This window comes from Paenibacillus sp. Soil766, from assembly GCF_001428105.1.
Taxonomy (GTDB): Bacteria; Bacillota; Bacilli; order Paenibacillales; family NBRC-103111; genus Paenibacillus_E.
In genome coordinates, this window is sequence record NZ_LMSJ01000054.1 from 173,014 (window position 1) to 230,684 (window position 57,671).

Consider the following 57,671-nt stretch of genomic DNA (forward strand, 5'->3'; position numbering starts at 1 on the left):
GTAAGCCACTCCATACTGGTGACCTTAAGCGATCCGCCGCTAATCAGCGGGAATATCTGTTGCGCCACTCCCTTGCCATAGGAGCGGGTACCAATGATCGTTGCGAGCTTATGATCCTGCATAAAACCTGCGAACATCTCAGAGGCGCTTGCACTATCCTCATTCATTAGAATGATCGTAGGCAAATCTAACCGCTGCCCGTCCTTAATTTCCAATGGTTTAGGTTCCGACGCACCTTGCTTCTTTTCAAACATGAAGATCCCATTCTGTATAAAATGTCCCGCCAACTTCTTCGCAATCTCTATGTAACCACCGCCATTATTGCGTAAGTCAATAATTAAAGAAGTCATTCCTTTTGATTGTAAGTCGGTCAATGCTTTGGCAAACTCAATTTCGGTGTTCCATGCAAAGGTATATAAAGCGATATAACCAACTTTCCCTTCAAGCAAATGGTGGGCACTAATAGGAAATTGCATCTGTTTAAAAGTAATTGTGATCACTTTATTTTCGTCGCTGCGTAAGATCTTAAGCGTAATAGTATCACCCTCTTTTTTGCCTACAAAAGCTTTCGTTAGCTCACCTATCGTTAACGCAAGCTCCTGCTGCTCACCAAGGGCTACCAAGTAATCTCCGGCTTGGAGTCCCGACTGCTCGGCAGGTGTTCCAGGGTATACTTGATTTATATAAATGCCTTTGTCATTTGTTGCAATACGAAATCCTAAACCTACTGCTTGGCCGTTGACCGCATTCTGGAATGCACTTGCTTTGGCAGGTTTGTAATACTCGGTGTAGGGATCGTCCAGCGAATCGATCATACCTTGTAGAGCAGCATCCAATAGTTCATCCTGAGTCGCACCGCTTATGTTCAAGGAGCTGAGAAGACTCAACACCTCATCGAAACGATAGGTTGCCTGGGATTTAGTAACTTTAGCTGGATTAGCGGAAATAGTGTCATCGTTCGCTTCTGCAGCGTTCAACGTAGATGGAGTGATCGATAGTGTTAAAGATAGACTTGCTATAACGAGGAACATCTGATATTTCCACTTCATTTTGATAGCTATCTTCCTCCCACTCTGAAAAAGTTAACATTCATTTCCATTGTAAAATACTACTTTAATTATTGACCATATCCCAAATGGGATATGGCAACAAAAAAAACTGCTTGCAGGTAACTTCCTACCTGTAAGCAGTCAATAACAATCTTATGGTAAATTCGATGATCCCATCAAGAACCGATCCACTTCACGCGCAACGGCACGGCCTTCGTTGATCGCCCATACCACGAGGCTTTGCCCGCGGCGCATGTCGCCAGCAGCGAAAACGCCTTCTACGTTCGTCGTAAACTTCCCGTAATCCGCTTTCGCGTTGGAGCGCTCGTCTTTGGCTACGCCGAGTTGATCTAGAACAGTGTTCTCTGGTCCCGTGAAGCCCATCGCAATCAACACCAGCTGCGCTGGATAAACCTTCTCGCTGCCAGGTACTTCAACCGGCACGAACGCGCCTTTGTCATTCTTTTGCCACTCGATCAGAACCGTATGCAACTCTTTCAAGTTGCCGTTCTCATCCCCCACGAATTTCTTCGTGTTGATCAAGTACGTCCGCGGATCTTCACCTTGAAGGGCAGCTGCCTCTTGTTGACCGTAGTCCACTTTCAACACCTTCGGCCATTCCGGCCATGGGTTGTTCGCTGGACGTGTTTCCGGTGACTTCGGCATGATCTCGAACTGCGTCACACTCTTACATTTATGACGGATAGAAGTACCCACACAGTCAGTACCTGTGTCACCACCACCGATGACAATCACATCTTTGCCTTCGGCAGAAATGAATTCACGATCGGCATGCTCGGAATCGAGCAAGCTCTTCGTGTTCTTGCTCAGGAATTCCATCGCCAGATGTACGCCGCCGAGCTCACGACCCTCGATCGGTAGATCGCGGCCCTTCGTAGCTCCGCCGCACAAGACGATGGCGTCGAATTCCTCTTGCAGCTTCTCGATCGGATAGTTCACACCAACGTGTGCCCCAGTGATGAAGGCTACGCCTTCCGCTTCGAGCAGATCTACACGGCGCTGGACATACTTTTTGTCCAGCTTCATGTTCGGGATACCGTACATGAGCAAGCCGCCAACGCGGTCTGCCCGTTCAAATACGGTAACCCAATGCCCTGCTTTGTTCAGCTGCGCTGCTGCCGCAAGCCCGGAAGGACCTGAACCCACAACCGCAACCTTCTTCCCTGTGCGCGTTTCCGGCGGTTCAGGCTTGATCCAGCCTTCATCGAAGCCTTTGTCGATGATAGCTTTTTCAATGCTTTTGATCGTAACCGGCGTATCCTTCAAACCTACGGTACAAGAGCCCTCACAAGGCGCTGGACACACACGGCCTGTAAATTCCGGGAAATTATTCGTCTTATGCAGACGATCTAAGGCTTCGCGCCATTGACCGCGATACACGAGATCATTCCATTCTGGAATGAGGTTGTTCACCGGGCAACCAGCGGCCATGCCGCTGATTAATGACCCTGTGTGGCAGAAAGGGATCCCACAATCCATACAACGGGAGCCTTGTGTTTGTAATTTATCTTGCGTAAGTGGTGTCGCAAACTCTTTCCAATGGCCGATTCGGACCAGAGGAGAAGCTTCGGATGCCACTTCACGAGCATGTTCTATAAAACCGGTTGGTTTACCCATTTACGTTTAATCCCTCCTGAGTTTCGTTAGTTTCCACCGACACGGGAAACATCTCTCATATTCGCCTCGAAAGCAACCATGACCGCTTCTTGTTGGCTAAGTCCGGAGCGTTTCACCTTCTCGATAGCATCAAACATCCGTTTGTAGTCCTTCGGTATAACTTTCACGAACTTCCAAACGTACTCATCCCAGTGCTGAATTACCCGGTGGGCAACGCTGCTATCCGTAAATGTAGCATGATGCTGGATCATCGTTTTCAATTCATTCATCTCATACGTTTCTTCCAGCTGCTCCAAGTAAACCATCTCTTTATTCACTTTGCTTTGGAAGTCACCCTTCTCATCCAAAACGTAAGCGATACCGCCGGACATACCAGCAGCAAAGTTCCGTCCTGTTGAACCAAGAACAACAACACGACCACCTGTCATGTATTCACAACCATGATCGCCAACACCTTCAACGACGGCACGAACACCACTGTTTCTTACACAGAAGCGCTCGCCCGCGATACCACGGATATAAGCATCTCCATCTGTAGCACCGTAGAAAGCCGTATTTCCAATAATAACGTTCTCTTCCGGTACAAAAGCGGACTTGCTCGATGGGAAAATGGCCAGCTTACCGCCGGACAATCCTTTTCCTACGTAGTCATTGGCATCTCCTTCTAGGGAAAGTGTGATCCCTTTCGGAACGAAAGCACCGAAGCTTTGACCAGCTGAGCCTTCAAAATGAAGACGGATCGTATCGTGCGGCAAGCCTTCCACACCGTGACGGCGTGTCACTTCGCTACCCACGATCGTTCCGACAACGCGGTTCACGTTCGTAATCGGCAGAATCGCATGTACATGCTCTTTGCGCTCGATCGCCGGCTCACAAATTTCAAGCAACTTCGTCACATCAAGGGAGCGATCTAAGCCGTGATCTTGCTGCATGGAGCAGAAGCGACCAACTTCTGCGCCCATGTCTGGTTGGTGCAAGAGCGGAGATAGATCAACGCCTTTGGCTTTCCAATGCTCGACCGCTGGCTTGGATTCCAAGATATCAGTACGTCCAACCATCTCTTCGATCGTGCGGAAGCCAAGTTCTGCCATCATCTCTCGCACATCGTTGGCGATGAAGGTCATGAAATTCACAACATGCTGCGGATCTCCAGCAAATTTCTTGCGAAGCTCCGGATTTTGCGTAGCGACCCCAACCGGACATGTGTCCAAGTGGCAGACGCGCATCATCACGCAGCCGATCGTAATTAGTGGTGTCGTTGCGAAGCCGAACTCCTCGGCACCGAGCAAGGCAGCTATGACAACGTCGCGCCCTGTCATCAGCTTGCCGTCCGTCTCGACGACGATACGGCTGCGCAGGTTGTTCAGTACGAGTGTCTGATGCGTCTCCGCCAGACCGAGCTCCCACGGCAGTCCCGCGTGACGAATACTCGTCTGCGGTGACGCGCCTGTGCCTCCGTCGTAGCCGGAGATGAGGACAACGTCCGCTTTCCCTTTGGCTACGCCGGCAGCGATTGTGCCAACACCCACCTCGGATACCAGCTTAACGCTTATACGTGCCCGCGGGTTGGCATTCTTGAGATCGTGGATCAGCTCTGCAAGATCCTCGATCGAATAAATATCATGATGCGGCGGCGGCGAAATCAACCCTACGCCTGGCGTAACACCGCGAACCTCGGCTACCCAAGGGTACACCTTGGTACCTGGGAGCTGACCGCCCTCGCCGGGCTTCGCGCCCTGCGCCATCTTGATCTGAATCTCGTCAGCATTGACGAGATAATGGCTCGTGACGCCGAAGCGGCCGGACGCCACCTGCTTGATGCTGCTACGGCGAAGATCGCCGTTCGCATCCGGCGTGAAGCGCTCCGGATGCTCGCCGCCTTCGCCGGTGTTGCTCTTGCCGCCGATGCGGTTCATCGCGATCGCGATGGTCTCATGCGCTTCTTTGGAGATGGAGCCGTAGGACATGGCTCCTGTCTTGAAGCGCTTGAAGATCGATTCGATCGGCTCAACCTCTTCGATCGGAATCGGTGTGCGCCCCCCCTTGAAGCTCAGCAGTCCGCGTAGCGCCATATATTTCTCGTCTTCACGTTTGACGAGCTTACTAAAGTTCTTATACATGCCGTAATTATTGGTGCGAACAGCAGATTGCAAGGCATGCACCGTTTCTGGCGTATAGATGTGATCTTCCCCGTCTCTGCGCCATTGCAAGTCGCCGCCTGTATCCAGCACACGATCGCGTCCCGCTTGCTCAGAGAACGCACGGCTGTGACGCATTAAGGCTTCCTTTGCAACCATTTCAATACCGATACCACCCACTGGCGTATACGTCCAAGTGAAGTAGCTATCTACCAGCTCTTGGCTCAAGCCGATCGCTTCGAAAATTTGCGCCCCGCGATAGCTCTGAATGGTAGAAATCCCCATTTTGGCTAACACTTTGACTACACCCTTCGTAACAGCTTTGATGTAGTTATAGATCGCTTTCTCGTGATCAACGCCAACTAGCTGCTTACGCTGAATCATGTCATCTAACGTTTCTAGCGCCAGATATGGGTTGATCGCGCCTGCGCCATAGCCGAGCAATAACGCAAAATGGTGCACTTCACGCGGTTCACCAGACTCGACAAGCAAGCTAACTTTCGTACGCGTGCCTTGACGAATCAGATGGTGATGCAAGCCTGAAGTTGCGAGAAGTGCCGGAATCGGCGCCTTCGCACTATCCACGCCACGGTCTGAGAGAATGATCAGCGTAGCGCCACCTTCGATCGCTTGATCGGCAGCCACATACAAATCTTGCATTGCACGCTCAAGCCCAGCCGTACCAGCCGATGCTTCAAAAAGCGTGGACAAGGTAACTGTTTTGAAGCCATCACGCTGAATATGGCGCAGCTTTGCAAGCTCTTCATTGGACAGGAAAGGCGATTTCAACCGAATTTGACGGCAGCTCTCTGGCTCAGGCTTAATCAGGTTGCGCTCTGGCCCAATCGTGGTGCCCTGCGCGGTAATAATTTCCTCAAAGTTCGCATCAATTGGCGGATTCGTTACTTGTGCGAATAATTGTTTAAAATAGTTATAAAGCAGCTGCGGACGATCCGAAAGCACCGCCAGTGGCGCATCCGTTCCCATGGAACCGATCGGATCCACACCTGTTTTGCCCATAGGCTCAAGGGTCTTACGCAGTTGTTCGAAGGTATAACCAAATGCTTGCTGGCGCTGTAGAATGGTATCATGGTCAGAACCAAGAACAATTGGCGCATCTTCGAGATCCTCTAGAGAAACGAGATGCTCATTCAACCAATCCCGATACGGCTGCTCGCTAGCGATGCCGCTCTTGATTTCATCATCCGTCACGATGCGGCCTTCTACGGTATCGACAAGCAGCATACGTCCCGGTCTCAGACGGTCTTTGTACAAAATACGCTCAGGCTCGATATCCAGCACGCCAACCTCGGATGCAAGCACGATGAAATCGTCCGTCGTTACATAATAACGAGAAGGACGCAAGCCGTTACGATCGAGAATCGCACCGATTTGACTGCCATCTGTGAAAGCAATCGCTGCAGGACCATCCCACGGCTCCATCAAGGTGCTGTGATATTCGTAGAATGCCTTTTTATCATCATCCATACCTTCATGTTTGGACCACGGTTCTGGCACCATCATCATGGCAGCATGCGGTAAGGAGCGTCCAGAGAGCATCAGAAACTCTAGTGTATTATCAAACATTTGAGAGTCGGAACCATCGGTATCAATAACAGGAAGAATGCGTTTGAAATCTTCACCAAATAATTCGGAGTCACACATCGCTTGACGCGCGTGCATCCAGTTGACGTTGCCACGAAGTGTATTGATCTCACCATTATGAATCAAATAACGGTACGGATGCGCGCGTTCCCAACTTGGGAACGTATTGGTACTGAAACGGGAGTGAACAAGCGCTAGGGCAGATTCTACCTTCTCATCTTGCAATTCCACGTAGTATGCATCCACTTGCTCAGGTGTTAACATTCCTTTATATACAATTGTTCTGCTAGACAAGCTAGAATAGTAAAATTGCGATCCCGGATGGGATAGTTTGATAGCGTTTTCAGATAATTTTCGAATCATGTATAGCTTGCGCTCAAAATCAAGATTCGTCGCCGTATCTGCGCTTTGGCCGATAAACACCTGACGAACATACGGTTCAGCAGATATGGCAGAATCCCCCAACGAACTGTTATTTGTTGGAACGGTTCTCCATCCAAGAAATTGCTGCCCTTCTTGTTTGACTATTCGCTCAATAGTACTTTCACAAGCTTGACGCGCCTCTAATTCTTGAGGCAAATACACCATACCTACGCCATAACTGCCTGCAGTTGGAAGTTTGATGTTCTCTTGTTCACAGGCGGATTGAAAATACATGTCTGGAATTTGCATCAAAATCCCTGCGCCATCTCCCGTATTCGGATCAGAACCTTGCCCGCCGCGATGATCCAAATTGCAAAGTACACGAAGCGCTTGCTTGACGATGGCATGAGATTTGACACCCTTGATATTGGCAACAAAGCCTATACCGCAAGCATCATGCTCATTCCTCGGATCGTACAATCCCTGTTTGGGAGGTAATCCATTAATAGTCATGTTGTGCAACCTTTCTTCCCTCGTTTTTCGCTGGACTTTGTTAAACGCCTGCTTTAAAGTGTTAAAAAGTAAAAATTCACTGCTTCATATTTCGACTACATCCGCAATAAGTAGAGGAAATATTCTCAATATTTTTTATATTATATTAACACTTGGGTTCCTATAGTTCAATTTAAAAATATTTAAAATGAAAAGGTTTTCATTTTAATAGAGTCGCCAGTTGAATCATATTGTAAAGGCATGATCAATTATCTTATTTCCTATATAAGTACGACAGGCTGTGCATGTGATAGCAAACTTTCTATGTTTCATGCTATGATAGCTAATACCGCTAGAACATACATCCAGATTCCACATCTTAGGAGGAGCTCTGTTTGAGTATACAGCATACTTTTGGGGACGGCATGATTAGTGAGCCTCTTTATCAATGGCAGCTAGAAGCTCATCCGGTTGAAATTGAGCTTTTCCGCTCAAAGCCGGTACGCCGCCTGAAGTTTTTACATCATTTCGGAGCATCTGCTCTATTTTCACCACTCACACATTCACGTTTCGAACATACGGTTGGCGTTTGGTCACTCATGGCTCACTTTTGCCCAGAAGAACCTCATCTGCGCATTGCGGCACTGCTCCATGATATCGGGCATCTGCCTTTCTCCCATGCGGTTGAGCGGACTCTTGGGTATAATCATCATCGTCAAACCGAACAGTTAATCGGGCAAGGTGTCATCGCAGATATTTTGATTAAACACGGCATTTCACCGCGGGCTATTATGGATATTTTGAAACAAGCAACACCGCTAACGAACCCGTCAACGGTTCTTGGACTCGATCACTTGGATAGCTTCCTGCGCGATACTTACTATGCGGGTCGTCAGACGCTGCCGCCTTCGGAATTAGTGAAAGGACTTCGCTTACGCGGACCCTACATAGAAGCGGATGAGGCTTCTGCCACGGCGCTTATTGATGCTATTGTTGAAGAGCACCGACTCATCCTGCACCCGCAGTTTCTAGCTATGGATGCGCTACTAGCGAAAGCAACGGCACATCATTGCGAAGCAAACCCAGGCATGAAGGATCGAATCCCCGCGCTCATGGATCATGAATTGATTCAGGAGCTGCTGCAGAGCAATAATGAGACGGCTCGTGATACGATTCATGTGCTCATGTATGAGCCTCATCGCATTCAAATTACACAAGAACCCGTGCCAGGCAGCATCGAAGTTAAGATCGGGAAGGTTTACAAGAAACAACCGCTAATTGGCGACAAACTCGCCTCTGAAGTTAGCTTTCAAGCCGCTGTGAAGCTGGCTGAGCTGGATAGCATGGCCGCAACTTATTTTTTCACCATATAAACATCCGCAGAAGGGACTGTCCCAGCTTGGCAAAATTGTACTTTCGTTATGGCACGATGAATAGCGGTAAATCGATTGAAGTCTTACGCGTTGCTCATAATTATGAGGAACAGGGCAAAAAGGTACTTCTCCTCACTTCCGTTATGGATGACCGCTTCGGTGTCGGTAAGGTCGCTTCCCGCATCGGTATGCAAAAAGGAGCCATCGTCGTAGACGAACATTTGGATATGGTCGCTTTAGCGCAGACCGAGCGCCCGAATTGCATCCTGGTCGATGAGGCTCAGTTCTTGAACAAAGCCCAAGTCTCTCAGTTGATTGAAGTCGTCGATGAGCTGGATATTCCCGTTATCGCTTATGGGCTTCGCGCTGATTTCATGGGACAATTATTTGAAGGCAGCAATGCACTTTTGGCTGTGGCTGATACAATCGAGGAAATTAAAACCGTTTGTTGGTATTGTGATAAAAAGGCGATCATGAATATGCGTTGTAAAGACGGCGTTCCTATCTTCCATGGTGAGCAGATCCAGATCGGCGGGAATGAAAGCTACGTTCCTGTATGTCGCAAATGCTATGCATCCAAGAAGAAAACAGATCACATCTAGGATGGATATGGTATTTACAAAGAAAGGTGAGTTCCTTGCGTAAAAAACGGATTTTGCTATTATCTGAGGGCTTCGGGAAAGGACATACACAAGCTGCTCATGCGCTGTCTGGCGAGCTTCGACAATCCTCGTCAGACATGATTACCCGCGTGATTGAGCTTGGCGCTTTTTTACATCCTACCTTAGCACCTTGGGTCTTCTCGGCATACCGCCGCACGGTGACTTCACAACCTAGACTCTATGGTATGCTGTATCGAAATCACTATGATAAAAGGCCGAGCCGTGTAGCGAGTCTTGTGCTGCATCGCATCTTTTACTCTCAGGCGAAAGCGGTTATTAAGCAGTTGAAACCGGATTTGATCGTCTGTACGCACCCGTTTCCAAATATTATTGTCTCTAGATTAAAACGCGCAGGACTGAATGTACCTCTCTTCACCGTGATCACCGATTACGATGTTCATGGGACGTGGATCGACTCCGCTGTAGATAAATATTTGGTATCCACTCCCCTTGTTAGAGACCGTCTCTTAGACTGCGGCGTCCAGGACAAGCGTATTGAGGTGACAGGAATTCCTGTTCACCCCAATTTCCGCAAAGCTCATAGCAAGGAACAAATTCGGCAGGAATTCGGACTCAAAGCCATGCCTACGGTCATGGTTATGGGCGGCGGTTGGGGTGTTTTTAAAAAGGAAGAAAAGGAAGAGCTGCTGACCTATCTGGCAAGTTGGAGCAGGGATATTCAGCTGCTGATCTGTCTGGGCACCAACGAAAAAGCGCGACTCCAGCTGCTGGAGGAGGACGTTTTCCGTCAGCCGAATGTCCATCTTATTGGCTATACCACCGAGATTAGCAAGCTGATGGATATCTCCGATTTGCTGATTACTAAGCCGGGCGGGATGACCTGTACAGAGGCAATGGCCAAAGGTATCCCCATGCTGTTCTACAGCCCGATTCCTGGACAAGAAGAAAAGAACTGCACTTATTTTCAGGAAAATGGGTACGGTCAGCGCATCACATCTGTCGCGATGATTGACCACTGGTTTAAACTGCTGCTCGAGCAATATCCCGAGCTTGCAAAGCGGAGAACTGACATCTGTGATGAGCAGAATGAGGAAGAACGAAGCTGTGCAACAGCGATCATTGCGTACCTAGAGCAGTCGGATAAACGTTCCTATATTCAGGCATCATCAAAAACACCGCTCATACAATGGTAGTATCCATTGTGAGGGCGGTGTTTCGTTATGAATCCCATTCACCGATTCGGCAAGCAGGCTATTTTTGCTTACTTAGTAATCTGGTTTGTCGGCAGCCTATGGATGATGGCCGTGATTGGAAGCGCATCTTTCGAACGCAAGATAATGGGGATTGATTTCGCCATCTTTCATGAGTATGCCATCTTTGGCTTCGCAGGATCACTAGGTGGTGCTTTATATGGTCTGCGCATGTTCCACGAGCATTATCAAGAGTTGACCACGCAGTGGATCTACTGGTATCTCATGCGGCCTGTGCTTTGCTTCGGCTCTGCGATCATCACCATTATTCTATTCGAGAGTGGCATTATGCTTCTGCAAGTAGATGACTCGATGTCCGCGCGTATCAGCATCGCCTTTCTGACCGGTTACGGCTACGGGAAGTTTATGGAAAAGCTGCGTGATCTAACTTCGACGTTCTTCAATGGTAAGAATACGAATGGGACGAACGGTAATGGGAATGGAAACGGGAGTGATACGCCTACGAAGTGAGTGGGTCTGTGGCGTTGCAGGGTTAGTGGGCGAAGCATATCCCAACGCGGGCAAATCCTGGGCGCGCGTTGGGTCGCCGACGCATGGCGGCGGTCAAACCCCATGCGACACCGTCGGAGATGACGGACTGCACCCGAATAACTGGAAAATCTCCATCTATTTATTTCTAAATCAACTACAAATTGGGCTTAGATGTAAATAGTACAGTTAATTCCGCCAAATTGGAGCCTTTCAACAACTATCGGCTCATTTAGCTACAGGAAATCCATCTAATCACTGAAAACACGAAAATTCGGCCGAAATAGATGGAGGAAATCCATTTATCATGCTGTGGGAGTGAGTTTGTGCTGACGAGTGATGATGGTGATGATGGTGAATGTGTGCTGACGTGTGCTGACGCTGAATGTGGTGCATGTTTCGGTAAATGGTGCGGTACCGAGTGGATGGATGGCTGAGTAGCAGAGTTGTTGTGTTCTATGAGTAGACACTGCTGTGTGATGCGATACGGTGGCGCGTAGTTGAGGTGAGTATCCGGAAAGCAAACAAAAAGCCACCGCGCGAAGACAGCCGCGGTGGCTTTTTGCTTTAGGGTGCATCGAACGTATGCACCTTATTCCAGTTCACACCACCGCTGCGGGTGGTGTACATGACGCTCGGCTGCTCATTGTCATTCGTGATGAGCCAGCCGCTATTCGCGTCTGCCATGCCCAGCAGCAGCTCGCCATACCCGGTGAACGACTCCGTGCCGTTCACCCAGGTCTTGCCGCCGTCCTTCGTCCAGCCGACGGAGTTCGGCTTGTCGCACGCCGGGCAGCTGCCGCCCATGAACGCTACGTCGGTGTTCACGACGTAGAGAGGGCCGGGCTTCGAGCCCGTGTTCTTCGGCCCCGTGTTCTCCCCCATAGGGAAGCCAGGGGCCGGTCCTCCACCAGCTGTGCTGTTCACCAGCACGGTCTGCCAGGTCTTCCCGCCGTCTTTCGTGTGAAACAGCGAATATGATGTTTGGGTCATCCCCGATTCACCAATCAGCTCGATCCACGCGTCATCCACACCAGCGGAACGAATGACGTTACCTGTCAATGTCGCCACGGTTGGGCGTGACATGACGGACTTCCAATTTTGCCCGCCATCCTGCGTTCTCAAGACCTCGATCGTGTCTTTCACTTGCCGAATGGCCCAGCCGTTCTTGACATCATGGAAATAAGCATCCCCTTGTATACCCACAGGTACAGGAAGTTTTGCCCATTTAACTCCACCATCCACAGTCTGGGCATTGCCGCTAAAAGCTTCCTGCTTCGATACGAAGTGAAGGAATGCTTGGGTAGGAACGGTACCGACTGTCGACCAATGGGCACCGCCGTCATGCGTACTTAACAGCTTCCCCGTTCCTGCATCTGTTGCCCACGCATCCTGATCATTCAAGGCAAATAGCTGCCCCACCTCACCAATGTCCGTGTATTGCACCTTCCACTTCCCGCCACCGTCATCGGTATGAGCGATCCACCCTTTGCCGCCAATCCAGCCCTTCCCAGCATCCGCTAGCCTCAGTGCAGTTATCCCTTTCATAAGAGACGTTGATCCCTCGCTGCCTCTGGTCGGCACGGTTGTAGGATCAGCTCCAGGTGTCGCAGGGGTTGTTGTTGGCTTCGTCTCCGCCACAGCACTCGAAATCGGTGTTTCCGAAACCGTCACATTACCACTTGTCTGTCCGGAAGATTTACACCCTGTTAAGGCGAAACTTGTTATCGCTAACAGCAGCAGTGTTCTTTTTAACATCATCATTACTCCCTTCACTTCTATGTGTAGTTGATACTTCATTGACGTTATTCAAGATGGAAAAGTTGAACTTACTTCCTAACATCTTCCCCCATTTTCCGAGAAAATAGGCATGACTCACCCCCATTTGGAATACAATCGTAAACAAGAAGGGGGACTTTGTTACGGAAAGGGAAAGGGAGGAGGATCTGTTGAAATTCATTTGGGGCAAAAAGGAACTCACCTTCATGATCATTCCGGGTGCCAACCGCCATACCGTAAGATTCAAGCTTCCGCACAGTAGTCTCTATATTGTGCCAAGTGTACTCCTGCTTGTTGGGATTGGTTTTTTGGTGACGATTTACCTCATGAATACCCATTCTCATCAAACTCGAAACAGCATGCAGCAAGCTTTCGATGGACAAGAACGTCAATTGGTTGATCAAATTACACATAAAACAAGTGAAATTGAGCAGCTGCAGATTGATTTGATTGATCTGGCTCAGCAGGCCGAAGAATTTAAGGTAAAGCTAGAAGAAATCAAGAAAATAGATCATGTCATAGAGCTCATGAGTCAGCCAGAAGGCACAAACGGGACAAGCAAAAAAGTCGCAAGCACCCCGAGCACTAAGCCCGTGAATGGAACGAATGTTGATGTTGGCGGCATCGATGTACCTATCACTACGGATGATGTATCTACCCTCGTTAGCGACACCAAGCAAGGGCTCTTTTCCTTAGTTGGCGATATTAATGCGCTCCTCATCAATCTAAATGAATCCGAAGCCAAAATTAAAGAAGCTGAACACTTACGCAGTATTACGCCTACACTATGGCCCATCGCCTCTCACAGCATTACCTCCGGCTTCGGCATCCGCATTGATCCTTTTACATTCAGGCCCTCCATGCATACAGGCTACGATATCGATGGTGAGTACAATGATCCCGTCTACGTAACTGCCGCAGGTAAAGTCATTGCAGTGGGCTATGATGGCGAGTTAGGCAACTATATTATCGTTGATCACGGCAGGGGCATTGAAACGGAGTATATGCATTTGAATAAAATATTGGTAAAACGCGGAGAATCTGTAACAAAAGGTCAGCATATCGGTCTTGTTGGTTCTACTGGACGCAGCACGGGCTCCCATCTTCATTATGAAGTTCATAAAAACGGTATCCAAATTGACCCTAAACCATATCTCATTTCAGATCGAAAGGATGAACGCAAATGATTGGAAGCTCGAAGTTGAAACGAATCGATACGAAAACAACAGACACATTGATTGGAGCCAGTACGATCTGTGAAGGCAAAATAATGACCGAAGCCAGCCTTCGCATTGAGGGTCAAATGAACGGTGACATTGAATGTGCTGGTGACATTACGATTGGTGAGAACGCTGTCGTTCAATCAAATATCCATGCACGCGATGTGATCGTAGCCGGCAAAGTGAAAGGCAACATTTATACCAAGGGCAAACTGATCGTGACAAGCTCAGGGGTCTTGATTGGAAATATTGATGTGCGGTCCTTCATTATCGAGGAGGGTGGCATCTTCCAGGGAAGTAGTGCGATGAATGCAGCTGCGGTGCAGAATGATAAAAGCGGAGGCGGCAAAGTCATCGATGCCAAAGCGCATAAGCAGCAAAAAAGTGAGCAACAAGCTGCCTCTGGTGGGAGCTAGAGCAGCATTATATACAAAGAGCTCGTCTTCATCCGCCTGTGGCGGGTGCGACGAGCTCTTTCTCATTCCCCTAATTTCATTTGCCAGCTTTCACTTCGGCCAGCATAGAGAGATCCACGAACCGGCTGAGATCCAGATCCTCTGGCTTAATACCTTTGATGTATCTAGCGCCGATAGACACCTTCGCCATCTCTTCCATCACTTTGACATTAACGTCAGTGGTCAGCTTGAGGCGGCTAAGCGAGGCTTTAATCAAGCTTTTGTCCATGCCCTTGCCGCTGTATTGTTTCAGCTGGTTATTAATCAAATCATAGGCTTGATCAGGACTGTTCAGAATGAATGCAATACCGTCCAGATTCGCCTTGATCGCGCCCTTCACGATGTCACGATGCTTGGCGATAAACGTATCGCTAGCCACCATAATCACAGTTGGATAGTCGCCATTGTTAGGCGGGATCGCCTGCCAATCGGCAACGACTTTACCGAGCCCAGCCTTCTCAATCTGGGTTCCCCATGGTTCAGGGACTAAAGCTGCATCAATTTCTTTCTGACGGAAAGAGATCAGCGTATCCGCTGGTGAACGGACGATGAGATGCGCGTTATCTTTGCCTCTGCCGAGCACAATGCCTGCTTGCTGAAGCAGTAAACGCAGTGAAATTTCATTCGTATTTCCCTTAGCGGGAATCGCGATGGTTTTATCTCGTAGGTCTGCGGTCGTCTGGATGCCTGCGTCTGATCTTGCAACCAGCACGGCACCGCCGTTATTGGATCCGGAGACAACGCGGAAATTGCCGCTTTTCAAGAAAAAAGTCGTCGCAGGTCCTGGACCTACGAAGCCGACATCGATATCCCCCGTGGCCATCGCGATGGACAGATCGGAACCGTTATCGAAAGGTGTCACTTCGATCTTCACTTCGTCGCCCCATTCGCGGGCAAAGTAACCATTTTCCAGTGCAATGTATGCGGCAGCGTGGGTCACATTTTTGAATACACCAACTCGAACGACCTGTGGCTTACCGGTTGCTGTCAGCTTTTCCTCACAGGCGCTCAGGAGTGTTACAACGAAGAGTAACAGCAGAAGTACTTTTATGCGCCTTGTCATCACGCCCACTCCCCTACGACTTGGAGCCAGCGAGGCCGTAGCGCTCTAGCACTTTATCTTCTAATTTTTTGAAGCAGAAATGATCTGAAACTGTGCCTAGCACAGCGATAATAATGACGATACAGAGCATGAGCGAGGTGTCCCCGAGATTTCGGCCATCCTGCAATAGCTGACCTAACCCCGCACCTTTGGCAATCAGCTCCCCTGCAACCAGTGCCCGCCAAGCAAATGCCCATGCTGTACGTACACCGTTGATCAAATGAGGGAAAGCAGCCGGAATCATGACCTGAAGAAACAGGTTGAAACCATTCCCCGTCCCCATCGTCTGTGCGGCGCGCAAATAAATTGGCGGGATGTTCTTGATCCCTGTACGGCTCGCCAAAGCCATCGTCCAAGTAGCACCGAGTGTGGTGATAAAAATAACCGAGGATTCGTTCAATCCGAACCAAATAATAGCAAAAGGCAACCAAGCAATACTCGGAATCGTCTGCAAAGAAACGACTAGAAAGCCTAACGTATCATCGAGCAAACGATATCTAGCAAATAAAAAGCCTAACGTCGTCCCAATCGAGAGTGACAAAGCAAAGGAAATGAGAAGCCGCAGCATACTCGCTCCAGCAGCCTGCAATAGCTCCCCGTGCACAATGCCGTCATAGAATGCTTGCAGTGTCTGGGAAACCGAAGGGAATTTCCATCCCCAGCCGAAAATTCTATATCCCGCCTCCCAAGCTATCAGAAGCAGTACCAGAAAAATCGTTCTTCTTAATGCTGTACTCATCGCCAGTCTCCTCTCTCACAACCTTCTCCAGCTCATCCGCCAGTGCGTCCATAATCAACGCCTCCATATGATGGAGCACGGAATCTGCGCTATCGCGAGGTCTCGCTGCTTTGACAGCGAACTCCTTCTTGATCGTGCCAGGACGTGTGGACATCACTAAAACTCGATCCGACAGTATGACCGCTTCGCGAATATTGTGGGTAATGAAGAGAATCGTTTTGCGTGTACGCATCCAAATTTCTTCCAATTCCTTATGCAAAATAAGGCGTGTTTGCTCGTCTAATGCCGCGAAAGGCTCGTCCATTAGCAAAATTTCCGGATCCATCGCGAGCGCTCTGGCAATCGCTGCCCGCTGCTTCATCCCTCCAGAAAGCTCATGCGGATATCGATCCGCGAAGCGGCTTAGATGCACAGATTTAATCTGCTCCATCGCCATTTCGTGACGCTCCTTCTTGGCGATTCCCTTCTGCTTGAGGCCGAAGGCGACATTGTCTAGAACTGTCAGCCATGGGAACAGCCCATGCTCTTGAAAAACAACGACGCGATCCGCTCCAGCGCCTGTTACCTTTTTCCCATTGACTTGAATGACACCTTCAGATTGCGTATCAAACCCCGCTACAAGGTTCAGAACCGTCGATTTCCCACACCCTGAAGGACCTAACAGCGAGACGAACTCCCCTTTTTTTATCGTCAATGTGATGTCATCCAACGCCTTATAACTGCCGCCGATGCGCTGAACGAACGTCTTGCTGACTCCCTTAATCTCGATCAAGCTCTCTCATCCCCCACGTTGTCGCTTAGAATAACATTTTCAAGCCTGCCAAGCCTAAGCCAATGATGAATCCGCAAATCGCACCATTCACCCGAATCCATTGTAGATCACTGCCGATCTTCTCTTCCATGAGCACCGTCAACTTCTCGTTATCAAGTTTGTCTAGGTTCTCTTTCACCAATTGGCCGATTTTACTGTGATTTTGTTCTACATAGGATGCGATCTGCTCTTGAATCCAGTTCTCGCCGCGATGCAGCATGTCGGGATTTTCACGGATGGATGTAAGCATTTTGCGTATAATCGGCACCACATGCTGAGGAACAAAGTCGGGCTCATCGATGAAGGCTTCCGCTTTTTCTTTTAATTTTGTGAGCATAAGCGTTAGCTTCTCATTCATGTCGAAAAGCTCAGGAAGCTTTGTTTTCAGTTTTTCTAGCTCCGCAAGAAGCTGTGGATTACGCTCTAGCTTGTGCAGTTCGCTTCGAATAAACGTGAGCACAGATTCCCTGCGCGGATGGTTTTTCGTACGCATTTGTTCGATGTAACTGAGCACGAAATTTTGGATAATCCCGCCGATTTTCTCCTCGTTCACCATACCGATAAACGCATTTACGGCAAAAGCCATGAAACCATTCGACTGCAAGCCCTCAAACGCTTTGATCGCCATAGCCCCCAGCTGATCACGTGTGTCCGTTTTGATTGCCCAGGCCGCTGCTTTGTCTAGGACAAAATCAAAGGTTTTACCGTCGTAGCCACCATCTTCGATGCTGTCTACTATAGTGCGTACGAGTCGGCTTGTGTCAACATCTTGAAGCGCTTTATGTATCTCCTCTGCTAGGAGAGGGGTTAATTTCTCAAGGTCAATCGCTTGTAACGCTTGCTTGGCTAGCGCAGTGAGCCCTTTGTGCAGGGACGCATTGTCCAATTGCTTGTCTGCCAACTCTAAGCCACGTTCCAAGAAACGGATTTGCTGCAGGCGAGCACGAATTGTTTCTTTGGAGAGCAGCTCATTCTGCACCGTGGATACGAGCGCCTTCGTGATCTTCTCCCGATTGTTCGGCAGCAGCGCGGTGTGTGGGATAGGAATGCCCAGCGGATGACGAAAAAGGGCGCTGACTGCGAACCAGTCGGCCAAACCGCCGACAACCCCTGCCTCGAACCCGCCTTGCAGGAAGGTACCCCATACGGTATCGGATACCGGTATCGTAGCCAGGAAGCCCGCGCCCATAACACCAAGTGAAACCGTTGCTATATACTTTGCTTCTTTTTTCATCGTTATAACATCTCTTTCCTCGTGAGGTTGATGAATCATTCTTTTTATTTTATCACATTTTGGAAGGAAAGGTGGTAGGGGGTGTTGGAGGGGGAGGAAATTAGGTTTAGCAGATTACCGAAGACATTACAGATATGTCAGAATCAATGGAGATAACAGCTACTTTCCCCCTTTTCGCTGGCCAATCGCAATTTGTGAATATATCGCCTCAGTGACTCCGATTGTTATAACACGTTATATTTCCTTCAGTCAGCAACGCCAAAAAAGATCTCTCTCTACAGTGTACGGAGATCCACAGATTGATTGAAATTGTGAGTGCTGGCGGGATTTGCTCCCACACACTGCTATGGACGAAATAACTGGATTTTATGTAGGTAATTTCGTGCTTTTTCGCTTGTTTTGGCATTTAAATGGAAAATATGCAGGTAATTTCGCCAGATTCTCTTATTTCTTTTCAAATGGCTTCGATTAGCTGTAGGAAATCCAGTTAATTGTAGTAAAGGGGAGAATACTGCCCAAATAACGGGAGAAAATCCATTTATTCGTTATGCTGGGTGGGTGGAGTGACGGTAGCGGGGCAAAGAGGGGGAGATCATGAGAAAAGAGAGCCCACCACTGGCTCTCCCCGGACAATCCTATCGCTCGCCTTCCCATTCCGCATAAAATTGCTGCAGATAGAGCTCCATGAAGCGATGCCGCTCCTCCGCGAGTTGCCTCGCGTAGGCCGTATTCATTAGCTCCTTCAACTTAAGGAGCTTCTCGTAAAAGTGATTAATCGCGGTGTCATTGCCCCCGCGATACTCCGCCTCCGTCATGTGCTCGCGCGCGATGACGGAAGGATCATGAATCGGGCGGCCTTTCCAGCCCGAATACGCAAACACGCGCGAGATGCCCACCGCGCCAATGGCATCCAACCGGTCGGCATCCTGCACGACCTGGCCCTCAAGCGTCGCTATCTTCGGCCGCGCGCCGCCTTTATAAGACATCGTGCTGATGATCTCCAGCACGTGTTCGACCTGCGCCGCCGGCGTGCCGCTGGCGGCGAGCCAAGCCTCCAGCTCGCGCTGCGCTGCAGCTGGATCGGCGTTGAGCTTCTCGTCGACAACGTCGTGAAGCAACGCCGCAAGCTCGCAAACGAAGCGGTCAGCGCCCTCTTGGGCGGCAATGCGCTTCGTCGTCTGCACCACGCGATAAATATGCCACCAGTCGTGGCCGCCGCTATCGCGCTCCAGCTTCTCCTTCACGAGCGCTTCCGCCGCGAGTAGTATCCGTTCTTGATCGACTTCAAGCTCAAACTGCATCATTTCTTCTTCTTCCTCTTCCCTTGTCCTGACTTTCCTTGTTCCACCTTTTCTTGCTCATTCTTCCCTTGTACTACCTCTCCTTCTTCCAGCTTCCCTTGTTCAGGCTTTGGCTTATCCTCTTTAGCGTTCTCGTCACTCATAATCTCCCTGCCGGATACGCCCGCATCAATATGTCCGAGTTCTCCCGCGATCTCATTCCCCGAATGAAGTTTAAGCGCAACCACTTTGCCCTCATCCGTTTTCTTCGGTTCAGGCACTTTGCCATCTATCTGTTTTTGTATGATCTTCTTAAAATTTTTGCCGTATTTATCCTCTAGTTTTGTACCCATATCTTGCTGAAGCTCCTGTAACACAACACTACTGCAAAAATGATTATACAACAACTCCACCATCGCTGGATGCTCGGTTATCATCGCCACTGTGGGATCTTCAACGCCGCGCGTGCCAATAATCGCCAGCTTGCGATCAATCAGTATCGCGAATTTACGCCCCTGCTGCCCCTTCAGACCATCGCCCCGTTTACGTGCAAATGGGTAGAAACCAGCTCCCGCATCGCGTGTCGGCATAACAATGACACGCACGCCGTGTGCAGACACCTCGCGGATATCGTCTCTCAGCAGCTTCGCTTCCTCCGGAGAAAGATCACAGAACGCTTCCTCTTTCGCTTTCCTCAGTTCTGAGCGGATACGCTCAATAACTCTGGTTTCACCCTCCAAGCTGAAATACTCAGACATATGTGTCTCTTGCTTGGGTAGATGCTCTTTCACATAGCGGATGGAGGCTTGCAGTTCCGCTTCCATTCGCTCGCCGATTTCTTCAATCGGCACGCTTTGATAGACAGTGGGCTCACCATGACTCGTGAGCACTGCGCCCTTTTCCGCCAGCTTTTGCAAAGCTGCGTACACGTTCGAGCGCGATACGCCAAGTCCTTTGGCGATTTCATAGCCCGTTTGAGTGCCACTCACTGCTAGTACGTGCAGACACTTAGCTTCCAGATCCGTGAAGCCAAGGTTTTTCAAATGCTGTAGAACATCTTCCATGGCGCAGCCCCCCTCATATCCCCATTGTAGCATGATCGAATCTATAGTCGTATCGTTTCACAGTACGTCCACTGAAAATTATTTATATTGACAATGATAATCATTATCAAATAATATGATGGAAGTTAATGGGTTGACTGTTGGACTATCGGTTGCTGCCTAATTGGCATATTTACATCTACTGTTCTGCTAGCAGCACACTGTTGTACTGCTATAGCTTTGCTGTTATAGCGCTTTGCCGTTATTCCCTTGATCCTGATCCCAAATTTTAATAACCCTATAGGAGGTACACCATGTCCAAAATTATCATCGTATACGCAAGCATGTCTGGAAATACAGAAGAACTCGCTGAGGCAATTGCAGCTGGTATTCAAGAGGCAGGGATCGAGCCTGTTCTCAAAAACGTCATGGATACGAACGCGAGTGAGCTTGAGCAATATGAAGGTGTTCTCCTCGGAGCATATACGTGGGGGGATGGCGATTTACCAGATGAGTTCGAAGATTTCTATGATGAAATGGATGACCTTAATCTCGAAGGACGCAAGTTCGGCGTATTCGGTTCTGCTGATTCCTCTTACACGTATTTTGGCAAAGCGGTGGATACACTCGAAGAGAAGCTAGCCGAAATTGGCGGGGAAAAAGTATTTGATGGCTTCAAGGTGGAACTCAATCCGTCCAAGGATGAGAAACAACAGTGTCACGAGCTAGGTGTCAAATTCGCAGCAGCTCTTAGTGTTTCTGCCTAAATAAAATAACCGCGGCAGATCTCTTGCCTTGCGCACTAATTTTGTGCGCTAGCATGCGACTGCCGGCGGGATCTCTTGCCTTGCTCACTAATTTGTGCGCTAGCGCGCGACAGCCCGCGGGATCCTTGCCTTGCGCACAAATTTTGTGCGCTAACGTGCGACAGCCGACGGGATCCTTGCCTTGCGCACTAATTTTGTGCGCTAGCGTGCGACTGCCGGCGGATCTTTTGCCTTGCGCACTAATTTTGTGCGCTAGCGCGCGACTGCCGGCGGATCTCTTGCCTTGCGCACTAATTTTGTGCGCTAGCGTGCGACTTCCGGCGGGGTTGCCTTGCGCACTAATTTTGTGCGCTAGCGCGCGACTGCCGGCGGATCTCTTGCCTTGCGCACTAATTTTGTGCGCTAGCGTGCGACTTCCGGCGGGAGCTCATGCCTTGCGCACTAATTTTGTGCGCTAGTGTGCGACAGCCCGCGGGACTTCTTGCCTTGCGCACTAATTTTGTGCGCTAGCGTGCGACTGCCGGCGGGATCTCTTGCCTTGCGCACTAATTTTGTGCGCTAGTGTGCGACTGCCGGCGGGATCTCTTGCCTTGCGCACTAATTTTGTGCGCTAGCGTGCGACTTCCGGCGGGATCCTTGCCTTGCGCACTAATTTTGTGCGCTAGCGTGCGACTTCCGGCGGATCTTTTGCCTTGCGCACTAATTTTGTGCGCTAGCGTGCGACTTCCGGCGGGATCCCTTGCCTTGCGCACTAATTTTGTGCGCTAGCGCGCGACTGCCGGCGGATCTCTTGCCTTGCGCACTAATTTTGTGCGCTAGCGTGCGACAGCCGGCGGGCTGCCTTGCGCACTAATTTTGTGCGCTAGCGTGCGACWGCCGGCGGGATCTCTTGCCTTGCGCACTAATTTTGTGCGCTAGCGTGCGACAGCCGGCGGGATCTCTTGCCTTGCGCACTAATTTTGTGCGCTAGTGTGCGACAGCCCGCGGGACTTCTTGCTTTGCGCACTAATTTTGTGCGCTAGTGTGCGACTGCCGGCGGGATCTCTTGCCTCGCGCACTAATTTTGTGCGCTAGCGYGCGACTGCCGGCGGGRTCCTTGCCTTGCGCACTAATTTTGTGCGTTAGCGCGCGACAGCCCGCGGGATCCTTGCCTTGCGCACTAATTTTGTGCGCTAGCGCGCGACTGCCGGCGGATCTCTTGCCTCGCGCACTAATTTTGTGCGCTAGCTAGCGAGGCCGCCACTTTCTAATATGTAAACGAAAAGACCGGAAAGCAGCCCTATGGCCACGATCCGGTCCCCTTCTTACAACGTTTCAACTTCGGCAATCTCAATGTACGTCATACTTTTCATCTCGTCATACACTTCAGAAGCATATTTGCGATCCACGTACACGATAAAGTTAAGCTCTTGCAGCTCCTGGTTCAATTCTTTGATATGAACACTTTTCATTTTGTACCCTTTGGCAATGATTGCTTTGATAATCGTTGTTAAATTCCCTTCATGGGAAACGATTAATCGCACACGAAGATCTTTCATGATCAGCGGTCTTGGCCCCATTTTTTTAATAAAATAAGGTAACACGATGACGCTGATGAGAATGAGCATGAGCCCGAAAAAGGCTTCAACATAGAATCCCGCTCCAACTGCAATCCCAAGACCCGCAGCTCCCCAAATCATGGCAGCCGTAGTCAAACCGATAATAACATCATTGTGCTTGCGCAGAATAACGCCTGCCCCAAGAAAACCGATCCCGCTCACCACCTGCGCCGCCAGCCTCATGGGATCCATGACATGCAAACCAGCAACAGCATACTTATTCGCCGATTCAATGGACACGATTGTTAATAGACAGCTGCTCAGGCAAATGACAAGTGACGTCTTCAGCCCAAGTGGCTTATTCCGAATTTCCCGTTCCAATCCAATAACTAATCCAAAAATTGCTGAAATCCCAAGTTTCATTAAAATATGCAGATCTACCGTAAATTCCATCAGCATTGACTCCCCTAGTTAAGTAACCTTTACAATATCTTAACAAAGTAACGATGTAAATAACCATTTGTCAAATGGGAATATGTTTATGCCGACAACCAAAAAGCCCGAGAAGAGTTAGGCAACTCCCCCCAAGCTTTCATAGTTAGATCCGGAAGCGATAGCCCGCTCCCCATATGGTTTCAATATATTGTGGATTCGAAGGATCCTGTTCCACTTTCTCTCGCAGCTTACGGATATGCACGGTCACTGTGGCAATCTCCCCCATGGCATCCATTCCCCACAACAGGTCAAACAATTGCTCCTTGCTGTATACCCGATTCGGATTCATCGCAAGATGAGTCAGCAGGTCGAATTCTTTGGTCGTGAACATAACCTCTCGCTCATTCACAAATACGCGTCGCGCCGTTTTATCAATCATCAATCCGCGAATGCGAACTTCATCGTTCCTCGTCTCGCGGCGTCCCATTAACCGTTCGTACCGAGCCAAATGAGCTTTCACTCGAGCCACCAGCTCACTGGGACTAAACGGTTTGATCATATAATCATCGGCACCCAGGCCGAGACCACGTATCTTGTCGATGTCTTCCTTTTTAGCTGAAACCATGACGATTGGAATGTCTTTCACACTCCGAATACGTCGGCAAATTTCAAAACCATCCATAATAGGAAGCATGAGATCAAGAATTACCAGATCATATTCTATCGTTAGTGCCCGCTCCAGTCCTCGTTCACCACTAGTTTCAATATCAACCTCGTACCCGTTAATTTCCAAATAATCGCGTTCTAGCTCGGCAATGCTTTGTTCATCTTCTACGATCAAAATCCGACTCATGTTTCGCTTCCCTTCCCCTGATAAAGTGGTAAGGCCATAAACACGGTAGTGCCCAGCCCCAGCACGCTCGTTGCGCCAATACGCCCACTATGCTCTTCGATGATTTGCTTCGCAATTGCTAAGCCTAGCCCGCTGCCTCCAGTTGCCGTATTACGCGAAGGATCTGCGCGGTAGAATCGATCAAAAATATACGGAAGCGCCTCCTCCGAGATGCCCTGGCCGTTATCCTTGATTTGAATAACAGCGAATTCGTCCTGTCGCATCACGCTTAACCTAATCTGACAGTTACCTTCTTCACTGTATTTAACTGCATTCTCTATTATGTTCAGAAGCACACGTCTAAGCTTATCACGATCCGCTGTAACCAAGATTCGATCTTGTGGCAGATCGGCAAGTGTAAACTGGACCCCTTTTTTCTCCATATCAAATTGTAATTCCTGCGCACAATCCTGCACGTAGTTGCCTAGGTCGACGGTCTCGAATTGAAACGGAACTTTACCCAGATCCAACTTGGAAAATAGAAACAGCTCATCAATCAGCCGATCCATATCCGCCGCTTTGTTATAAATGGTTCGTATATATTTATCCAGTTTATCTGGTGAATTCGAAACACCGTCCATAATGCCTTCCACATAGCCTTTGATGGCAGTCACTGGTGTTTTCAAATCATGGGAAATATTCGAAATAAGCTCCTTACGATTCTCCTCATATTGGAGTTGAAGCTCCACGGATTTCTTGAGTTTACGACGCATTTCTTCAAAAGCAACACTGAGCTCGCCAAGTTCATCTTTCCCATGTGGAACAATCTGAAAGTCCAAATTGCCTTCTTTAATGTCTTCAGCAGCCCGCTTCAAAGCGCGTAGTGGCCGAATAATGCTGCGCGAAACGAAGTAAGTCAGCACGCCATTTGTAGCGATGAGGATGAATATGAAAGTTAAGAAAACCGTTTTTGAGAATTGGAGCAAATATTTCTGAAAAGGACCGCCATCGAGAAATACGAATACCGTTCCTTTACTCTGATCCGAGAACAAGAAATCCTGCTGTCTAGTTATCCACAGGGAACCTTGATTCCGCTGAAATTTCCCTGGTGGTGTACCGTAAAGTGGGAGCTGCGAGGTGTCCCCGGCTTCTTTTTCTTTCAGATAAGAAGATAAATACGTAATGGATTGATCCTTTCGAATGATCAGCCCCATATTAATTTTGTGAAACCGCTCGTTCAAGTCCTTCACAAACGATTCCTGCAGAAAGGCATCCGGATCCATTTCAATTTTGGCCTTGATGTACGCGACATTTTCCGCTTCCTGATCAATAACACGTTTAATGGGGTTGCCATGCTGCGAAAAGTCGACATCAAAGCCGGATTTCAAGTTCCCGAAAGTAGCGATGCTGATGAGAATGACGGCTAGCCCAAAGAGCACAAGCGGTACGAGCAACATGGCAATATAGGACAGAACTAGCCGTACACGAATCGACATCGAGTTAAATCTCCTTTTTATCGAACAAATAATAACCTGCTGTAAAAAATAGTATACTGCACGCTATCAAAAACATAAAGATCGAGAAAATCTTGCTCGCCACCATCGAACCGCCAACCCATAGCATATGCCAATCCATGTAAGCTGTCGGCGAGTAAGTTGCGATTTGTGGGAGGAAGAACGCCGCTACTTTGAACGCCAAGTAGAGGAGGATGCTGACTGTCAGCGCCGAGCTGCTGCTCGAAAAGAATTGTGCCAGACATACTGCGGCGATACTCAAGGCAACCAAGGGTACGAACGCAGCGCCGTAGGCAAGCAACCAATTGGCGAGTGTACCGATGCCACCGAAATGTTGAAACAGCAAAGCCGAGAGCATCGATGCGATGAGCGCTACAACTAAATAAAGAGCAATATAGATGGCAAGTGCTAGTTGTTTGGAAGCAAATACTTTGAAACGGGAGAGTGGTCGAGTTAGGATGTTTTTCATCGTCCGATCCCCCATCTCACCCGAGAACACATCCGCGGCACCCATAAACACGAACAGAGGTAAGAAAATCGTCGTAAACAAGCCCAACATGACGATGGGGAAATCCTTCGCAGCGATCGCACCGATGCCGATACCATCCTGGAACCGTGATAGCAAGATACCAGCTAGAATGGGCAGCAACAGGGTGACGGCTAGAAAGAAGATGGTTTTCTTTTTGTAGGCTAATTTGAGTGTCTCGTTCCAAACGTTAGCCGTTAAAATGCTAGGCATTGGCGGCCAGCCCCCTGACTGCTTGAATTTCTCGTAGGTAAGCGGCCTCCAAGGATGGGCTGCCCTTGATCAAATCGGAGACGAGTCCCTCACGGACGAGCTTACCTTGATGAATAATGCCAATGCGATTGCACATTAGCTCCATTTCGTGAATGAGGTGAGAGGAGATTAAGAACGTAATCCGTTCTTCTCGTGCCAACCGCAGGATGATTTCACGAATGTGAACCATGCCCTCGATATCGAGACCGTTCGTCGGCTCATCGAGAATGAGAAGCTCCGGCTTAGCAAGCATCGCGGCCGCTAGGCCGAGCCTTTGCTTCATGCCCAGTGAGTAACCCGCTACCTTTTCGTGCTGAAAAGGGGTTAAATCAACAATCTCCAGCACTTCATCTATTCGCTCCTTGCTCACACCTGGATACAATCGTGCCGCTTGCTCCAGGTTCCTTCTGCCGCTCATGTAAGTGTACGCTTCTGCCGTTTCAATCAATACGCCGACTTTCGCCATCGCTTGCTCGTACTGCGTTTTCACGTCGTAGCCGAACAGCTTCACCTCACCTTGCTGCGCTCGAGAAAGGCCTGTCATGATCTTCATGACGGTTGTTTTCCCCGCTCCGTTTGGCCCAAAAAAGCCATATATATCCCCGCGCTGCACTGTCATATTAACTTGATGGATGCCGCGGAGGTTGCTGAATATTTTCGTTATATTGCTGAGTTCAACGACGTGTTTCATGCCGCTTCCACCTTTCAAAAGAGAATGAGGAGGTCAACCGAAGTTGATGGCTCCTCTTTGGGTTATTATTAATCAGAGCTTAGTTCTTGTCGCCCCACTTTTTATGACCAGACATCTCATCGAACTTCACGTTCTCTACTTGCTTGCCGTTCAAATCAACCGTATCTGGCGTTGTCGAGTTTACGCTGGATAGTGTCATGTCAATACGAAGCACAACGTCATGCTCAGCGCCTTGCTCATCCTTACCGGATAAATGAATTTGTGCAGATTGACTTGTAATGTGGTCGTCCCCATCCACGCTCGCATTCACTTCCACTTCATCCATAGAAATATCGGAAGCAAGCTGTGGCAAGCTGTTTCTTAGTGTCCCAAGGTCAATCCCCAGCGTGTTCGCTTTGGTTGGCATTGGCTCATCTTTGGCCATCACACCATGTTTGATGACAAGTGAACCCACGGTATTCACAATCGGAGAAATCTGACTACCGGAAAGTTTAAAATGAATTTCCTTACCGTTACCAGCTGTGTCGTCCATCGTGACATAATTTTTCAAATTGCCGACTAGAGCATCCACCACATTTTCCACTTCGCTGATAACTTCTGGGTCTGCCGTATGGTTGCCTTTGTTATGGCCTTTGAACTTCGCTGGCGCATCGTCTCCTTCGATGACTTTGTACACGTCAGAATCGGCTGTTTTGATAATCTGCTTACCATCTTGGCTGTAGAATTGAATGGTTTGTTGTTCATTAGTGCCATTAAGTACATTCACTTGTGCACTTCCAGCGTGATCGGCTCCGCCGGTTTTAATCGTTGATTTCACTTGGAGCAAGGAAGCTCCATTGTCTTGTAAAGACACGTTCACTTGGCGTGTTACGTTCTTAATCGTCGCTGTTTGTTTCACAGCAGTTTTGAAAGCTTCATATCCGGGAGCCTCTCCCACACCTGCATATACGGAAGTCACTAGCATCATGCTGCCAACTGCTACACCTAATCCCAACATCGCTAACTTCTTATTCATCTCGTCCTGCCTCCGCGTAATTCATACGCTTTCTCTAATTTGGCTGCGCCTTGCGCTTCCATATGACTATCTTAGCCCTCAAGAGTTAATTGCCACTAAACCGCTTATTAACACCGCCTAAAACAATTCTTAAATATTTCTAAACTGGGGGTGGGCGCATAGGGAGTTAGCTAGTTGAGAGATGGTGCAGGGGGATGTGTGAGTTGATTGAAGAGTAGATATTTGTGGGAAAGTTGTGTACTTGCTAGGTGTGATTTAAGTGAATAGTTGGTTGGGGTGTATTAGCCTGGTGTGTCTGAGTGATAGTTGGTTGGGGCGCAGTTGGCTGATGGGGCTTAGGTAAATAATTAGTTGGTCGCAGTTGTATGATGGGGTCGCTACTATAAATAACTGGATAAACTCCCGTTATTTTAGCGATTTCGGCGTGAAAATTAATAATAAATGGAAAATATACAGTTAAAATTTACAGAATCCCCGTTAACACGATTATCAGCCGAAAATAGCTACATAAAATCCAGTTATTTTCATTTTTCAACGAAATTAAGCAGTTTTAGCTGTATGTTTTCCAGTTATTTCACAGTCATACCCCAACTGAGGGTTAGAAAGTGCGTGCCGTATGCCAAGTGGCCGGGGGGGTGCGCGGTGCGGGGTACAGGTGCTTGGGTTACGGGTTACGGGTTACGGGTTACGGGTTACGGGTTACGGGTTACGGGTTACGGGTTACGGGGGCGAAAATTGCTTGGTGTGCGGTACTCTATACACATATTAAAAAGCCGCCCCCTGAGCATCGAACTGTCAGTTGGCAGCCTATATGACTAATATTGCGGCGTTTTTTCTTTCATCTTGAGCATCCCGGAGTGGAGCACAGCTGCTTTCACTGTAATGTTACCGAGCTCATAGTTAGTTAGTGGTTTTTCACCATAATTGGTTAATCTCGCCCATTCTTTAAATTCATCCCGATACAGAATATGCTCTAACGAATACACATCAATGCTGCGGCTTTTTCCAAGCTTAAATGTCTGCTCAATCTCCTCTTTAATTTGCTTGGAAACCAATTGTTCCAACTCGCTCTCACCGACTTCTTCAAATATTTCAGCAATGCCAACAGGGGCCTTAACCTCAACATCAAAAATGGCTTGCCCTCCCTGCACGCGCACTTTGATATGAGACTTCGGTTTGGAATTCACGGTTTGAACTGCCCTCCCCTCTCTAAACACAACTATGGGGGTACGACTCGTATATTTATTTAACCATCTAGCACCAATAAATTGCTTCTCAGATAACCATTCTAATTGATGTTGTGAGTTCAAGCTATAAGCGCCGTTTACTCTAAGTTTGGAATCTTGCTTCTCATTTTTGGCCCATACCTTATTATCGATATCTAGCGTGGGGAGCATCACGGTAAAACCAGGTTCCCGCAACTTAGAAGCCACCCAAAATAAGCGATGCGGAGGAATGAACGAGTGTTGACGAAAATTTTCTACAGGCTGCATCAATATAGAGTTAATCGGTGAGACATTAAAAAACGGGATCACGGAGAAAATAGCCTCGATCGACTCATCCGTGCTGTACACCCATTGCGTAAACCTCGTTTCACTATACCGAACGGACCCGTCTGTAAATTTGCCAATCCCCTGATCTAGTGCACTCTTAGAAAACAAATAAGCACCAACATGTCCCCAAAAAACGCGTTGCTGAGACGTCCGATAAAGCCTATTAAACGCATCGCTGACCGTTGCTCCTTCTTCTTTACCAACCCAAATCATCGGCGGTTGCCCCGACTGTCCCCCTTCTTGTTTCGCCACGCTGGCAAAATCCAACATTTGACCATAAACAATGTATTTTCCATCTTTATAATCAAAACCAATCGCCGTCATGTAATTCGTATCTTGAATGGTTTTCAAATCCCAGCAGCCTGTTAAGGTAAGCAGCGCCATGATGCCCACCGCCAATTTGACCAGAGCGATTCTCCTCATGAAGGTTCCTCACCTTGCCGGGTGTCATCTGTCGGACTGAGAACATGCGGTCTTCGCTTTAGCTTCGTCCAAGGCTTGGCCAATATAGATGCAATCATTTCCCCGAATTGAGGGGGCGAAATTGGCGATAGATAAGGTACTCCGAACGACTCGAGCGTAGACATGAGGAGAACTAGTCCCATGAGGGAAATCATGAAGCCATAGATACCAAACACAGTGGAAATCAATAAAATAACGATACGCAATACCGTAATTGTACCCGCTAAGGATTGATTGACCAGCGTATACATCGAGATTGTAGACAAGGAAGTAACGACCAGTGTTGTAGGACTAGTAATGCCCGAACGAATCGCTGCATCCCCAACAATTAAACCACCGACTACTGTGACGGTTTGCCCCACAACTTTCGGCAACCTGGCACCCGCTTCTCGGAACAATTCGAATAGCAGCAGCATAATGATAAAATCCATCGGCCCTGATAAAGGCAATCCTAACCGTGAGGAGGAGATCGTGGCCACGAGCTGATACGGAATTTGGTCCAAATTAAAACTGGAGACCGAGATCCACAATCCAGGTAATAATACCGATATCAGTAAACCTATCAATCGCAGCACACGTTCAAAAGCGACGAAATAGAAGGGATTATGAACATCTTCAGGAGAGTCTAAAATAAAGCTCAAGGAAGCTGGTGCAATGAGTGCCATCGGCGAGCCCTCTACAATGACTGCAAATCGCCCGCGAAGCAGGCTATCTGCCACAAAGTCTGGCCTCCCCGTATAGTTTAATAGTGGAAATAAAGAAAAAGCTCTCCCTGATAAGGCTTCAATAAGTTGAGCACTGCTAATAACCGCATCGACATCAATCACTTGCAACCGTTCTCTTGCCTCTTGGAGAATCGACTCGTTAATGACGTCGCCTAGATACAATAAGGCAACTACGGTGTTGCTTTTTCGCCCCAAATGTATCTTCTCACAGCATAAGCTTGGTGTAGCCAACCGCTTGCGGACTAAAGCGATATTGGTGATGACATCTTCCGTAAATCCATCGCGTGGTCCTTTTATGGAAGTCTCCGTACTGGATTCTTCGGGAGAACGATTCGGTGGTGAGGCAATATCCAGTGCATATATCGTTTGGGTATTAGCAAAAAATAAGATTAGTTGTCCCGCATAAACCGCTAATTTCATGTCATGTATCATGGTATTACCCGTCATCTGCACGAATTGCAGCATAGAGCTTACATCCAAAGCGTCTTCATTACGATAAAAATCACTGTCAACAAAAACCTGCAGCTTAGGTAGCACGACGCCATCAATCATGTCGGTTCTTACCATGCCTTCGCAATACAACATCGTAACACGCTGAGTTATTTCCCCGTACGTGACTGGATAGGTTTTGATAATGATGTCATCCGAAAGAGCAAACCATTCATGGAAATCTTGCTCATTCATTACGCATCCTTCTCCTTTCGCCGTATAGGCAGCATCGCGACTACAAGCAGGAACAACAGCAATACGAAGCCAACTACAAGCATGATCGTGTAGTAATAGTTTTGCAGCCACAGTACCATTTGGTTATCGGATACGGGGTACATGCTTAGTCCTAACAGACCTAAGCTGATCCAAACGAGGATGTGCGTTCGGGTCGATTTCTTCCGCACTTTCATCATATCCACACAAATGAACATCAAAATGGACGTCCGCATGCAGGCGCCTGAAATCCATTGGAAAATGGATAGAAAATCCAAGTGGGAAATATATTTCCCAAGTGTCACCATACGCCATTGTTCAAAAGCAGGATACCGTAAATCCGCCGCCTCGAAGGGACCAAATATGGCGATCGCCCCCGTTAAAGGACCAATGGTAAGCCCAATTACACATGCGGTCAGAATTAACAACCCTCGTAATCGGATACGAGTTCGAACATGATGCTGTAGAAAGAGAACACTCATAATCTCGAAAGAAGCACTGCAAGTTAGAAGCACACAAATAATAGTCGGACCATACCCATGTGTAAAAAGTGGTGTGAGCAGCGTGTAATCCTTATATTGAAAGTTCGCCCCCATGACAAAGTACCCTAGGAGAATAACAGCTGGTAAAAGGATGCCCGATGAAATCGCAATCGCTTTAATTCCTTCCCTTGCCCCGAAGAAACAAAATACGATAAACAACAACATAATCATTAATACAGGAGATCTTGGCAGATAGGTAATATGGGTCCACATGGTTACATCTTTGATGGTAATCACGGCATGCGTAAAACAGACTAATATGATGATTAATTGAACAAATCTCGTCCCCCATTTTCCCACTCTCATTCTGATCCACTCGATCAACTCTCCCTGTTTCGATCGTCTCACCAGGAAATAGATCAGACAGGCCATAAACAGCATGGGTATGAGAGCTAATGTGGCCCCCATCCAGGAATCCCTCTTCCCGTAGTGCAGCAACACAGGGATAAGCAGGACATGATTCGTTATCGCGATCGAAATGATGACAATACAATATAGTTGGAGTGTAGTAATCCGATTTTTTACAGGCATAAGATTCTCCCACTTTGGTACAAGGTGGACATACAACAACGGCTATCGTTAAGTTCTCCCGTATCTGGAAAAATATGCGTAAGTACGCAACAAAGCCGCCTTCCTACGTTCGGAAGGCGGCTCACGCGGCCAAATGACATGTTTAGAATGTTGCCAATATGATAACCAACAAAATGTACAAAACTAGAACAATAGCTGTGCTGGAGTATCCAACGCCTGACATGGTTAGTTCCCCCTTCCGCCTGCTATACCTTATCTTGATTGCTCCATATATTCTATGTTAGGCAGGGCGGATGGGTATGGACGTATGTCTATTTATCGGGAAGAAATGGGGTTAATTCACCTAGATAACAGACATCCAGATAGTGAAGTGCCCGGGTGCAAGCCGTGTAAAACAGCTTGCGTTCCTTCGCCTCCGCGTAGACAGATGCTCCGGCGTCGTAGAGAATGACCGCGTCGAACTCGAGCCCTTTGGCGAGGTACGCCGGCAGGATCATGACGCCTGCTTCGTAGTGCAGCGTATCTTTGCTGATCCGCGCGAGCTCCGGCAGCAGCGGCTTCAAGCGCCCGTGCGCAGACTCCGTCTCGAGCTCGGTTTTGCAAATGATCGCGACGGAGCTTGCGCCGCCGTCGCGACGAGTAGCCGCCGCCTCTGCGACGAGGAGGATCAGCTCTTGCTCGCTTGCTGCGCGCAGCAAGCGCGGCTCTTCGCCGCTGCGGCTGAAAGGTTCCACCGGTTCGCCGCCCGGCAAGACCTGACACGCGAACTCGGTGATTTCGCGTGTCGAGCGGTAACTCTTGACGAGACGGATCGTCTCGGTCTCGTCTTCCCCCATCAGCTCGCTAATCGAGCTGTAGGCTTGCTCTTGCTGTGCAGCGCTGGTACCCGCACCCGCAGTAACAAGCTCGCTCACGTTCGCATTCGCGTGCGTGAAGATCCCTTGATTCCAATCGCCGAGCAGCGTAAAGCGTGCGCGTGGGAACATCTTTTTCAAGTAGGCATAATGAAAAGGTGAATAGTCCTGGGCTTCATCAACGAGACAATAGCGGATCGTACCCACACGCAGCTGTCCCTCTACTAGTCCTTTGAGATACACGAGCGGAGTTGCGTCCTCATAGCGTAGGTGACCTTGCGTGAGTGCCTCCACCGTGAAATCACTGATTGTCGCCCATGCTTCAGGCAGGGGCTGACCAGTATGTCTCACCAGCTCTTGTTGTAGACTTGTATCCGTAAACAACGCTGTGTACATGCCAAGCACGTCGACATAGGCTAATTTCTGTGCCTTTTCGCGGAGCGGCGTGATCGCTTTGTGCGCTTTGACTCTGCTCATTTTTTTCATCTCGGGCTCAGAGCCCATATATTTCGGCTCACGCACAAGCTTGCGATAAAACCGCTTCTGCACATCAGCTTGAAACACGTCTAGTTGCCCCAATATCCATTCTGACAGCTGCTCCATGCGCTCACCGATAGCAAGAATCGACGGCTTGCCGTAGAAACGTTCGCTTAGCTCATCTGCGGTGATCAACACCTTTTTCCCCACGGCCAAGTCAACGAATCGAATCCCGCCTGCTTTCAGTTTATCCCCATAAGCTTCAATCACACTTAGAAAAGCCTCGGAGGTTTTGTAGGTAATGCTCTGTAACCTTGCTGCATATCCGGGATCCTGATCCGTACCAGTCAAAATAAATTCGAGCTGATCGTACGGGTCCTCCAGCGTAAGTCCGGTATCTGTTAATTTATGTGTTAAATAATCTTGGAAGGTCGTCTGCTGCATGGTCGCTTCGCCTAGCTCTGGGAGGACGCGGGAAACGTAATCGCTGAACAGTGAGTTCGGCGAAAAAAGGATCATATTATCGGCACTAAGTGTTGTCCGATACTTATAGAGCAGATACGCGATGCGCTGCAGCGCAACGGACGTTTTACCGCTGCCCGCTGCACCTTGGACGACCAGTACCTTATGATGATCATCCCGGATGATCTGATTCTGCTCACGCTGAATCGTCGTCACGATGGAGCTCATCTTCTCGTCCGCGCTGCGGCTGAGCATCTTCTGCAGCATCTCATCACCGATCGAGATACCCGTGTCGAACACATCCTGGAGCTCGCCAGCTTTGATAATATACTGGCGCTTTAGCCAGAGCTCGCCGCTGACGTCCATCTCTGGTGTACGGTATGTTGCCGGGCCAGGCGGATAGTCATAGAACAAGCTCGCGATCGGCGCACGCCAATCATAGATCAGAATCTCATCGGTCTTACTGTCAATGAATGACGTCAAACCGATATAGATTTTCTCCCGCTCCTGCTCGCCCTTCTCTTGAAAATCAATTCGGCTGAAGTACGGCGCATCAACGACACGCTCCAGCTTACGAAGTGCATCCTGCGCTAGTCGGTAGCTGCGCTCCTGCCCTTGCAGCACATGCTCCTGCTGAGCCATACTCGCAGCCGTTTCAATCAAATCATCGTCATTGTCAGCATTGACGGAAATATCGTCCCAGAAGCTCCGGCCAATAGCCGTCGCTTCCGATCTGCGGTCATCGACCGTTTGGCGCAGCTCTATGATACGCCGCTGAATATTGGATCGCACCACAGAGACGCGCTGCGCTTCCTTCTCTCGTTCTTCATTCCCTATCGCCATGGTTTCAGTTCACTCCCAAGTGATTTCTATCTTTTAAAGATACACGTTCTGAATGACTTCTTCAAATTCCGGTTCTTCCATATGTACATCGTCCATATCGCCCCAACTGCTCACAATTCGCAGGACATCCATAGCTTTCAGTTCTTGGCGGTTGCAAGCAATCGTCAGCCTGTTTGCTTCTTGCGCGATCACACGAAACGGCAATTCCCAGCTGTCTGGAACATGATAGTCGCCTCGGTAGGATACCTTCATCATGGTCGGTAATCCAATGCGATCTCTTAGCATGTCTATGGAACCATCATAACCAATTTGTCCATGATTAATGACGATAACTCTTGGGCAAAGCTGCTCAATATCGTCCATATCATGCGTCGTTAGCAAGATCGTTTTCCCGAAATCTCGATTCAGCGTCTGCAAGAAACCGCGGATATTTCTTTTGGCTACCACATCCAGACCGATCGTCGGCTCATCCAAGAACAAAATATCTGGATCATGCAGCATCGAAGCTGCCAAATCCGCTCGCATTCGCTGACCAAGGGAGAGTTTGCGAACAGGGGTATCTAGGATTTCTTTTAAATCGAGCAGTTCCGTCAATTCCCCTAAGCGAAGATGCGCATCTGCCGCTTCTACGCGATACATCGCGAGGAGGATTTCGTAGGAATCCTTCACAGGGAGATCCCACCACAGCTGGCTACGCTGTCCGAATACAACACCAAGCTGTCTAACGACTTGCTTCCGCTGTTTTTGCGGAGAGCTGCCATGAATCAAAACCTCACCAGAGGTAGGGTGCAGGATGCCTGTTAGCATTTTGATCGTCGTCGACTTGCCCGCCCCATTAGGACCAATATACCCCACGAACTCGCCAGCTTCAATCTCGAAGCTCACATCGCGTACGGCCTCTTTCTCTTTATATGCTCTGGAAAAAAGGGTTCGGATCCCCGAAAACTTGCCTTCTTGGACGACAGGGGATTGAAATGTTTTACGTAAATGCCTGACCGTTATCATTAGGATCATACCTTCCCTTTTGATTAATGTGATTAACTGCCTGTACTTTGATAGCGAGATAATCCTAGTTTCCAGAATCGCATGGCTAGCCACAATACAGCTGCAGAAACCATGAATGTGCCTAACAACATGCCCACGCCACCTTCATTCCTCAACACATAGAGGGCAGGAATGTAATTGACGAAACCTACTGGAACGAGTACTAGCAGCGCGCCTTGCAGCCATTTGGGATAGATGCTAAGCGGATAACGGGCCGCTGTTTGGGAGGCGTCCTCGGTCATATTTTGCAAAGACTCAATACGTGTAAGCCAGAAGCCAGCCGCTGCCGTCGCCAGCCCAATCGCAAATAAAATCACAGCCCCTGTGAGGATAATAAACCCCGTTAATGGTATAGCAATCCATCCAATTTGCCCGCTTCCGATAAGCGCTTTCATTGAAATGATCAACAGAATCACACCTTGACCCATTTCGGCAATTAATATTCGTGAATTTTGGGTCATCAAAGCAAGCAGCACAGGGACAGGACGAATCAGAATCGCATCCAAGTCGCCGGACACGAGATATTTCTCCAAATGATGCACATCGGAGGCAAGTGTGCGATAAATGGCTTTGGAAATCATCATCACGCCATACAAGTAACTCACTTCATACAGTGTCCAGCCGTGTATATGACCAAATTTCATCATCACCAGCGCCACCATCAGGAATTCAGAGATTTGAATAAACGAAGACATGAGGGTCGAGAATACAAAATTAAACTTATACTGCATGCGACTTCGGAAACTTGCCCTAATGAGCAGCATGAATAACCGAATTGAGATCATCCGCCTTGCACCTCCAGCTTCTTGCGAACCACCTTAGTAACGGCCAAGCAGACACAAGTAAACCCGATGCCCCAAAGAATTGCGCCCAGCACAACTGTGCCATCTTCAAATCCAAGGTAGATCCGAGTCGGATAATAGAGTAAATAGGGATATGGCGTGTACAAGCTAATGGTCCGAAGCCAGCCTGGCAGCCATTCCACAGGGATAAAAAAACCAGATAGCAGCATGGCGAAGGAATAGTTAACCCAGTAAAACCATCGAGATTCTGTCGTCCAGAGGGCGGCTACGCCAATTAAGTAATTCATACAGATGGAAATATAAGAGGCCGTGAGTAGCGAGAGAGCTGTCCATCCATACACCGAAGCGATCTGTGGAAGCTGTAAGGAGAAGATGAAGACATAGAGGACATAAATCGGAATGCTCTTATATAGGAATTGATACCACACTTGGCCCCATTCACGGCTCATCGCTTGATAAAATAAATGCACGGGCCGCATCAAATCGACCGCTATTTGACCTGTTCGAACCGATTGCTCGAGCCCGAGTCCATTCGTCGTAAACTGTGTAATCCACAGAATCGCTTGGTTAAAAGCAATATAACTTACGATGCCTTGGGCACCGTATTCGCCTAGTGATGCATCGCTGCCTAAGCTGGTCCAGATACTGGCATAAATAAAGCCGAACACCGCACTTACCGCATTATGCAGCAGATGCGAGCCACGATATTGCAAATTCCTTGCGTACGCCTTGCGCGCTAGAACCGCGAAAAGCATAGAACACCTCCTGTTTCGTCATTCAAGATTCGTTTGCTTTGTCGTTTAACGTGCAGTCGCCGCGTAGAGACGGAATATCATATTACCAAAATAACCCTGCCACTGGCAACAGTTATTTCAGGCTCTTTCCTCGAAAATAGATGGAGGTTTTCCTGTTAATCCTGAGCGTGACCAAGTCTTCGGGCATATCAACGGTTGGGTTCAGCCTAAACGCCAAAAACCGCCTCCCAAAAACATTTGAGAGACGGTCATTTAGCCAATCTGCACTACTGCGGTTTTGCCGGCTTTGCGTCCTGACTGCCTTGAGCTTCAGACTGGGCGGCATCAGCTGTGACACCAAATTCGGCATTATAGCCCGTTTGCGTGCCTTTGGTCAAATAATCATGATCCAGATACGTGGCCAGATACTGTTTACCGAACATCAAGTCATATTGCACGTTCCGATAATCAGCGATAAGAGGTGCCGCGGATTCCGGCGCTGTTGCATGCAGCAGCCCATCTTGATCAACAATCAAATTGCTAAGAAGCCCTGGTACTTGCTGTGCCAACTCGGCATTCAAAGCGAAATTCGCTGGCTTTTCCATATGAAGCATATCCAGGACATGAGCCCCTAAGAAGGAATCACTTAGCACTGGAATGTCTTGCTTCGGCATATCGAAGTTGGACCATGTCACAAGCGGAATGCTGTGCATCTTCTTGATTTCTTCCAACGACCATTTGTTAGCATCACTTGTTGAAATAAAACCTGCTTCCTTATACACCTGATAATCCATGCCAAGCATCGGCAAATGATCACCATAGAAGACAATCATCGTCGGTTCATCCGAATCCTTGAAATGATCAATCATCATTTGCAAGCTTTGATCGGCGTCATGCGCACCCTGCGTGTACGTTTCAAGAATACTTTTGGCTTGCGCGGAAAGATTACCTGTTGCTTTGAACTGATTTTCCCCGTAACGCGGATCATCATACGGTCCATGATTCTGCATCGTAACGGTATAGATAAACATCGGATTATCCGTTTTATCTACTTCACTCATCACGTTTCTTGCGACCTCGGCATCGGAGATAAAGTAACCTTTCGTTTCCGGATTGTCGAAGTGCTCACTACTCTTAAAGGTTTCAAAACCAAGTTGCTTATACACGTTATTCCGATCCCAGAACCAGCCTTCATACGAGTGAATCCCCATGCTCTTGTACCCTTTGTCAGCAAAATAACTCGCCAAGCTCGGAATTGGCTTGGAAATGTACTGTTGATACGGAATGGATCCGCCAGGTAAGAAGCTCATCGAGTTCCCCGTCAACACTTCAAATTCCACATTGCTCGTTCCGCCGCCATATTGCGGGGAAAGCAAATAGCCCGAGCTAGACTCTTGCTGTAAACCGTGAATCGTTGGCAGTGGATCTTCGCTGAACGTTACATTCCCTAGCAGGGTAGGATCCCAGAATGCTTCGCTCATCACGAAAATAACATTCGGCTGTTTCCCTTCAGCAAGGGTAGCTTTCGCTTTACGGACGCCTGCATCTTTCTGGACCGCAGCCTCTTGAATAGTGGCCGCAGCCGCTGCCAGTGCTTGCTCACTGTAAGTATCCGGCTTCTGAACAATCGAATTCTTCACATTGAGTGTGAACGCAAGCGTAAGACCATTGTTTGCGTAGTTTTGCTGCTGATCCCAAACAATCTCATTGACACCTGCGTGGTCTAAAACTTTGCCAGCTAACGGTGTTTTGATCCCAAATGCATACAAGGCATAGAGCGAAAAGAGCCCTAAACCGATCCGAGCGATTACAGGTATTGTAACACGCGGGATTACCCATCTAAGCGCAAGGACGATGAGAATCGCAGCCGCTACAGCACATATTCGAATTAATGCAGCTTTTCCCGTGACTAGTGAAGCAATATTCATACTCTCTTTGTTCAGCAATATATCCCAAGGGAAGAACGGCTCCCCGATCATTTTCACTTTCATATACGAGATAATTGCCATCAGACCCAGAAGTAAAGTCGTGATGGATCCAGAGATTGCCAAAGATCCTACGAGCGCATAAATGAAGGCCAGCAGACAGAAGGTTAGCCCTACATTTAGCATAAATAAAGATTGATTACCTGTAATCCATTCCATGGTTTCAGGTAGATTGCCACGTTCAAGAAACTCCATACCAACAACAGACAGAATCGGTAAACCGATCATAAATAAAATTAGTGAAATCGATGCTCCCAGACGGCTTGAGCTCTTATTACTCGAAAGACGCTTCCGGGGCTTCAAATTCAAGTGCATCTTACATCACTCTCCTCATGCCCCTTATTGTAAAGGTCAATTGTGAAGGAATTATGTAGCTAACCTTAATGAAACCTTAATAATCCATTTTTTTCCATTCACTTTAATCCAGCCAACCATGCTGCAAGTGCTTTCAGTTCCTCTTCCTTCATCGTGACCTGAAACGGCGGCATCCCGCCACCACCCTTTTGTATCCGCTTTACGATTTCTGCTTCCGTGAGGCGTTCTCCCGCTTTTTGAATATTCGGGCCTTGCCCGCCTTGTAATTGATTACCATGACAGGAGATACAATAATTTTGATAAAGCTTTGGAACATCTACATTTGCAGAAACACTAGCACTTGGTGTCTCCGATGGTTTATTTCCACAAGCCGTTAAGCTTAATGCTGCCACCAGCAAGAAGCCGCCAACTAAGCCTACTCTCATTTTCATATGCGCAAACTCCTTCAATCTCGTTTCTCTCATCATACCAGAGCGTGGATTGGAAAATAAAGAAGAGCCGCGTGCACCATCACATGGGCAACCTCGATGTTCCTACAGATCAAGGTTTCTCCTATGAATATTATGGTCCAAATCGCGGCTTTATATAGGTGTATCTATGAAATTATTTGATATTTTACGCCAGCTTAAGACGAATCACATTCCAAGAAGCTTTTCCAAGAACAGCCTCAATTTGTCCATTAGCAGAGATTGTTGCATTCCCTGCAGAATGCGGCTTCACACAATCCGGCGCTTCCAACGTATTCGAAGCCTTGAGATCCTCATGCTCCAATACGATATGCTCCTTGATTTGGAAGCCGCCGAAGCTGCGAAGGTCCATCTCCAAAGGGAGTGATTCTGCCAAATGGCGATTCACTGCAAATATAGTCAACTCCGATGCTTCCTCGTTGTGTACGGCAACAGCCTCGAGGTAAGGTACGTCCGTGTAATCCTTGGCATCATACTTCGGAGATTTAATGAGTGGTACGAGAACCGTTCCACGGCCGAACACGCTAGCATGCATGTAAGGATAGTAAATCGTTTGCTTCCACGCGGCGCCGCCACTCGCGGTCATAATTGGTGCGATCACATTAACCAGTTGGGCTAAGCATGCCATTTTGACACGATCCGCACGTTTCAGCATGGAAATTAGCATACAGCCTACAAGGAGTGCATCTTCATGATTATAGATGTCCTCCAGCTGCGGCGGTGCAATGGACCAAGGTTCGATTTTACGATCGGCATCATTCGAGTGATACCATACATTCCATTCATCGAAGGAGAGATTAATCTTCTTCTTGCCACGCTTTTTCGCCTGAACGAAGTCAGCTGTAGCAATCACGGTATGAATGAACCGATCCATGCCTAAGGATTGTGCTAGGAAATTCGCAGAGTCTTGGTCGCGATTGCCATAGTACTGATGAAGCGAAATATAATCAACATGATCATAGGTATGCTCAAGAATGGTTGCTTCCCAATCTGGGAAGGTAGGCATGGCCAAGCTAGAACTGCCGCAAGCGACAAGCTCGATCGAAGGGTCGACCCATTTCATCACTTTTGCTGTCTCACAAGCGATGCGGCCATATTCCACCGCCGTCTTACTTCCGGTTTGCCACGGGCCATCCATTTCGTTGCCTAAGCACCATGTTTTGATGTTATGCGGTGTGCGGTAGCCATGGGAAATGCGCAAATCACTCCAATAGGTTCCGCCAGTGATGTTGCTGTACTCAATAATGTCTCTGGCCTCATCAGGACCCCGAGTTCCCAGATTCACAGCCATCATGGCATCCGTGTTCGCTTTGCGGCACCAGTCCATGAACTCATTAAGGCCGATCAAATTGGGCTCAATCGTGCGCCAGGCAAGATCAAGACGTCTTTTACGCTGATCCACAGGTCCAATACCATCCTCCCAGTTATAACCCGATACAAAGTTCCCACCGGGGTAGCGAACAATCGGTACATTCAGACCTTTCACTAACTCCAGCACATCTCCGCGAAACCCTTGTTCATCTGCTTGTGGGTGTCCAGGTTCATAAATCCCGCCGTACACCGCACGCCCCAAATGCTCAATAAAGGAACCATACAAACGAGGATCAACTTCTCCAACTTTGAAATCTTTGTCAATAATCATGCTTGCTTTCATAGACATTTAGCTCACCTCATCGTATAATTAATAAAAATATAAATCAGTTAATATAAATATTATGTATAGTTCATATTAAACAATAAAAAAGGATGAAGATCAATACCTTTCTCCCGTTTTTGTTGCATTCATATTTATGTTAATCAGAAGATACGATAGGAGGCGTTCAAAGTATGATTCACACGACGACAGACCGTAAATGGCTGCCCTTATATGAAGCGTTGGCTAGCGATGTACGTCTGCACATTCTGGAATTATTGGCTGAAGAAGAGATGAACGTGAAGGATTTAGCGCAGCGTCTTTCCTTAAGCAGTGCGATCGTGACGATGCATGTCAAAAAGTTGGAGAGCGGTGGTCTTATTCAGACGAAGCTCGTTCGTAAGCAAGGAGGAACGCACAAAATCTGTACATTGGCGCTCGCGCGCATCAACATTCAGCTCCCACAGTCCACCGAACAGCAGCGAATGTTCAACGAAGTATCTGTTCCTGTTGGCCATTATACTCGCTATGAGGTCCACCCGACCTGTGGGTTAGCTTCAGCCGAGCGAATGATTGGTCAGTTTGACGATCCCCGATTCTTCCTCGAACCAGAGCGCATGCATGCCAAAATCCTTTGGTTCGCCAAGGGCTTTGTTGAATATCGGGTTCCCAACTATATGCTTCCCGGTCAGACTTTGGAGGAAATTGAAATCTCGCTGGAAATTGGCTCGGAAGCACCGGGTATCGCAGCCAATTGGCCGTCCGATATTCACTTTTATGTGAATGATATCCTGCTCGGCTATTGGACAAGCCCTGGCGATTCCGGTGCTGGCCGCGGCCTCCTAACCCCATCCTGGTGGTCGGACTATACGAATCAGTATGGCTGGCTGAAGGTACTTCGCATCACCGAACAGGGGACCTACATAGACGGACAACAACTTTCCGGGGTTACCATTCAGGACCTTCCCCTCTCACGCAACGAGTGGACCTTACGATTAGAAGTACCCGAGCACGCCGAGCATGTCGGTGGATTGACACTGTATGGCGAAGGCTTCGGCAACTACAATCAAGATATTCGGTTTCGTACATACCGCAGGTAGTTGGCGAATATCTGCGCATATGAGAAAGGAGCAAAAGTGAACGATCACTCTTGCTCCCATCTTCTCATTTCTGCATCAACAACCCTACCCCATTATTGGATTGGTTTAAGCACTATGAACACTATGAGCATTTTGAATATTTCCTTCATTAGCTCCTAGAGGGTCAATGCCCTTCGTCCGTCCTTCTGCCAAACGCAAATACTTCTTTCGCCGCCAGCGGATAGCCACGAGAATACCACGAAGATACTCATCGCACATCATTGCAACATAAATACCCGCTAACCCCCACCCATAATGCAGTCCAAGCACATAAGAGAGACCCGCAGCAACCCCCCACATAGAGATTAGTGAAATCACCATATTAAAACGGGTGTCACCAATCGCATTAAGTGCATTGCCGAAGCCCATATTGATCATTCTTCCTGGCTGAAGTATCGCTGTTAGCACTAAGCAAGAAAGAGCTAGCTCAATAATCGCTTGGTCTGAACTGAAGAAGCCAAGGAAGCTTTTCCCGATGATCAATAGCAGGATGCTGTTGCACCCAACCAAGCCAAGTCCAATCCATGTGCCTCGGTAGCCGGCTTTATATGCCGCCTGTGTCTGCCCTGAACCGAACAGATGCGCAATCTGGATCTGTGCGGATAGTGCAATCGAATAACCTAACATGAAACAGATGGATTCCAGTGTATTCATATACGTTCTCGCTGCCAAAGCTGCAGCACCCATCGTTGCCAAAAAACTATAAATCGCGAGCTGCGACAGCACCCAAGACGACATATTGACGCCAAGAGGCCAACCAATTCGGATAATCTCACTAAACAGCTTCCGGTTAAAAACGCCAAGATCACGCCATCTGATTCTTCGCTCAAAGATTGAAACAAACATATAGAGAAGTAAACAAGTCGCTAGTAACCGACTCACTAATGTTGAGATCGCAACCCCTGTTAAGCCTAGTTGTGGAAAACCAAGAGCACCATTGATCCAAGCGTAGTTCAAAACGACATGGATCACATTCATCCCGATCGCGATAATCATTGGTCCCTTCGTGTTTCCCGTATTCCGAATCGCTGTGCTGAGTGTAGCTGTTAATGCAGTCAATACCATGCCGCTGCCGACAATTGAAATATAGGTATGTGCCAGTGGGATTAACCGTTCTTCTAATTGAAACAGCCTCGCAAGTGGAATCGCCTCTACATACAGGATGACACTGAGTATTGCACCAATGCCACCGCTTATCGTGACCGCCATAATTCCGACCGTTCGTGCGGATTCCTGCTGTTTGGCCCCGATTTTCTGCGCAATGAGAATCCCTGCGCCGCTTGCCACTGTCATGAATAAAATCATAACCGCCTGAAAGATCTGGTTCGCTAAGCCAACTACTGCAACCGCATCATCGGAAACGCGGCTTACCATGAGCGTATCTACAGCTCCTAGCAGCAGTTGCAGCAGTAATTCTACAAATATTGGCCATGCTAGAAACCATAATGAAAATTTATTTTTCTCCGTCTTCATGTTCACGCCACCATCCAGTATGATTCTCTATTTATTATGAAAATGAAACTTTGTAGTCAGTTCAAATTATAGCTGTTATAGTTGATTTCATGTATCAACATCGCAACTGAAACTTATACAATTCCAACTTTCACTTTGGATTAAAGCAGGTGGTATTCATGGCATTTCTTGAGATCACGATCCCTCCACTTCCGCACTATATCACGAGTGGATTAAACATCATCCCAAAGGGTGGGCAGCACCCAAGTCGCAGCAACATCCAAGTCTTCGATCTCCTTATCGCAACGATCGGCTGCTTCTACATCGGTGAGGAGGATGCCCAATTCGAAGTAGGGGTAGGGCAAGCTGTCATTTTGCGGCCTGATCGTTATCATTTTGCGACAAAAGCATGCACTGAGCTAACTCACACCTATTGGCTGCATTTCCATGTAGGTGGTGCTTGGGAGTTAATTAATCCTACTGCTGTTGCCCCTGTCTCCTTGGTGGAACCAGCACTAGAGGAAGCCATGGTTGAAGCTTTCGCCGTGGAACCCTTCACGATGCGTATTCCGCAATTTACAACGTTGCAGCATCCTGAGAAAATGTACGAGGTTTTCGACCAGCTTCTGCAGTTACAGCCTCGTGCGCATGTGAGCAGTGTTCGGTTTGCTCAGCAGCAGTTATTCCAAGAGATTCTGCATCAACTGGCCGCGTCTGCAGAGACCGATCACCTCTCCGCCTCCAGAGCCTGTGCGGAGAAAGCGGCATCCTACTTAAGACAGCATTTTCGCGAACCCGTGTCTGCTAAGCAGCTCGGCGATGAGCTCAATTTCCATCCTGTCTACATCGCTCGCTGTATGCAAAAAGAATATGGTTGTTCGCCTGTAACCTACCACTTGAAATTAAGAGTAGCACAGGCCAAGCTCTTACTCTTGCAAACGGAACGGCCCATTGCCCACATTGCTCAGGAGGTTGGCTTTGAGCAGGCTGCTTATTTCGCAGCAAGCTTTACAAAGCTCGAGGGGATGTCACCTCGATCCTATCGTCAGCAGTTTTCACAGAGGTCCTAAATGCTTGGGTAACAACCCATTTATGCTATACTGAGAAAAAAAGGATAAGGAGTCCTCATCATGGCAACCCCCTTACATTGGAAAAAGTCATTATGGATACTCTGGGGCGCGAACTTCTCCATTACGTGTGGCATGAATCTAGTTCTTCCATTCTTACCTCTCTACATCGGTGAGTTAGGGGTTCACGACCTAGGCGATGTTGTCCGTTGGACAGGCTGGATCGTAGCTGCCCAATTCATCACTTCCTTTTTGACCCAGCCGCTATGGGGAGCCATCGCAGATCGACGCGGGCGCAAGATCATGCTGCTTCGCGCCGGATTCGGGATGGCCATCGTAACAGCACTGATGGGCATTGTGACATCGCCCTGGCAGCTCTTATCGCTAAGGTTACTGAACGGATTCTTCTCCGGCTTCATCTCAATGGCGGTTTCGTTGCAAGCCTCTCTGACACCGCGAGAGCATTCAGGGAAGTCGCTAGGCACATTGCAAACTGGCGCTATCGCAGGTACACTCATTGGCCCCTTAATTGGCGGTGTGCTGGCAAGCTTTCTCGGCTACCACCATGTGTTCTTCTTCACAGGCGGACTCATGCTATGTGCCAGTCTTATCGTCATGTTGTTCATCAAGGAGGAACGAAAGCCTGTTTCCGACAAAAAAGTGAAACAGAAAACACAGTGGCGCCTGTTTCGCCCCTTGCTGCCAGTGTTCGCCGCATCCCTGATCACTCAGATCGGAATGATGAGCATCGAACCGATCGTAACGGTGTATGCCAAGACCTTATATACAGGGGCGCACTTGGCCTTTTTTGCCGGACTTATCGTCGCGATTACCGGTATCGCCAATTTATTCGGAGCACCTACATTGGGAAGGCTAGGCGACCGAATCGGCCAACGCATGACGCTGGTCATTGCCCTCGTCATGGCGGCAGTTGCCTTTATTCCGCAGGCTTTTGCCACTAGTATCACTATGCTATTGGTTGGCAGATTCCTGCTCGGACTGTTCATCGGCGGCATGATTCCATCATTGAACGCACTTGTTATGAAGCTTGCAGCCCCTGAGATTCAAGGCACCGCTTATGGCTTCAATACGTCTTCGCTATTTCTTGGCAATCTAATTGGCCCCCTGCTCGGAAGTCATTTGGCAGCTACGTACGGGTTCACTTCCGTGTTCTATGTCACGATGAGTATTCTGCTCCTCTGCGCAGTGTTCGTGTATGCGAATCGCAGCTTGGATGCAACCATACGGCCCAAAGAGGCGTAGAGAAATAAGGGCATTGGATATCTAAAAAATATGTAAAATGGAGGAATACGATGAAACACGAAATTTTATATAAAGGCGCATTCCCTATGCTGCGCGTTCAGCTTGAAGCTGGTGAGAATATTAAAGCGGAATCCGGTGCGATGGTCTCTATGTCTCCGAATATCGAGCTCAAAGGTACGGTCGATGGCGGGATCATGAAAGGACTCGGCCGCATGCTCAGCGGAGAGAAGTTCTTCTTCCAAGAATTGACCCCTAATCGTGGATCAGGCGAGGTGCTGCTCGCCCCTGCCGTAATCGGCGACATTGAGGCTGTCGAGCTAGATGGCTCGTACAAGCTATATGTACAGAAGGATGGCTTCCTTGCCGGCACTTCCGGTATCCAAGTGAACACGAAGATGCAGAACCTGATGAGCGGCTTCATGTCCGGCGAAGGCTTCTTCATCGTGGAGATCAGCGGAAGAGGCACCGTATTCCTTTCTTCTTATGGCGCGATTCATGCGATTAATTTAAAACCAGGCGAGGAAGTGCTCATCGATAACGGACACCTTGTCGCTTGGCCGGATTATACGCAGTATACGATTGAAAAAGCCGCTAAAGGCTGGATTTCCAGCCTTACGAGCGGTGAAGGCGTCGTCTGCCGCTTCCGCGGCGAAGGCGTCGTGCTCATTCAAACGCGGAATCCGAAGAGCTTCGGCGGTTGGATCAAGCAGCTGCTGCCGGGTAGATAGGCAGCTGATTTGAAAGAAAATGGCTGTTCCAATAAGCCATAAATCGAATGTGAAAAAGGAGCTAAGCGTGTTTGTGCTTAGCTCCTTTGCGTTTTTGCGGATCTTCAGGCGAGGCAACATAGCCCAGGTTCGAGGCCTCTTCCCCCTATAACGGTGAGAAACAACGTTACAGCGCCGATACGGGCCTGGTTCTAGCGTTAGTCTTTATTTCCCCTTACTTTCGGCGAAAAAACAGGGGAAAATCCAGTTATCTGGCGATCAGTACCGCCGATGATCTGGTCATATCTCTCAATTTTACCTTCTAGGCGCTCCAGCACCTTTTGCATGTCTGCCATTCTTGATAAGAGTTGTTTATGCTGCTCGATTAGGAGCTCTTTCCTGGTCTCCAATGTTTCTTCACCCTGTTGAAACAGTCGCACATAGTCAATCAAAGTTTCAACTGGAAGACCAACGCCTCGCATACATTTGATAAATTCTACCCATCTGCAGTCTTCTTCTGTATAATCTCTAATTCCGCTATTTGTGCGGTTCACCCGAGGAATAAGTCCGATTCGTTCATAATAGCGCAATGTATCTTGTGATAATTCAAATTTCTCGCTTACTTCTGCGATCAACATTTAGATAGCACCAACTACCCGATGAGGCACATACTGTTCTTCCAACGACGCAATTTCTTCAGATGTAAGCGTAAGAGACAGCGCAGCTACTGCATCATCCAGATGCGACATTTTCGTAACACCGATAATCGGAGCAGTTACAGGTTCTTTCTGCAGCAACCAAGCAAGCGCAACTTGTGCGCGAGGAACACCTCGTTTTTCTGCTATTGCTGCAAGGCGCTCCACAATTACTCGATCCTTATCTGCAAAGGCGTCATATTTCATTTTCTGAGCTTGATCCGTTTCCGAACGGTGTGTTGTTTCCGACCAATCACGCGTTAATCTTCCGGATGCCAGCGGACTGTATGGGATTACGCCGATTTTTTGATCCTTGCAAAGCGGCATCATCTCCCTTTCCTCTTCACGATAAATGAGGTTTAGATGATTCTGCATCGACACAAATCGTGACCAACCATTTTTCTCAGCCACATGCAAGGCCTTTAGAAATTGCCACGCGTACATCGCAGAAGCACCAATGTATCTTGCCTTCCCCGCTTTCACCACATCATGAAGGGCTTCCATCGTTTCCTCGATCGGCGTATGATAATCCCAGCGATGGATTTGATACAGATCAACATAATCCGTTCCCAATCTCTTAAGACTCTTATCGATCTCACTCAGGATAGCCTTTCGGGAAAGACCAGCCCCATTGGGACCTTGATGCATGCGGAAATGAACTTTGGTCGCGAGGACAATCTCATCACGATTCGCATAATCCTTCAGTGCTCGTCCAACAATCTCCTCGCTTGTTCCATCTGAATAAATATTCGCCGTATCAAAGAAATTGATACCAAGTTCGAGCGCTTTTTTAATAATAGGACGACTGTTCTCTTCATTCAGCACCCAGGGATGCGTCCACCTCTCTGCCACTCCAAAGCTCATGCAACCAAGACTTATCCGCGATACGTCCAAACCTGTATTTCCAAGCTTCACATAATCCATCTGATTATTCCTCGCTTTCCAGTAGCTCATCATTCTCACATGTCTAGTTTACTCTCTGGAGTTAACTCCAAGTCAAGCTTACTTAATTATTCGTAAGCAGTACGATCGTGGTAGTATTGGATTACACGTATTCGATTTCAACATATGAACTCAACTATGCATACAAGGGGTAACCATCGATTATGGTAATAAAGGACAACTACGGTGTTTACGGGTACCGCTTCCAAGAAAACCCCATACTCCCGCTTTATCAATTATTTGCTGTTGGATTTCAAGACATTCGGCAGCAAGAATATGACTGGGACGGTATGAAGCGAATTGACGGGCCCTTATATTTATTCCAATATACGATTTCCGGACGAGGGAAGATCGAGCTAGACGGCCAACTTCATGATGTGCCTGAAGGAACTTCCTTTTTGGTTGAAATACCAGGCAGACATCGCTACTACTTACCCGAAGATAGCTCGCATTGGACGTTCTATTTCGCATTATTTAGGCAGAATAATCTGCATGATGTGTGGAAGGGAATACGTAATGAGCTTGGCCCCCTACCGCAGTTCGAACCCCGCAGTTTGGCCATTCGTCGACTTGAAACCATCTACTCAGAAGCCCGAATAGGAGCAATAAAAGACGGTTATTACGCATCTGCTCTCGTCTATAGCTTCATAATGGAGCTTCTTCGAAGCAGCAGTGCGCTGCGCCAGGAACGAAGTAACTGGCCAGAGATCGTACGACGAGCCGCTGATTATATAGCGATTAATTTCCGAATACTAGAAGGGCTTGACCAAATTGCAGAAGCAGCTGGCTGCTCCAAATACCATCTGGCACGCACCTTCCATCAAGCGACTAACTTCTCACCGATGGCCTATACCTCTAAGCTCCGAATCGAACTTGCTGTGAAACTGCTGCGTAACAGCTCATTGACAGTTGAAGAGATTGCTAGGGAAGTGGGCTACCAAAATGGCAGCTATTTTAGCAAAGTATTCCGCAATTGGACAGGCTACTCGCCAAGCAGGTTTCGTGAAGGCAAGGAACTTCTTTCAATCGATCAGATCATGTTTGACTAGACAAACACCGCAATATTTTACATACGACAGCAAAACATTGCGCTAGCTTCCATAGCAACTTCGTCTTATTATATGGCTATTACTTTAAACGAGAAGGGATGAGTTCATGTTATGACCAATCATCACCAATGGGCTGCCACGCCACCGCTCGGCTGGAATAGCTGGGACTGTTATGGAGCAGCCGTCAATGAAGAAGAAGTACGTGGGAACGCACAATATATGGCTGACCATCTTAAACCATACGGATGGGAGTATATTGTCGTCGATATCCAATGGTACGAACCTGGAGCCATTTCTTCGGCTTACCGTCCTTATGTCCCCCTCGAGATGGATGCTTTTTCCCGACTCCTACCAGCAGTTAACCGATTTCCATCCGCTGCAGATGGACAAGGCTTCAAGCCCTTGGCCGATTACGTTCACAGCCTTGGACTAAAGTTTGGCATTCATATCATGAGAGGTATTCCACGACAAGCGGTTCATGCTGATACACCCTTACTTGGGACAAATGCAGGCGCACGCTCCATTGCCAAAACATGGAATGGCGCGATCTGCAAGTGGAATACAGATATGTACGGCGTCGATCCATCAAAAGATGGCGCACAGGCCTATTATAATTCCCTATTCGAGCTGTATGCCTCTTGGGGTGTAGACTATGTCAAAGTCGACGATATCGCAGATTCATTGCTCTACGGCATTCAACTAGACGAGATTCAACTCATTCGGAAGGCCATTGATTCGTGCGGACGTCCAATGGTGCTGAGCCTTTCTCCTGGTCCGGCGCCGCTCGAATTCGCTGAGGAACTTAAGGCTAACGCCAACCTGTGGCGCATGACCGATGATTTCTGGGACATTTGGCGGCTGCTCTATGGCATGTTCGAACGGTGTGAGAAATGGGCGCCGCATGTTGGAGCAGGCAATTGGCCGGATTGCGATATGCTGCCGCTCGGTCATATCGGCATTCGTTCCGTTGACGGTGGAGCAAGTGACCGCTGGACACGATTCACAAGAGACGAGCAGCAAACGATGATGTCCCTCTGGGCAATCTTCCGCTCGCCGCTGATGTTTGGAGGAGAGCTAAGGGACAACGATGAGTGGACGTTGTCGCTACTCACGAATGAAGAAGTGCTGGATGTCCTTCGTAACGGGCGAGATGCCCGTCAATTGTATCGGGAGAATGAACGAGTTGTCTGGACTTCGAATGGAACGGATGGCGTCCGTTATGTCGCGCTGTTTAATGCGAGTGAGGACGTTCAAACCGTTCAAGTCACACCTTCCCAGCTTGGCACCGATGCCATTGGACGTGTGCGTGACCTCTGGAATCGCGAAGAACTCGGTACGCCGCATGAGCTTTCTTTTACACTTGCCCCTCATGCGTCCATGCTGTTGAAGCTTTCTCTATAAAACAAATAAGCGATCTCTAGCCATAAATGCTAAAGATCGCTTATTTTAGCCTATCCCCTTCACTCAGGAGAAGCGTAAGTTGCTAATTTCAGAAACATAACGTTCTGCTCTTCCAGTGCATCATGTAGAACATTAATCGAGATATCGCGTGTTCCGCAAGCCTCATCCAGCGCAATGGCTGCAGCGATTCCTGCTGCTTGCCCTAATGCGTAGCACGTTGGCTGCACACGCATGGAGGACATCGCTACATGCGTAGCAGAGATTGATCTACCAGCGACAAGCAGATTCTCCACGTCGTTGGGTACCATACAGCGATAAGGAATATCGTACCCATGAACCTTACGCTCATCGGTTGTCTTTTTACCGTCAGGACTATGAATATCAATCTCATAGTTCGTCTGTGCCACGACATCTTGAAAGCGACGTCCCTCTACTACATCCTGCTCGGTCAACGTATAGAGTCCACGAATTTGGTTGGTTTCTCTTACTCCGACTTGGTTAGGAACATGAGAAAGTGCATACGTTTCAAAGCCGTTTCTTTGCAAATAATGAACAATCGAGAAGACTTGTCGAAGTGCTTCCGTTTCTGCGTAATTGACATCCGCGATCTTCGCACCGTTCCCTTTAACTCGGGTCATATTAACCAAGAGCAGGCCTTCTGAATTATGCTCCCAGAATAGATGACGACCTTGCGGCAGATCTGAGATTTCGTTGTAGTGATAGCATCCCTCTGGCAGAATCGATTTAATGGGCTTGCCCGTATTTTGCATCATGAACATCAGCGTCATTGGCTGCGTGAGCCCATCCTCATCTCTACCTGACGTAAACGGCACCCCAGAATCGATCGCTACGCGGGCATCTCCTGTACAATCAATGAATTGCAGACCCTCGAACGCTTGAAGCCCTTCCCTTGTTGAGACAATAACCGCCTTTAAACGAGAGCCTTCTTTCACGGTTCCCACACATTCGGTGTGGTAAATGACTTGAACGCCTTCTTTTTTCATCTTCTCATTTAAGTATTGTCGTAAAATAAAAGGCGAATATTGCGGGGCAATCGATACATCATGCTGTTCTGGCAAATATTCCGCCAACACTTCCGAGATCAGCTCCCGGTATATCCCGGTGACGTTCCCGATTGGCATGAAAATACTTACGTTGCCAAGCGTCCCCATACCGCCTAATTGAGCTGATTTTTCGAGCAAAATGACTTTCTTCCCTCGTCTTGCTGCACTTATCGCAGCTGCTGTTCCCGCAGGGCCACCGCCAATTACAATGACATCTGCTGATGCATAGGTCTTTACTTTTCTTTGAAAATCATAAGAGGTTTGCTCACTCATCGCATATCTTCTCCTTTGTTATCAAATCCAGTTCATCACTGGCTTCATTATAGGGCGCAAAGAGGCTTATGGCTTTGTCAAAATGCATGTAAATTATATCAAAACGTCTTTTTCACGATTGCCTTCTGATTTGACTTGGAGGGTATCCGAAACGCAGTTTATACATTTTGGAAAAATGATGGACACTCGAAAATCCGCAGCTGTCCGCAATGTCCTGAAGCGATAAGACGGTGCTGCGAAGCAGATCTGTCGCATTATCCAGCCGCAGCTTGAGCAAGAATTGGTGAGGGCCAAGTCCAAACTGCTTGCGGAAATGCATAGAGAAATACGAGCGGGACATGAGCGCCTTTTGGGCCATTTCCTCCACACTTAACGTTTCCGACAACCGGTACTGCATATAGGCAGGCACCCAGTGCAACGCTGTCGAACGATTGAGCTCGGACATTGGCCGGGTGGTGTATTCTTTTATTAATTCAAGCACAATTTCCGTCACATAGACTTGCGCTTGCAAATGATCTAGCGCGTTTTTACGATTCCAGTGCGTGATGGCTTGCTGCATAGCGTCCAGCATCCAATCCGGTCTAGAAAGTTTTAATACAAAAGGAATATCGATATCTGTAAACACCCTTAAATTGGGCTGCACAGTAATCAAATCAGGGTTATATCCGTGATCCACTGGCACAATCATCTCTAGACGATTTTCAACCGAGGAAGGGAACAGCTCCATATGGAGCGCCATGAACGTAATGGAAGACGAAATCGATTCCATCTGGTGTACGATGCCGGGCTGAACGAAACAGAACTGACCTGCCATGAGCTGATACGTCTCCCCTTCGATCGATAACCGGAATGAGCCTTCCTGGACATAAAGAAGCATATAATCGGTGATGATTCGTGGAGGCGTCTTCCATGGATGATAGTGCAGGAAGTCCGCATAGCGAATGTGAGGTTGCAGCTCTTGGGTTAAAATCGACTCAGCAGACATGATGGTGTTCAGCTCCTTCAGTAGGCAAGTTTAGTTCATGTTTCTATTGTAGAAGATACGTAGTTTGAAGGGAATAGCGAAGAAATAGCAAATCAGCAGTCTAGCGTGACAAATGCAAATAGAAGGAAGAAAGCGATGGATACCGCTCTCTCCCCTCTTGATTATTACGAACTGCTTATTTCTTCAATGTCGTGTACCAGTCATTAATCTCCTTCGAGCTTGCTTCTGCGCCAGCCGCTTTGTACTTGGTAGCAAAAGCATCATAATTAGCTATAGACTCTCCACCTACGATAATCTTAACTGCATAATCATTGACCATTTGATTCAATTGATTATTTTCCTTGGAGTATGTTGGCAATGTAGGTGCTAGACCAAGTGGATCGCGAACTCTTACCTCAGCTGGTGTCGTTTTGTTCAAATAGGAATAGCCTTCGAACAGGCGCGCATCCTTCTGAACGCGTGCTTGCCAGTAAATGGAGTAGTTCTTCTCATCAACACCAGTTAAATAGTTGTTGGCTTGGTTCCGTTCATCCGTAAAGACTGGCATGATCGGCGAATATAGACCATCCTTGAACGTGTAGTGCTTGCCTTCTTTACCAATAGCGATCTCTTTGAAGGTTTCTTTCTCCAACTTCGCATTCATCCACTTAATGGCATCTTCTGGATGTTTGGAAGCTTTCGGGATAAAGGTAATCCTGTCAAATCCGGAGTTCATATTAATTCCTGCTTTACCATCTTTACCTTTCAAAATTGGAAGATAGGCAAATTTAGCGTTAGGGAAGTTTTTGTTCAGGGCATCGCCAATTGTTGGAATATCCGCCCAGTTCAGCATGATAACCCCAGCTTTACCGTTTGTAAACTTCTCTTTCATGGTTGCATCTTTGTTTACCGCAAACTCTTTATCGAGCAAGCCTTGTTTATATAGATCAGTCACGTATGTCAGATAATCTTTAAATCCAGGGTCCAGTGCCCTAGGAACCAGCTTTCCGTTCAAAGCGTTCCAGCCACTCGTCATGCCGAATGCACCTACAAGATTATCCATTAAAGGTGCATCACCTTTGATTGCCAAAGGAACATTCTTGTCGCCATTTCCGCCTGGATCCTTATCCTTAAAGGCTTTGAGCATAGCTGTAAACTCGTCAACTGTCGTAGGCATCTTCATACCCAATTTATCAAGCCAGTCCACACGAACCATAAAGGAGGTACTGGCGAATTCTACACCACGGAAAGGAATAGCATAGATTTTCCCATCTACTTTTACAGAATCAAAGGATTCTTGAGAAATAGCCGCTTTGATATTAGGGCCATATTTATCAATAAGTGGGCCCAGATCAACCAAAGCACCTTTCTTGGCATAATCCGCATACAAGGCCTTATCCCCACCAATGGTAATAGAGTCGTAAGGCTCAGCAGATGCAATCAACAAGTTAAGCTTGTCATTGGCTTTATCCGCCGGCAACATATCGTAAGTGGTTTTGTAACCGGTCTTTTCTTCAATTAATTTGGCTACCGGATACGTGTTGTAATCATCCTTCATCCATATTTGCAGCGCTTTCAATTCTGGTTTGGGACCACTGCTCGCAGCAGGTGCAGCAGCTGATGGTGCTACAGATGCCGTTGTTGCTGTACTACCCTTATCCGTGGAAGACCCGCAAGCTGTGGTACTAATAGCTATGCCAGCTGACAGTGTAAGCATGAGCCATTTCTTTTGGTTCATTTGTAAACCCCTCCTGAATGAAATTAATTGTTATTTTTTTGTATGAGAAAACCTCTAACTCAGCTATGCTATGCCAGAGGTTTTAACCTCCGATTAGCCTTTAACGGAACCAATCAATACGCCTTTGATAAAATACTTCTGTAGGAACGGATACACCAACAAAATCGGAACGGTGGATGCAACTACAGTTGCAGCGCGGATGCCTTCAGGTGACATGTTCATCAGGTCATCAATACTTTTGTTAGCAGCATTGGAGGTATCCGCATCCATGACGACATCACGTAAGTAGAGTTGCAAGGTTTTCAAAGAAGTATCATTGATATAGAGCATCGGATTAAAGAAATCGTTCCATAAACCGACCGCATAGAACAAGGCGATTGTGGCGATAACTGGCATGGACAACGGCAGAATGATTCGAAATAGAATGACATACGTTTTCGCACCATCGATACGTGCCGATTCCTCAAGCGCTTCCGGAAGATTCTCATAATAACTTTTAATCACCAGAAGGTTAAACACACTGATCATACCCGGCAGAATAAGCGCCCATAAATTATTAATCAGATTCAGATTCCTCATTAACAAATAGCTAGGAATCATTCCCCCGTTAAACAGCATTGTAAAGACGAACATAACCATAACAAAAGCAATACCAGGAATAAATCTTTTAGATAATGGATAAGCCGTAACCGCTGTCATTAAGATGGAAAGAATCGTTCCAACAACAGTGACCCCTACAGAAATCAGGAAGGCGTTAATAAATACGTCGGAAGAAATAACTTGTCTGAGGGTGTCGAGTTGAAAACCAATTGGAAATATCCCCACTTTCCCTGAAACAATCGCCCATTCTTCACTAACTGATTTGGAAAATACATTGGCCAATGGCAGCAGCATAGCAAGACCCATCGCAATTAAGAAGAGATAGACAAAGCCATCTAGGAACCAGTCACTTGCTGAACGTTTTTGCATGGTGTTAACCCTCCCTCTACCAGATTCCACGGTTCAGCAGTTTTTTGCTGAGGAAATTTCCGGAAATGACAAGAATAAATCCGACGACAGAATTAAATAACCCAACTGCCGTACTAAAGCTGTAATCCATTTTGCCAAGACCCAACCGATATACGAATGTTCCAATAACATCCCCCGCCTCATAGACCGCTGGATTATACATGGTTAGAATTTGTTCCGTTCCCGCTTCCAAAACAGAGCCCAGACGGAGAATGAACATCAAAACGATCGTAGGGAGTATACCAGGAAGAGAAATATACAGCATTTTTCTAATTCTTCCCGCACCATCTATCGAAGCCGCCTCATATTGCTCTTGGTCGATACCTGCTATAGCTGCGATGAAGACAATGGCATTCCAGCCAACTTCCTTCCAACCAGCCGTAAACACGATGACACTGCGGAAGTAGTTATTATCCATAAAAAAGCTAATCGGCTCGCCGCCAAACGACTGAATGATATTATTAATCAAGCCTCCGGATGGAGATAGAATCGTAATAAATAATCCGGAAATAATAACCCATGAT

47 protein-coding genes (2 of these 47 only partly in view) are annotated in these 57,671 nt (G+C 47.9%); 13 read left to right on the forward strand and 34 right to left on the reverse strand.

The genetic code is table 11. From position 1 onward, the window contains the following. The 3 genes from ASG89_RS30270 to gltB all read right to left on the reverse strand — a co-directional run. Nucleotides 1–1,049 carry the 5' portion of a S41 family peptidase gene (locus ASG89_RS30270; RefSeq protein WP_057315059.1) on the reverse strand. The gene continues 454 nt to the left of window position 1, outside the view, so the window shows 1,049 of its 1,503 coding nt (coding positions 1–1,049); the start codon lies at nt 1,047–1,049; its stop codon lies off the left edge, out of view. Between the two features lie 153 nt (nt 1,050–1,202). After that, nucleotides 1,203–2,687: a glutamate synthase subunit beta gene (locus ASG89_RS30275; RefSeq protein WP_057315060.1), complete on the reverse strand. Its 1,485-nt coding sequence runs from the start codon at nt 2,685–2,687 to the stop codon at nt 1,203–1,205. A gap of 26 nt (nt 2,688–2,713) precedes the next feature. Then, nucleotides 2,714–7,306: a glutamate synthase large subunit gene (gltB, locus tag ASG89_RS30280; protein WP_057315061.1), complete on the reverse strand. Its 4,593-nt coding sequence runs from the start codon at nt 7,304–7,306 to the stop codon at nt 2,714–2,716. Between the two features lie 374 nt (nt 7,307–7,680). On the opposite strand from gltB, the gene ASG89_RS30285 reads away from it, so the two are divergent. Genes ASG89_RS30285 through ASG89_RS30300 form a run of 4 tightly spaced genes read left to right on the forward strand, consistent with a single transcriptional unit; the run spans nt 7,681 to nt 11,002 of the window. Beyond that, nucleotides 7,681–8,658 (forward strand): HD domain-containing protein, encoded by a 978-nt coding sequence (locus tag ASG89_RS30285; protein WP_057315062.1) that lies wholly within the window; start codon nt 7,681–7,683, stop codon nt 8,656–8,658. A 26-nt stretch (nt 8,659–8,684) separates the two neighbouring features. Beyond that, the gene (locus ASG89_RS30290; protein WP_057315063.1) at nt 8,685–9,260 is read left to right on the forward strand and encodes a thymidine kinase; all 576 of its coding nucleotides are present in this window, start codon (nt 8,685–8,687) and stop codon (nt 9,258–9,260) included. Between the two features lie 35 nt (nt 9,261–9,295). Then, nucleotides 9,296–10,474, forward strand: a complete 1,179-nt coding sequence (locus tag ASG89_RS30295) for an MGDG synthase family glycosyltransferase (RefSeq protein ID WP_057315064.1) — start codon at nt 9,296–9,298, stop codon at nt 10,472–10,474. Between the two features lie 27 nt (nt 10,475–10,501). After that, nucleotides 10,502–11,002 (forward strand): hypothetical protein, encoded by a 501-nt coding sequence (locus ASG89_RS30300; RefSeq protein ID WP_057315065.1) that lies wholly within the window; start codon nt 10,502–10,504, stop codon nt 11,000–11,002. A gap of 585 nt (nt 11,003–11,587) precedes the next feature. Here ASG89_RS30300 and ASG89_RS30305 read toward each other — a convergent pair. Beyond that, nucleotides 11,588–12,820, reverse strand: coding sequence for a hypothetical protein (locus tag ASG89_RS30305; protein ID WP_235549984.1), 1,233 nt, complete (start codon nt 12,818–12,820; stop codon nt 11,588–11,590). 149 nt (nt 12,821–12,969) lie between these two features. Between ASG89_RS30305 and ASG89_RS30310 the strand changes: the two genes are divergently transcribed. Together ASG89_RS30310 and ASG89_RS30315 are read left to right on the forward strand one after the other, a co-directional pair. After that, a complete protein-coding gene (locus ASG89_RS30310; protein WP_235549985.1) occupies nt 12,970–13,986 on the forward strand; it encodes a M23 family metallopeptidase in 1,017 nt (338 codons plus the stop codon). Then, the gene (locus ASG89_RS30315) at nt 13,983–14,435 is read left to right on the forward strand and encodes a bactofilin family protein (RefSeq protein ID WP_057315067.1); all 453 of its coding nucleotides are present in this window, start codon (nt 13,983–13,985) and stop codon (nt 14,433–14,435) included. Before ASG89_RS30310 ends, ASG89_RS30315 begins: the two co-directional genes overlap by 4 nt. Nucleotides 14,436–14,511: 76 nt before the next feature. Here the strand turns inward: ASG89_RS30315 and ASG89_RS30320 are convergent, their stop codons facing one another. From ASG89_RS30320 to ASG89_RS30345, 6 genes are all read right to left on the reverse strand, one after another. After that, a complete protein-coding gene (locus ASG89_RS30320) occupies nt 14,512–15,537 on the reverse strand; it encodes an ABC transporter substrate-binding protein (RefSeq protein WP_057315068.1) in 1,026 nt (341 codons plus the stop codon). A 13-nt stretch (nt 15,538–15,550) separates the two neighbouring features. Beyond that, nucleotides 15,551–16,315, reverse strand: coding sequence for an ABC transporter permease (locus ASG89_RS30325; protein ID WP_057315069.1), 765 nt, complete (start codon nt 16,313–16,315; stop codon nt 15,551–15,553). Further along, on the reverse strand, nt 16,248–17,087 hold the full coding sequence (locus ASG89_RS30330) for an ABC transporter ATP-binding protein (RefSeq protein WP_057315070.1): 840 nt from the start codon (nt 17,085–17,087) through the stop codon (nt 16,248–16,250). The genes ASG89_RS30325 and ASG89_RS30330 overlap by 68 nt, the downstream gene beginning before the upstream one ends. Nucleotides 17,088–17,112: 25 nt before the next feature. Then, a complete protein-coding gene (locus ASG89_RS30335; protein WP_057315071.1) occupies nt 17,113–18,360 on the reverse strand; it encodes a DUF445 domain-containing protein in 1,248 nt (415 codons plus the stop codon). Nucleotides 18,361–18,995: 635 nt separating this feature from the next. Further along, nucleotides 18,996–19,664 (reverse strand): HD domain-containing protein, encoded by a 669-nt coding sequence (locus ASG89_RS30340; RefSeq protein ID WP_057315072.1) that lies wholly within the window; start codon nt 19,662–19,664, stop codon nt 18,996–18,998. Beyond that, nucleotides 19,661–20,704, reverse strand: coding sequence for a TrmB family transcriptional regulator (locus ASG89_RS30345; RefSeq protein ID WP_057315073.1), 1,044 nt, complete (start codon nt 20,702–20,704; stop codon nt 19,661–19,663). The genes ASG89_RS30340 and ASG89_RS30345 overlap by 4 nt, the downstream gene beginning before the upstream one ends. Nucleotides 20,705–20,997: 293 nt before the next feature. Between ASG89_RS30345 and ASG89_RS30350 the strand changes: the two genes are divergently transcribed. Continuing rightward, nucleotides 20,998–21,450, forward strand: a complete 453-nt coding sequence (locus ASG89_RS30350; RefSeq protein ID WP_057315074.1) for a flavodoxin — start codon at nt 20,998–21,000, stop codon at nt 21,448–21,450. Between the two features lie 1,304 nt (nt 21,451–22,754). Here ASG89_RS30350 and ASG89_RS30355 read toward each other — a convergent pair. The 16 genes from ASG89_RS30355 to ASG89_RS30430 form a co-directional block, all read right to left on the reverse strand. Next, nucleotides 22,755–23,441 (reverse strand): MgtC/SapB family protein, encoded by a 687-nt coding sequence (locus tag ASG89_RS30355; protein ID WP_057315075.1) that lies wholly within the window; start codon nt 23,439–23,441, stop codon nt 22,755–22,757. Between the two features lie 145 nt (nt 23,442–23,586). Continuing rightward, complete coding sequence (locus ASG89_RS30360) at nt 23,587–24,276, reverse strand: response regulator transcription factor (protein ID WP_057315076.1); 690 nt, start codon at nt 24,274–24,276, stop codon at nt 23,587–23,589. Next, entirely contained in the window at nt 24,273–25,751 is a 1,479-nt protein-coding gene (locus ASG89_RS30365; protein ID WP_057315077.1) for a sensor histidine kinase, read from the reverse strand. The genes ASG89_RS30360 and ASG89_RS30365 overlap by 4 nt, the downstream gene beginning before the upstream one ends. Before the next feature lie 4 nt (nt 25,752–25,755). Further along, a complete protein-coding gene (locus ASG89_RS30370; protein WP_057315078.1) occupies nt 25,756–26,508 on the reverse strand; it encodes an ABC transporter permease in 753 nt (250 codons plus the stop codon). Then, nucleotides 26,501–27,238 carry an ABC transporter ATP-binding protein gene (locus ASG89_RS30375; protein ID WP_057315079.1) on the reverse strand — a complete coding sequence of 246 codons (738 nt, stop codon included), beginning with the start codon at nt 27,236–27,238 and terminating at the stop codon, nt 26,501–26,503. Before ASG89_RS30375 ends, ASG89_RS30370 begins: the two co-directional genes overlap by 8 nt. A 79-nt stretch (nt 27,239–27,317) precedes the next feature. Continuing rightward, entirely contained in the window at nt 27,318–28,253 is a 936-nt protein-coding gene (locus ASG89_RS30380; protein ID WP_057315080.1) for a hypothetical protein, read from the reverse strand. 815 nt (nt 28,254–29,068) lie between these two features. Continuing rightward, a complete protein-coding gene (locus tag ASG89_RS30385) occupies nt 29,069–30,229 on the reverse strand; it encodes a Ger(x)C family spore germination protein (RefSeq protein WP_057315081.1) in 1,161 nt (386 codons plus the stop codon). After that, nucleotides 30,226–31,677 carry a spore germination protein gene (locus ASG89_RS30390; protein ID WP_057315082.1) on the reverse strand — a complete coding sequence of 484 codons (1,452 nt, stop codon included), beginning with the start codon at nt 31,675–31,677 and terminating at the stop codon, nt 30,226–30,228. Before ASG89_RS30390 ends, ASG89_RS30385 begins: the two co-directional genes overlap by 4 nt. Continuing rightward, nucleotides 31,677–32,768 (reverse strand): endospore germination permease, encoded by a 1,092-nt coding sequence (locus ASG89_RS30395; RefSeq protein ID WP_057315083.1) that lies wholly within the window; start codon nt 32,766–32,768, stop codon nt 31,677–31,679. Before ASG89_RS30395 ends, ASG89_RS30390 begins: the two co-directional genes overlap by 1 nt. A gap of 311 nt (nt 32,769–33,079) precedes the next feature. Continuing rightward, on the reverse strand, nt 33,080–35,404 hold the full coding sequence (gene helD / locus ASG89_RS30400) for an RNA polymerase recycling motor HelD (RefSeq protein ID WP_057315084.1): 2,325 nt from the start codon (nt 35,402–35,404) through the stop codon (nt 33,080–33,082). Between the two features lie 33 nt (nt 35,405–35,437). After that, on the reverse strand, nt 35,438–36,409 hold the full coding sequence (locus ASG89_RS30405; protein WP_057315085.1) for an ATP-binding cassette domain-containing protein: 972 nt from the start codon (nt 36,407–36,409) through the stop codon (nt 35,438–35,440). Between the two features lie 32 nt (nt 36,410–36,441). After that, on the reverse strand, nt 36,442–37,233 hold the full coding sequence (locus ASG89_RS30410; protein WP_057315086.1) for an ABC transporter permease: 792 nt from the start codon (nt 37,231–37,233) through the stop codon (nt 36,442–36,444). Then, nucleotides 37,230–38,006, reverse strand: a complete 777-nt coding sequence (locus ASG89_RS30415) for an ABC transporter permease (protein WP_057315087.1) — start codon at nt 38,004–38,006, stop codon at nt 37,230–37,232. The genes ASG89_RS30410 and ASG89_RS30415 overlap by 4 nt, the downstream gene beginning before the upstream one ends. Nucleotides 38,007–38,272: 266 nt before the next feature. After that, nucleotides 38,273–40,285 (reverse strand): LTA synthase family protein, encoded by a 2,013-nt coding sequence (locus ASG89_RS30420; RefSeq protein ID WP_057315088.1) that lies wholly within the window; start codon nt 40,283–40,285, stop codon nt 38,273–38,275. Between the two features lie 98 nt (nt 40,286–40,383). Then, entirely contained in the window at nt 40,384–40,716 is a 333-nt protein-coding gene (locus tag ASG89_RS30425) for a c-type cytochrome (RefSeq protein ID WP_057315089.1), read from the reverse strand. Nucleotides 40,717–40,900: 184 nt separating this feature from the next. Beyond that, the gene (locus tag ASG89_RS30430) at nt 40,901–42,412 is read right to left on the reverse strand and encodes an alpha-N-arabinofuranosidase (RefSeq protein WP_057315090.1); all 1,512 of its coding nucleotides are present in this window, start codon (nt 42,410–42,412) and stop codon (nt 40,901–40,903) included. Nucleotides 42,413–42,579: 167 nt separating this feature from the next. Here ASG89_RS30430 and ASG89_RS30435 point away from each other — a divergent pair, with 167 nt between their 5' ends. Next, on the forward strand, nt 42,580–43,485 hold the full coding sequence (locus ASG89_RS30435) for an ArsR/SmtB family transcription factor (RefSeq protein WP_057315091.1): 906 nt from the start codon (nt 42,580–42,582) through the stop codon (nt 43,483–43,485). A gap of 105 nt (nt 43,486–43,590) precedes the next feature. Here the strand turns inward: ASG89_RS30435 and ASG89_RS30440 are convergent, their stop codons facing one another. Continuing rightward, nucleotides 43,591–44,997: an MATE family efflux transporter gene (locus ASG89_RS30440; protein WP_057315092.1), complete on the reverse strand. Its 1,407-nt coding sequence runs from the start codon at nt 44,995–44,997 to the stop codon at nt 43,591–43,593. A gap of 158 nt (nt 44,998–45,155) precedes the next feature. Here ASG89_RS30440 and ASG89_RS30445 point away from each other — a divergent pair, with 158 nt between their 5' ends. The 3 genes from ASG89_RS30445 to ASG89_RS30455 are packed head-to-tail and all read left to right on the forward strand — an operon-like array spanning nt 45,156 to nt 48,034. After that, nucleotides 45,156–46,046: a helix-turn-helix transcriptional regulator gene (locus ASG89_RS30445; RefSeq protein ID WP_057315093.1), complete on the forward strand. Its 891-nt coding sequence runs from the start codon at nt 45,156–45,158 to the stop codon at nt 46,044–46,046. 60 nt (nt 46,047–46,106) lie between these two features. Next, nucleotides 46,107–47,306, forward strand: coding sequence for an MFS transporter (locus tag ASG89_RS30450; RefSeq protein ID WP_057315094.1), 1,200 nt, complete (start codon nt 46,107–46,109; stop codon nt 47,304–47,306). Nucleotides 47,307–47,356: 50 nt separating this feature from the next. Beyond that, complete coding sequence (locus ASG89_RS30455; protein WP_057315095.1) at nt 47,357–48,034, forward strand: TIGR00266 family protein; 678 nt, start codon at nt 47,357–47,359, stop codon at nt 48,032–48,034. A 197-nt stretch (nt 48,035–48,231) separates the two neighbouring features. On the opposite strand, the gene ASG89_RS30460 is transcribed toward ASG89_RS30455, so the two are convergent. Both ASG89_RS30460 and ASG89_RS30465 read right to left on the reverse strand, forming a co-directional pair. Next, nucleotides 48,232–48,651, reverse strand: coding sequence for a MerR family transcriptional regulator (locus ASG89_RS30460; protein WP_057315096.1), 420 nt, complete (start codon nt 48,649–48,651; stop codon nt 48,232–48,234). Next, the gene (locus tag ASG89_RS30465; RefSeq protein WP_057315231.1) at nt 48,652–49,632 is read right to left on the reverse strand and encodes an aldo/keto reductase; all 981 of its coding nucleotides are present in this window, start codon (nt 49,630–49,632) and stop codon (nt 48,652–48,654) included. It abuts the gene before it with no gap. Between the two features lie 182 nt (nt 49,633–49,814). Between ASG89_RS30465 and ASG89_RS30470 the strand changes: the two genes are divergently transcribed. Together ASG89_RS30470 and ASG89_RS30475 are read left to right on the forward strand one after the other, a co-directional pair. Further along, nucleotides 49,815–50,699 (forward strand): helix-turn-helix transcriptional regulator, encoded by an 885-nt coding sequence (locus ASG89_RS30470; RefSeq protein ID WP_057315097.1) that lies wholly within the window; start codon nt 49,815–49,817, stop codon nt 50,697–50,699. Between the two features lie 111 nt (nt 50,700–50,810). Beyond that, on the forward strand, nt 50,811–52,100 hold the full coding sequence (locus ASG89_RS30475; RefSeq protein ID WP_057315098.1) for a glycoside hydrolase family 27 protein: 1,290 nt from the start codon (nt 50,811–50,813) through the stop codon (nt 52,098–52,100). A 59-nt stretch (nt 52,101–52,159) separates the two neighbouring features. Here the strand turns inward: ASG89_RS30475 and ASG89_RS30480 are convergent, their stop codons facing one another. From ASG89_RS30480 to ASG89_RS30500, 5 genes are all read right to left on the reverse strand, one after another. Continuing rightward, nucleotides 52,160–53,437 (reverse strand): FAD-dependent oxidoreductase, encoded by a 1,278-nt coding sequence (locus ASG89_RS30480; protein WP_057315099.1) that lies wholly within the window; start codon nt 53,435–53,437, stop codon nt 52,160–52,162. A gap of 112 nt (nt 53,438–53,549) precedes the next feature. After that, a complete protein-coding gene (locus ASG89_RS30485) occupies nt 53,550–54,422 on the reverse strand; it encodes an AraC family transcriptional regulator (protein ID WP_057315100.1) in 873 nt (290 codons plus the stop codon). Between the two features lie 175 nt (nt 54,423–54,597). Then, nucleotides 54,598–56,139, reverse strand: coding sequence for an extracellular solute-binding protein (locus ASG89_RS30490; RefSeq protein ID WP_057315101.1), 1,542 nt, complete (start codon nt 56,137–56,139; stop codon nt 54,598–54,600). A 93-nt stretch (nt 56,140–56,232) separates the two neighbouring features. Further along, nucleotides 56,233–57,108 carry a carbohydrate ABC transporter permease gene (locus tag ASG89_RS30495; RefSeq protein ID WP_057315102.1) on the reverse strand — a complete coding sequence of 292 codons (876 nt, stop codon included), beginning with the start codon at nt 57,106–57,108 and terminating at the stop codon, nt 56,233–56,235. A gap of 16 nt (nt 57,109–57,124) precedes the next feature. Continuing rightward, nucleotides 57,125–57,671: the 3' portion of an ABC transporter permease gene (locus ASG89_RS30500; protein ID WP_057315103.1), read on the reverse strand. 419 nt of this gene lie beyond the right edge of the window; only the last 547 of its 966 coding nucleotides appear in the window; its start codon lies beyond the right edge, outside the window — the gene reads right to left on this strand; it ends in the stop codon at nt 57,125–57,127.

Coding starts and splice junctions, on each gene's coding strand:
- ASG89_RS30275 (WP_057315060.1), bottom strand. CDS start 2,687: ATGGGTAAACCAACCGGTTTTATAGAACATGCTCGTGAAGTGGCATCC.
- gltB (WP_057315061.1), bottom strand. CDS start 7,306: ATGACTATTAATGGATTACCTCCCAAACAGGGATTGTACGATCCGAGG.
- ASG89_RS30300 (WP_057315065.1), top strand. CDS start 10,502: ATGAATCCCATTCACCGATTCGGCAAGCAGGCTATTTTTGCTTACTTA.
- ASG89_RS30305 (WP_235549984.1), bottom strand. CDS start 12,820: ATGAAGTATCAACTACACATAGAAGTGAAGGGAGTAATGATGATGTTA.
- ASG89_RS30315 (WP_057315067.1), top strand. CDS start 13,983: ATGATTGGAAGCTCGAAGTTGAAACGAATCGATACGAAAACAACAGAC.
- ASG89_RS30320 (WP_057315068.1), bottom strand. CDS start 15,537: ATGACAAGGCGCATAAAAGTACTTCTGCTGTTACTCTTCGTTGTAACA.
- ASG89_RS30325 (WP_057315069.1), bottom strand. CDS start 16,315: ATGAGTACAGCATTAAGAAGAACGATTTTTCTGGTACTGCTTCTGATA.
- ASG89_RS30335 (WP_057315071.1), bottom strand. CDS start 18,360: ATGAAAAAAGAAGCAAAGTATATAGCAACGGTTTCACTTGGTGTTATG.
- ASG89_RS30340 (WP_057315072.1), bottom strand. CDS start 19,664: ATGATGCAGTTTGAGCTTGAAGTCGATCAAGAACGGATACTACTCGCG.
- ASG89_RS30345 (WP_057315073.1), bottom strand. CDS start 20,704: ATGGAAGATGTTCTACAGCATTTGAAAAACCTTGGCTTCACGGATCTG.
- ASG89_RS30350 (WP_057315074.1), top strand. CDS start 20,998: ATGTCCAAAATTATCATCGTATACGCAAGCATGTCTGGAAATACAGAA.
- ASG89_RS30355 (WP_057315075.1), bottom strand. CDS start 23,441: ATGGAATTTACGGTAGATCTGCATATTTTAATGAAACTTGGGATTTCA.
- ASG89_RS30360 (WP_057315076.1), bottom strand. CDS start 24,276: ATGAGTCGGATTTTGATCGTAGAAGATGAACAAAGCATTGCCGAGCTA.
- ASG89_RS30365 (WP_057315077.1), bottom strand. CDS start 25,751: ATGTCGATTCGTGTACGGCTAGTTCTGTCCTATATTGCCATGTTGCTC.
- ASG89_RS30370 (WP_057315078.1), bottom strand. CDS start 26,508: ATGCCTAGCATTTTAACGGCTAACGTTTGGAACGAGACACTCAAATTA.
- ASG89_RS30375 (WP_057315079.1), bottom strand. CDS start 27,238: ATGAAACACGTCGTTGAACTCAGCAATATAACGAAAATATTCAGCAAC.
- ASG89_RS30380 (WP_057315080.1), bottom strand. CDS start 28,253: ATGAATAAGAAGTTAGCGATGTTGGGATTAGGTGTAGCAGTTGGCAGC.
- ASG89_RS30385 (WP_057315081.1), bottom strand. CDS start 30,229: ATGAGGAGAATCGCTCTGGTCAAATTGGCGGTGGGCATCATGGCGCTG.
- ASG89_RS30390 (WP_057315082.1), bottom strand. CDS start 31,677: ATGAATGAGCAAGATTTCCATGAATGGTTTGCTCTTTCGGATGACATC.
- ASG89_RS30395 (WP_057315083.1), bottom strand. CDS start 32,768: ATGCCTGTAAAAAATCGGATTACTACACTCCAACTATATTGTATTGTC.
- helD (WP_057315084.1), bottom strand. CDS start 35,404: ATGGCGATAGGGAATGAAGAACGAGAGAAGGAAGCGCAGCGCGTCTCT.
- ASG89_RS30405 (WP_057315085.1), bottom strand. CDS start 36,409: ATGATAACGGTCAGGCATTTACGTAAAACATTTCAATCCCCTGTCGTC.
- ASG89_RS30410 (WP_057315086.1), bottom strand. CDS start 37,233: ATGATCTCAATTCGGTTATTCATGCTGCTCATTAGGGCAAGTTTCCGA.
- ASG89_RS30415 (WP_057315087.1), bottom strand. CDS start 38,006: ATGCTTTTCGCGGTTCTAGCGCGCAAGGCGTACGCAAGGAATTTGCAA.
- ASG89_RS30420 (WP_057315088.1), bottom strand. CDS start 40,285: ATGCACTTGAATTTGAAGCCCCGGAAGCGTCTTTCGAGTAATAAGAGC.
- ASG89_RS30425 (WP_057315089.1), bottom strand. CDS start 40,716: ATGAAAATGAGAGTAGGCTTAGTTGGCGGCTTCTTGCTGGTGGCAGCA.
- ASG89_RS30430 (WP_057315090.1), bottom strand. CDS start 42,412: ATGTCTATGAAAGCAAGCATGATTATTGACAAAGATTTCAAAGTTGGA.
- ASG89_RS30435 (WP_057315091.1), top strand. CDS start 42,580: ATGATTCACACGACGACAGACCGTAAATGGCTGCCCTTATATGAAGCG.
- ASG89_RS30440 (WP_057315092.1), bottom strand. CDS start 44,997: ATGAAGACGGAGAAAAATAAATTTTCATTATGGTTTCTAGCATGGCCA.
- ASG89_RS30445 (WP_057315093.1), top strand. CDS start 45,156: ATGGCATTTCTTGAGATCACGATCCCTCCACTTCCGCACTATATCACG.
- ASG89_RS30450 (WP_057315094.1), top strand. CDS start 46,107: ATGGCAACCCCCTTACATTGGAAAAAGTCATTATGGATACTCTGGGGC.
- ASG89_RS30455 (WP_057315095.1), top strand. CDS start 47,357: ATGAAACACGAAATTTTATATAAAGGCGCATTCCCTATGCTGCGCGTT.
- ASG89_RS30460 (WP_057315096.1), bottom strand. CDS start 48,651: ATGTTGATCGCAGAAGTAAGCGAGAAATTTGAATTATCACAAGATACA.
- ASG89_RS30465 (WP_057315231.1), bottom strand. CDS start 49,632: ATGGATTATGTGAAGCTTGGAAATACAGGTTTGGACGTATCGCGGATA.
- ASG89_RS30470 (WP_057315097.1), top strand. CDS start 49,815: ATGGTAATAAAGGACAACTACGGTGTTTACGGGTACCGCTTCCAAGAA.
- ASG89_RS30475 (WP_057315098.1), top strand. CDS start 50,811: ATGACCAATCATCACCAATGGGCTGCCACGCCACCGCTCGGCTGGAAT.
- ASG89_RS30480 (WP_057315099.1), bottom strand. CDS start 53,437: ATGAGTGAGCAAACCTCTTATGATTTTCAAAGAAAAGTAAAGACCTAT.
- ASG89_RS30485 (WP_057315100.1), bottom strand. CDS start 54,422: ATGTCTGCTGAGTCGATTTTAACCCAAGAGCTGCAACCTCACATTCGC.
- ASG89_RS30490 (WP_057315101.1), bottom strand. CDS start 56,139: ATGAACCAAAAGAAATGGCTCATGCTTACACTGTCAGCTGGCATAGCT.
- ASG89_RS30495 (WP_057315102.1), bottom strand. CDS start 57,108: ATGCAAAAACGTTCAGCAAGTGACTGGTTCCTAGATGGCTTTGTCTAT.